The sequence below is a fragment of the Catellatospora sp. NPDC049133 genome, from assembly GCF_040648455.1.
Lineage (GTDB): Bacteria > Actinomycetota > Actinomycetes > Mycobacteriales > Micromonosporaceae > Catellatospora > Catellatospora aurea.
In genome coordinates this window covers 1-57227 of the sequence record NZ_JBEZDT010000049.1, presented here as the reverse complement: position 1 = coordinate 57227, position 57227 = coordinate 1, and the positions used below count along the sequence as shown (strand labels likewise).

The window sequence follows — 57227 nt, the reverse complement described above, 5'->3', positions numbered from 1 at the left end:
ACTCGACCAGTCCGCCAGCTGGCGGGTCCACAGCGGGTCGTCGGCCAGCGGGGGAGCGCCATGGCTGAGGTAGAGCGCGGGCATACGGGTGCTCATACCCGCGAGAATACTTGACCATTCAACTAACGTCGAGTGGCCGCCCTCACCCTGACAAGCGGAAAGCCCGGCGAGACGTCTCCCGCCGGGCTTCCTTCCGGGTAAAGCCTTCTCCGCCCCCTCCGCCGCGACTCTTGAAGAGTCGCGGCGTCGGGAGCCGTCGGAAGGCGCGACTCTTCAAGAGTTGCGCCAAGGGCCAAGGGTGGGGCCGGTCAGGCCGTGAGGGCGGTTTCGGCGTCGAGGGTGACGGCGGCGGCGTGGACGACCGCCGCGATGCGCAGGGCCTCGTGGACGGCCTCGCGGCCGACGCCGGTGCCGATCAGCGTCTTCTCGTGCGACTCCAGGCAGACGCCGCAGCCGGTGATGGCCGAGACGGCCAGGCTCCACAGCTCGAAGTCGGCCTTGTCGACGCCCGGGTTGGCGATGATCTGCATGCGCAGCCGGGCCGGCAGCGACTGGTACGCGTCGTCGCCGATCAGGTGCTTGGACCGGTAGTAGACGTTGTTCATCGCCATGATCGACGCCGCGCCCTTGGCCGCCTCGATCGCCTCGGGCTTGAGGTGATCGGCCGCCTCGGCCGCGATCTCCCGCAGCACGAAAGCGTTGCGGGCGGCGAACGCGCAGGCCAGCGCGGTGCCCCAGAGCTGCTGCGCGGTCAGCGGCGAGGTGCCCAGCACGGCGCCGATGTTTAGCTTGGTGTCCCGGGCGTACGCCGGCAGCGCCGCCTTGATCGCCTCGATGCCCATCAGGCGGCCAGCAGCTCGGCGGCGTTCAGGGTCTCGCCGCCCTTGTTCCAGTTGCACGGGCACAGCTCGTCGGTCTGCAGCGCGTCGAGCACGCGCAGCACCTCGGTGACGTTGCGGCCGACCGAGCCGGCGGTCACCATCACGAACTGGATCTCGTTGTTCGGGTCCACGATGAACGTCGCGCGCTGCGGCACGCCGTCCTCGCCCAGCACGCCCGCCGCCTCGGTCAGCTCGCGCTTGACGTCGGCCAGCATCGGGAAGGGCAGCTCGCGCAGGTCGGGGTGGTTCTTGCGCCACGCGTGGTGCACGAACTCGTTGTCGACCGACCAGCCCAGCACCTGCGCGTCCCGGTCGGCGAACTCGCCGTTCAGCCGGCCGAACTCGGCGATCTCGGTCGGACATACGAAGGTGAAGTCCTTGGGCCAGGAGAACAGCACCCGCCACTTGCCCTCGTAGGTCTTGTTGGTGATCGTCTCGAACGCCTTGTCGGCGTCGAGGGAGACGCACGCGGTGAGTTCGTAGGCGGGGAAGTGGTCGCCGACGGTGAGCAAAGCAGGTACCTCCTGAGCGGTCTTTCTTGAGCCGTTCAAGATTAGGCAGGGCATTGCGACGTGATCATTGCCGGATCGTGACATTGTGGCGACCGCCACGGGGTCTTTGTCCCGTCCCATTGCCCAGCTCATCGACGTGATCCGCTGGCGCGGCGGCGACACGCCTTCCCGATATACGGGAGCCTGCTGGTCTGGGAGTCGCAAAAGTGGGACGCTACCCAGCGTGATCCGCCTCGTACTGATTATTGGCACCTAGCGCGCCGGCCGCACCTGGGCAACCAGGCCCCTCGCCGACGCGCAGACCTCCCGCGACCGCGGGGGGTCTTTTGTTTTGCAGCTCCTTCCCGGTCATCACGTCGGCGCCTCGCGAAGCGGGCGCCCGCACAGGAGGTCACACGACATGCAGATCTTCGACACCACGCTGCGCGACGGCGCCCAGCGCGAGGGCATCACCTACTCGGTAGCCGACAAACTCGCGGTGGCGCGCCTGCTCGATCAGTTCGGGGTCGGGTTCATCGAGGGCGGGTGGCCAGGGGCGGTCCCCAAGGACACCGAGTTCTTCGAACGGGCCCGAACCGAGCTGGAGCTGAAGAACGCGCTGCTGGTGGCGTTCGGCTCGACCCGCAAGGCGGGCGTCTCGGCGGCCGACGACGCGCAGCTCGCGGGCCTGCTCGCGGCGCAGACGCCGGTGGTCTGCCTGGTCGCGAAGTCCGACGTGCGCCACGTCGAGCGGGCGCTGCGCACCACCCGCGAGGAGAACCTCGCCATGGTCGCCGACAGCGTGACCCACCTGCGCTCGCACGGCCGCCGCGTCTTCGTCGACTGCGAGCACTTCTTCGACGGCTTCCGCTTCGACCCCGACTACACCGCCTCGGTGGTGCGCACCGCGCTGGACGCGGGCGCGGAGCGCGTCGTGCTCTGCGACACCAACGGCGGCATGCTGCCCTCGCAGGTGGGCGCGGCCATCGCCGACCTCGTCGCGCGGCTGGGCGTCTCGCCCGAGCTGTTCGGCATGCACGCGCAGAACGACACCGCGTGCGCCGTCGCCAACACCATCGCCGCGGTGGAGGCGGGCGTACGCCACGTGCAGGGCACCGCCAACGGCTACGGGGAGCGCCCCGGCAACGCCGACATCTTCGCCGTGGTGGCGAACCTGCAGCTCAAGCTGGGCATGACCGTCCTACCGGACGGCTGCCTAGAACAGATGGCGCACGTCTCGCACGCCATCGCCGAGATCGCCAACATCGCACCCGACTCCCACCAGGCCTACGTCGGGTCCGCGGCCTTCGCCCACAAGGCGGGACTGCACGCGAGCGCGATCAAAGTCGACCCGGCCCTCTACAACCACGTGGACCCGGCCGTCGTCGGCAACGACATGACGATCCTCGTCACCGAGATGGCCGGCCGGGCCAGCATCGAGCTCAAGAGCCGCGAGCTCGGGCTGGACCTGGCCGGCCATCCCGACACGCTGTCCAAGGTGACGCACCGGGTGAAGGAGCTGGAGGCGGCCGGCTGGTCCTTCGAGGCCGCCGACGCGTCCTTCGAGCTGCTGGTGCGCCAGTCCCTGGGCGAGCAGACGACGCCGTTCACGCTGGAGTCGTACCGGGTGATCGTCGAGCACCGCGAGGACGGCGCGGTGGTCAGCGAGGCGACCGTGAAACTGCGCGTGCGCGGCGAGCGGGTGATCGCCACCGCGGAGGGCAACGGTCCGGTCAACGCACTCGACCAGGCGCTGCGCCAGGCGCTGGAGCGGCACTTCCCGCAGCTGTCCGGGCTGGAGCTGGCCGATTACAAGGTGCGCATCCTGGCCGGCTCGCACGGCACCGACGCGGTGACGCGGGTGCTGGTGGAGACGGTGGACACCGACGGGCGCGACTGGACCACGGTCGGCGTGCACGAGAACGTGGTGGAGGCGAGCTGGCGGGCCCTGGTCGACGCCTTGGCGTACGGCGTGGCCGCCGCCGGCGGGGACCGCAAGGTGCGCTCGCGCCGCTGATCCTGTGCGGACGGTCCGCGGCCGGTGACGGCCCGCTGCCCGATTTTTCGGAAGGATACTACGTAGTAACTGCAAGATATGTAAACTCTTGACATCGATGAGCGTGGTTGGCACAGTGCCTGGCATGTCTCGTCGTTTCCCCCGCAACGCCTTCCTCCGGGCGTTCACCGTGCTGGTGATGGCGGCCATCGGATCGGTGGCCGCCGTCACCGTCGGCGCGTCCCCCGCGTACGCCGACGGCTGCTACACCTGGGGCCGCTCGCTGTCCTCGGGCATGTCCGGAGAGGACGTCCGCCAGCTGCAGATCCGCGTCGCCGGCTGGCCGGGCTACAACAACACCATCGTCATCGACGGCATCTTCGGCGCGGAGACCCGCGACGCGGTGGTCCGCTTCCAGCAGGCGTACGGCCTGGGTGCGGACGGCATCGCCGGGCCGCAGACCTTCAACAAGATCTACTCCCTGCAGGACGACGACTGCACGCCGATCCACTTCAGCTACGCCGAGCTGAACAAGTGCAACACCACCTGGGCCGGTGGCGCGGTCTCGGCGGCCACCGCCAAGGCCAACGCGCTGCGTGCCATGTGGCGCCTGGAAGCGCTCCGCCACGCCCTCGGCGACCAGGCCCTGCGCGTCACGTCCGGCTTCCGCAGCACCGCCTGCAACAACGCCGCGGGCGGCGTCTCCGGCAGCCGCCACCTCTACGGTGACGGCGTCGACCTCGGCTCCGGCCCGCACTCCCTCTGCACCATCGGCAAGCAGGCCCGCTACCACGGCTTCACCGGCATCCTCGGCCCCGGCTACCCCGACCACTCCGACCACATCCACACCGACGCCCGCAGCGGCACCCTCTGGTCCGCCTCCCAGTGCTTCTAGCCGAAGGAAGGGCACCTTCACATCGCCATGCGTTGTAGAAGGTGCCCTTCCCATCGTCCTGGGGTTTCGCGGTGGCGGTTCGGGGGAGGGTCGGGGGTCGCGGGGTGGCGGTAGGCTGCGGCGGCACGCACTCTGGCGGCCCGGCCGCGTCCGACGTGGAGGCACCCCGTGAGCGACAACCCGTACCGGGCACCGAGCCCGCCCGCCCCGCCCGAGCAGCCCGCGACGGCAGCACCCGCCGTCGCCGCGTGGTCCCACCCCTCGCTGGACATCCCGCGCCCGGTCCGGCGGCCCGTGGAGGCCCGGCTGGTGTGGCGCGGCATCTTCACCATGCTGGGCGCGCACGCGCTGACCATGGTCGCCGGCGTCTTCGCCGCACTGCTCTTCGGGCAGCAGAACGACTACGGCCCGGGCGGCGAAGGCAGCACCGAGTCCGTCTTCATGCTGGTCGGCGTCTTCGGGCAGTTCATTCTCGGCATCGTCGCCCTGGTCATGGGCATCGGCGGCGTCGTCGGCAAGGACGGCGGCAAGGGCGCGGGCATCCTCATCGGCTGGGTCGCCGGCATTCCGGCCAGCCTGATCGCCGGCATAGCCATCACCATCACCTTCGCCAACTCCTGACCGGCCGCTCCGGGCCGTCAGCCCGCCAGGCCCGTGGCTGCCCGCCCACCTGTATCGATCATGAACTTGTGGCACCGACACGCCGTCGACCCGTGCCATAAGTTCATGATCAGCGCTTAGAGGGTGGCGGGGGCGACCGTGAGGGTGCCGGTGTCGGCGTCGAGGGTGGCGCGGGTGCCGAGGGGGACGGCGGTGTGCTGGGGGCCGTGGCCGATGGGGAGGCCGCCGAGGACCGGTAGGCCCAGGTCGAGCAGGCGGTCGGTGAGGACGTCGGCGATGGTGACGGGCCAGGCGTCGGCGCAGTCGGTGAACTGGCCGACGGCGATGCCCGCGACGCCGTCGAGCGCGCCGCTGCGGCGCAGGTGGGTGAGCATCCGGTCGACGCGGTACGGGTACTCGCCGACGTCCTCGATGAGCAGGATCGCGCCCGTCAGGTCGGGCAGGTGCGGGGTGCCGAGGGTGCTGACCAGCAGCGACAGGTTCCCGCCGAGCAGGGTGCCCTCCGCGTGGCCCGAGGTGCGCACCCGGTGGGTGTCCTCGGCCGGGTCGGCGGCCACCACGACCGGCTCCCCGCTCATCAGGGCGTGCCGCGCCCCGAGCGCGGTCGGCGAGTCCGCGCCCTTGTCGAACTGCGCCGCGACCGGCCCGTGCACGGTGGCCAGGCGCGCGCCGCGCCACAGTGCGAGGTGCAGCGCGGTGATGTCGGAGAAGCCCATGACCAGCTTCGGGTCACGGCGTACGGCGTCCAGGTCGACGCGGTCGGTGATGCGCTGCGCGCCGTAACCGCCGCGGGTGCACAGCACGGCGCGCACCTGCGGGTCGCCGAGCGCTTCGTTGAGGTCGCCGAGGCGCTGCTCGTCGGTGCCGCCGAAGTAGCCGTGCCGGGCCAGCACGTGCGGGTACACCCGGGGCGCCAGGCCCCAGCCGGTGAGCACGGACACCGCCGCCTCGACGCGCTCGGCGGGCACCGGCCCCGAGGGCGAGACCAGCGCGACCGTGTCGCCGGGCCGGAGGGTCGCGGGGTGCAGGGTGGCGGTCATGGCCGCAGAGCCTAACGCCGCGCACGGAACCTTCACAAAGCCCACACCTAGTTGACCATGGAAACGTATAGCATCCCGCGCATGAAACGGTTCCTTCTGCGCGCGCTGCCCTGGGTCCTGGCGCTGCCGGCGGCGGTGTGGGCCGTGTTCCGGGTCGCCGGCTGGGACGACCGGTATCCGATGGCGCAGCTGATGGCGTTCACGCCGTACGTCGCCGCCGGTTGCCTGGTGCCGCTGGCGGTGCTGCTGGTGTGGCGGCGCTGGGCGGCCGCCGGCCTGGCCGCGGTGACCGCGGTGGCGCTCGCCGTGGTGGTGCTGCCGCGCTGGTTCGCCGACGGCGACCCGATGGCCGGGGCGGCGGGCGCGCCGCTGCGGGTGATGAGCGCGAACGTGCTGGCGGGATCGGCGGGCCCGGCCGAGCTGGTGGAGCTGGTGCGGGCGCACCGGGTGGACGTGCTGGCGCTGCAGGAGGCGACGCCGGAATTCCTCGTCGCGGTGGACGCGGCGGGGATGCGCGGCGAGCTGCCGTACCGGGTGGACCACGCGGCGCCCGGGGTGGAGGGGTCCGCGCTGCTGTCTCGGCTGCCGTTGCGCGACGACGGGGTGCGGGTCAACCCCGGCGGCTTCCGGCAAGCGCGGGGTGAGGTGTCGGTGCCGGGCGGGGGCACCGTGCTGGTCGAGTCGGCGCACCCGCTGGCACCCTGGGCCGACTTCGTGACGCCGCTGTGGAAACGCGGCTTCGAAGGCCAGCCGCGGGCCACGCCGGAGGGGGCGGTGCGCGTGCTGCTCGGCGACTTCAACGCCACCCTGGACCACCACCTGCTGCGCGACCTGATCGACTCCGGTTACCGGGACGCGGCCGACGTGCTCGGCCGCGGCTTCACCGGCACCTGGGGGCCGTACGACGGGGACCCGCTCCCGCCGGTGACGCTGGACCGGGTGCTCGCCGACCGGCGGGTTGGCGTCAAGGACTTCCAAGTGCTGGAGCTGCCGGGCAGCGACCACCGGCCGGTGTACGCCGAGCTGGTCCTGCCGTAGGAAACGCCACTGTTTGAGCGGACGCTCAAGCCTGCTAGGCTGGCGTTTGATCGACCGCTCAAATATGTGGCACGGGCCGTGTTTCCTGGAGACACCGTCCTGACCCGACACTGCCGGCGCATCGGCACCTGTTTTGTCAGACCGGTGCGAGAAAGTCTGGCCGTCCCGCGAGTCGGGGACGCGACAGTACGGGCGGTGCCGGCCACATTGGCAACGGGGGGTGGCCGGCACCGCCCGCATTCGTGTGCGCAGCACGTCGCGGGCCCGGGTAGTGAGGGAGCGCATGTCCGACACGAAGCAGCGGTTGCTCGACGGAGCCATGGACACGCTGCGCAAACACGGGATAGCGGGCGTGTCCGCGCGCAACATCGCCGGTGCGGCCGGGGTCAACCAGGCGCTGATCTTCTACCACTACGGCAGCGTGGACGACCTGCTGGTGGCGGCGTGCACGGCCGCGACCGGCGAGCGCGTCGAGGCGTACCGGGCGCGCTTCGCGACCGTGGGCTCGCTGCGCGAGCTGCTCGACGTCGGCCGAGCGCTGCACGAGGAGGAGCGCGACCTGGGCAACGTCGCGGTGCTCGCGCAGATGCTGGCCGGTGCGCAGCACGACGAGAAGCTCGCCCGGGTGACCGCCGAGACGCTCGGCATGTGGACCGCCGAGATCGAGTCGGTGCTGCGGCGGGTGCTGGCGGGCTCCCCGTTCGCCGAGATGGCCGACGTGCCAGGGCTGGCCGCCGCGATCTCCGCCTCGTTCGTCGGGCTGGAGCTGTACGAAGGCGTGGACCGCCCCGGGGCGCAGCGCGCGATGGCGGCGCTGGAGCAGCTCGGCACGCTGATGGAGGTCGTCGAGGAGCTGGGGCCGGTGGCCCGGCGGGCGCTGCGAAGCAAGATCAATAAGGCGGCGGCCCGGCGGTCCTGAGTGAGTCGGCCGAGGCGGCAGACCGGTTTCACAGGACAGCGGCCCGTGGCACGGCTCGCCTAGCATCACGCCCGTGAGTGGACGGTTGGCGGGGGAGAGCGGGCGGCAGGCCTGGTGGCGCAGACACCGGCGCACCGTGGCGGGCATCGTGCTGCTCGGGATCGGCACCGGGGTGTTCACGGCATACCTGCGGGGCGGGTCGGCGCAGATCATGCCGCCCGCACCCGGCGCGGTCTGCCCGCTGCTGCGGCCCGAACTGCTCGACCTGCTCGTGCCCGGCCGCGACCCGAGCACACAGGAGACCGACCGGAACGACGAGACACTGTCGGCCTGGTGCGTCGTCCAACGCCCCAAGGCCGACGGCGAGGACGCCTCGCTGGTTGTGGGCGTGATCAACGTGGGCCGGGCCGACGGCGAGGACCCCGTGACCCGCGCCCGCCGGGACTTCTACGGCCAATTCGCTGCCAATCGCGAACGCATCATGCTCGACGGTCTCGGCGACCAGGCCGGGTACTGGTCCGAGCTGGGCCCCGCCGGGCGGATCTACCTGACCGTGCGGATGGGCGCGCGGCTGGTGCACGTGCAGTACCGCAACACCATGGTCGGTCCGGAGCGCAGCCGGGAGGCGGCCGTGCTGGCCGCGCGGGAGGTGCTGGCGAAGCTGTGAGAAACGACGATCTGGTGGACGACCTCGTCGCGGGGCGGGGCGGCGCGGTCACCCACCTCGTGCACGAGCTGCGTCCGGAGCCGAACTGGCTGATCCGGTGGACGGTGGCGGTCGCCGTGATGGTGGCCTGCGGGCTGGCCGGATACCACGGCAGCGGCCTGCTGCTGGAGCTGTCCACCCGGCTGGAGCTCGCCTGGACCGGCTCGTCCTGGCAGGCCCCGCCGCAGCCGGAGCTGCCTTCCACCCCGTTCGGTCACCCGGTGCCCTGACCCCTGGCAGGTTCCGCGTCGAGCGCGGGCTGCCCCGGGAAGCCTGGGCGGAGCTCGGGCGGGCGGCGCCGGGCCGCTGACCGGCGCCGCCGTGGCCGGGCTAACCTCGTGAGCGTGGCGACCGCACTGGTGATCGAGAACGACCCGACCGACGACCTGCGCCGGCTCGGAGACTGGCTGACCGAGGCCGGGCTGGAGCTGACCGTCCTGCGCCCGCACGCCGGCGACGCACTGCCCGAGGACCTGGACGGCTACGCCGCGTTCGTGGTGATGGGCGGGGAGCAGGACGCGTTCGGCAAGGACGGGGTGCCGGGCGCGCCGTGGTTCCCGAAGCTGGAGTCGCTGCTGCGCAAGGCGGTCAAGAACCGGGTGCCGACGTTGGGCGTCTGCCTGGGCGGGCAGCTGCTGGCGCAGGCGCACGGCGGCACCGTCGAGCGCTCCACCAGCGGACCGGAGATCGGCGCGCGCCTGGTCGCGCGGCGGGACGTGGCCGAGGCCGACCCGCTGTGGTGGGCGGTGCCGTTCGCGCCCGACGTGATCCAGTACCACTTCGACGAGATCACCGAGCTGCCGCTCGGGGCGACCCTGCTGGCCGCCTCGCCGCGCTACCCCCACCAGGCGTTCCGGATCGGCGACCGGGCCTGGGGCACCCAGTTCCACATCGAGTGCGACGTCGACATGTTCGCCGGCTGGGTGGAGAACAACCGCGAGTGGATGACCGAGCAGGGCTGGCAGCCCGACGGGCTGATCGCCGGCGTCGAGGCGACCCAGGAGGACGTGGCCGAGGTGTGGCAGCCGTTCGCCCGGCGCTTCGCCGAGCTGGCCCTGGGCACGCTGCCCGACGCGGGCCGCCGGGAACTGCCGCTGCTGAGCTGAGCCGCCGCGCCGTGACTTCTGCGCCCGCGTGCGCGCCGATAACCTGAGCGGATGGCGGGAATCGGGCGGTTGGCACGGTACGGCTTCACGCTGTCGGCGACCGGCCCCGACCCGGCCGTGCTGCTGGGCGGGACCGGCCTGAACCTGTGGGACGCGGCCGCGCAGCGGCCCGTCGACGAGGAGAGCGCGCTCATCCTGGAGCAGCTCGGCCGCGCGGCCGACCCCGACCTGGCGCTGCGCCAGCTGCACCGCATCGCCGAGCGCGACGCCGGGCCCGACAAGGGTGTGCTGGAGCGGCTCGGGGCCGACGAGGACCTGCGCATCCGGCTGATCACGGTGCTCGGGGCGTCGTCGGCGCTGGGCGACCAGATCGCGGCGCAGGCCGGGCAGTGGAAGGTGCTCACGCACACCGTGCCGCCGCGCTACGAGGTGCACAGCGGGCTGGCCGACGTGCCGTCGCTGCGGGCCGGCTACCAGCGCGGGCTGCTGCGCATAGCGGCGGGCGACCTGGCCGACGGGGTCGACGTCGAGACGACGATGGCCGAGGTGACCGCGCTGGCCGACGCGACGCTGCGGGCGGCGTACCGGATCGCGCTGGGCCGCGTCGGCGACCAGCGGCCCCGGCTGGCCGTGATCGCGATGGGCAAGTGCGGCGGCGACGAGCTGAACTACGTCTCGGACGTCGACGTCATCTTCGTCGCGGCCGAGGACGAGGACCTCGCCGCGGGCACCACCGTCGCCGCGGCGCTGATGGAGATCTGCGGCCACGTGGCCTGGCCGGTCGACGCCGCCCTGCGGCCGGAGGGCGGGCGCGGTCCACTGGTGCGCACGCTGGCCAGCCACCTCGTCTACTACCAGCGCTGGGCCCGCACCTGGGAGTTCCAGGCGCTGCTCAAGGCCCGCCCGGTCGCCGGTGACGCCGGTGTCGGCAAGGCCTGGCTGGCCTCGTTGCAGCCGCTGATCTGGCACGCCGCCGAGCGGCCGGAGGCGGTCGAGGACGTGCGCGCGATGCGGCGGCGCATCATCGACCAGGTGCCGCGGGCCGAGATCGAGCGGGAGATCAAACGCGGACCGGGCGGGCTGCGCGACATCGAGTTCGCGGTGCAGCTGCTGCAGCTCGTGCACGGTCGCGGCGACGAGACGCTGCGCTCGGGCAACACCCTCAACGCGCTGCGGGCGCTGGTCGCGGGCGGTTACGTGGGCCGGGGCGACGGGGAGGCGCTCAGCGCCGCGTACCGCTTCCTGCGAAACGTGGAGCACCGGCTCCAGTTGCAGCGGCTGCGGCGTACGCACACCGTGCCCGCCGACGACGGCCAGGCGGGCACCATGGCGCTGCGCTGGCTGGCGCGCGCGATGAACTACAAGCGCGAGGAGCCCTCGCTGGGCACCGGCCGGGGCCGGGAGGGCGGCGGGCTGGACCCGATCGCGGCGTTCCGCGCCGACTGGGTCACCCACGCCGCCGAGGTGCGCCGGCTGCACGCCAAGCTGCTCTACCGGCCGCTGCTGGCGGCCGTGGCCAAGGTGCCCGCCGACGGGCTGTCGCTGCGGGCCGACGCCGCCCGCAAGCGCCTGGAACTGCTCGGCTACGCCGACCCGGCGGGCGCGCTGCGGCACATCGAGGCACTGACCTCGGGCGTGTCGCGCACCGCCGCGATCCAGCGCACCCTGCTGCCGGTGCTGCTGGCCGAGTTCGCCGACGCGCCCGATCCCGACGCCGGGCTGCTGGCCTACCGGCAGGTGTCCGACACGCTGGGCACCACGCCCTGGTATCTGCGCCTGCTGCGCGACGAGGGCCCGGTGGCGCTGCGGCTGGCCCGGGTGCTGGACAGCTCGCGCTACCTGACCGACCTGCTCTCGCGTGACCCGGAGGCGCTGCGGCTGCTGGCCGACGACACCGAACTCGCGCTGCGCACCCGGCAGTCGCTGCTGGACGGCACGGCCGCGGCCGCCGGGCGGCACGCCGACCCGCGCGCGGCGGTGGCCGCGGTGCGCGCGATGCGCCGCCGCGAGCTGTTCCGCATCGGCAGCGCGGACGTGCTCTCCGGGGCGGGCGAGCTGGCCCCGGCCAAACCGGTCGGCATCATCGAGGTGGGGCAGGGGCTGGCCGACCTCACCGACGCCACCATCGCGGCCGCGCTGGCGGTGGCCCGGCAGGCCGCGGGAGCACCCGACGAGCTGCGTTTCTCCGTGATCGGTATGGGCCGGCTCGGTGGCGCGGAGACGAGCTACCCGAGCGACGCGGACGTGCTGTTCGTGTACCAGCCCGCGCCCGGGATGAAGGACGACGAGGCCAACGGCGTCGCGCTGGCCATCGCGGAACAACTGCGCACGCTGCTGTCCGCGCCCGCGCCCGATCCGCCGCTGGGCATCGACGCCGACCTGCGCCCCGAGGGTCGGCAGGGTCCGCTGGTCCGCAGCCTCGCCGCGTACCAGCGCTACTACGCGACCTGGTCGCAGGTGTGGGAGGCGCAGGCGCTGCTGCGGGCGCGGCCCGTCGCCGGGGACGCGGGGCTGGCCGCCGAGTTCATCGCGCTCATCGATCCGGTGCGCTACCCGGTCGACGGGCTGCGGCGGGAGCAGATCGTGGAGATCCGCCGGATCAAGGCGCGGGTGGAGAACGAGCGGCTGCCCCGGGGCGCGGATCCGCTCACGCACACCAAGCTGGGGCGCGGCGGCATCGCCGACGTCGAGTGGACGGTGCAGCTGTGGCAGCTGCGGCACGGGCACGAGGTGGCGGGACTGCGCTCCACGCGTACCCTCGACGCGCTCCACGCGGCGCACGCGGCCGGGATCGTATCCGTCGAGGACGCCGAGGTGCTGGCCACGGCGTGGACGCTGTGCTCGCGGGTGCGCAACGCGCTGACGCTGATCCGCGGCCGGGCCGTGGACCAGCTGCCCCGGCACGGTGTCGAGCTGGCCGGGGTGGCGCGCATGCTGGGCGGTGCCGACCCGGGCGAGTTCCTGGACGAGTACCTCAAGGTCACCCGCCGGTCCCGTGCCGCCGTCGAGCGGCTGTTCCTTGCCTGACGGCGGCCGCGGACACCCCGGAAGAGGGGGTCGGCGCGCACGCCGCGGGGAGTGCCCATGGCCATGTCGTAGGGTGATCGCGTGACGCTCTACGTGGTCGGTGACGTGCACGGGCATCTCACGCCGCTGACCCAGGCGCTGCGGGTGACGGGCCTGCTCGACGCGCGGGGCGCGTGGTCGGGCGGTGCCGCGCGGCTGTGGTTCCTCGGCGACCTGACCGACCGCGGCCCGGACGGCATCGGCGTGATCGATCTGATCCGGCGGCTGCAGGTCGAGGCCGCCGCGGCAGGCGGCGAGGTCGGCTGCGTCATAGGCAACCACGACATGCTGCTGTACGGCAGCCGCTTCGTCCCCGCGTCGCCGGTGACCGAGGTGCGCACCATCGTGCAGGTGTGGGCGCTCAACGGCGGCCAGGAGCACGACCTCGAAGGACTGGACGAGCAGCGGGCCGCCTGGCTGGCCGGCCTGCCCGCGGTGGCGCTGGTCGACGACCACCTGCTGCTGCACGCCGACACCCTGGCCTACCTGGAGTTCGGGCCGACCATCGACGAGATCAACGCCGCGGTGGGCACCATCATGCGCGAGCGCGACGAGCAGACCTTCGGGCGCAACACCCGGCTGCTGTTCCGCCGCTTCGAGTTCCTGGAGCACAACGACGGCGTCGCCAACGCCCGCCTGCTGCTGGACAAGCTGGGCGGCCGCCAGATCGTGCACGGCCACTCGACCATCCCGGAGACCTTCGGCGTCGCCCCGACCGCGGTGCGCGGGCCGGTCACCTACGCGGACGGGCTGGCCATGGCCGTGGACACCGGCATCTCGCTGGGCGCGCCCTGCATCGTCGTCTCACTGACGCCCGCCGCGGCCTGACAGCGGCGCCGCTGACCTGGCTGGTACTGCGGGTGGTGACCGTGCTCGCCCTGCCGTGCACCGTTGGGGGCCTGCTGCTGCCCTGATCGCTAGATCGCTAGATCGCTAGATCGCTAGATCGCTAGATCGCTCGACTTGCCTGGCACCTGTGCGAATGCGTCGTCAAGATACGCACAGGTGCCAGGCAACTCCGATGATCGAGGGCCCGCTCTACGGCTTGAGGATCTGTGTGTTCGCCGATTCCTTCTCGATGGTCGCCTTCGCGAAGCGGAACGGCAGGGTCTGGCCCGTACGCCACAGTTCGAACTGGTCGGCGTAGTTGTCGTGGAAGGCGTGACCCGAGTTGCCGGTCAGCTGGATCCAGCGGGAGTCGTCCAGGTCGGCCATGTTCACGATCATGCGCATGGACGGCACCGCGTCGACCTCGTAGCCCTGCCCGGCGCTCCAGCCCGTGGCGTTGACGATCGCGTCGCCGCCGGAGACGCCGACGGTGTCCCGGTTGAACAGCCACTCGATCGGCCCGATGCCGGACTCGCCGAACGTCGCGTGGGTCGGGGTGAGGGTGTGCATGTCGCCCCAGCGCCACTGCTTCGGGTCCTCGCCCTGCGCCTCGGACAGCTCCTTCACCGCCGCCGACATGGCCTGGGCCAGCATGTCGTCCCGCTTCTCGACCGCGGGCGTGCCCTTGCTGTCCCACCACTTGTCGTCGGGCTTGCTCAGCAGCCCGCGGACCACCTCGAACCAGCGGTCCCCGCCGTCGGCCGCGTAGTCCTCACCCAGCTCGTCGAAGGTCAGGCCGAGCAGGTTCTTCCAGACGGCGTTGTAGTACGCGGCCGCGGCCGAGTCCTCGCCCTGCTGGAAGTCCCAGTCGACGAGCAGCGCGTCGGCGTTCTTCTCCACCTGCGACGGGGCCTGCCGGGGCGCCTTCTGCAGCGCCGGGATCAGCGTCGGGGCGAAGCCGTTGCGGTTGTCGAACTGCTGCTTCCGCACGTCGTCCAGCGTGATCTTCCCGCCGGCCGCGCCGAGCATGTCGTAGATGCGCTGGCTGCGGTAGCCGTAGCTCCAGTCGTCGGTCAGGTGCTGCTGGTACTGGTCGCCGATGACGGCCTGGTTGGCGGTGACGACGTAGCCGCGCTCGGGGTTGAGCACGTTCGGCAGTTCGTTGAACGGGATGAAGCCGGTCCAGTCGTACGCCGGGTCCCAGCCGGGCGCGAACCACTTGCCGTCGCCCTTGCCGCGCACCGGGATACGGCCCGGCGACTGGTAGCCGATGTTGCCCTCGACGTCGGCGTAGACGATGTTCTGCGCGGGCACCTCGAACAGCGCGGCCGCGGCCCGGAACTCGTCCCAGTCGCCCGCCTTGTTGATGGCGAACACGGCGTCGCCGGTGCGTCCGGGATCGAGCGCGGTCCAGCGCATCGCGACCGCGTACTGCCCGCCGAGCTTCTTCAAGCTCTCGCTGGCGTCCGACAGCAGCGGGCCGTGCTTGCTGGTGCGCACCGTGATGGTGACGTCGGCACCGCCCGCGACCTTGAGCACCTCCTGGCGCGTGGTCAGCGGCTCCCACGCGTCGCCGACCTTCACCTTGTCGCCCTCGACCTGCTCCAGGTACATGTCGATGACGTCGGGGTCGAGGTTGGTGAAGCCCCAGGCGATCTTCGCGTTGTGGCCGATGACCACGCCGGGCACACCGGAGAAGGTGAAGCCCGCGACCTCGGTGCCGCACTCGCAGTGCAGGCCCATCTGGTACCAGATGCCGGGCTGGCTCGGGCTCAGGTGCGGGTCGTTGGCCAGGATCGGCTTGCCGGTGGCGGTCAGCTTGCCGCTGATCACCCACGAGTTGGAGCCGATGCCGTCGCCGTCGGCGTTGCCCATCAGGCCCGGCAGCGCGGCCAGCCCGTCGGCCATGTCGTTGAGCCCGTCGGCGGCCAGGGCCGCCAGCGGCGTGGCCGGCGGGGTGGTCGGCGCGGCCGGGGCGGTCGCCTTGGCGTCGAACGCTCCGTTCGAGATCGCGCCGCCGGTGACGATCGGCAGGTTGCGGTCGATCGGGTACGCCGGGTAGAGCTGGTCCACCTGCTCCTTGCTCAGGCCCTCGGCGGCCAGCGCGGCGCGGCGGATCTCGGCCTCCATGTTGCCGCGCAGGTCCCAGGCCATCGCCTTGAGCCAGGCCAGGCTGTCGACCGGCGACCAGCGTTCGATGACGTAGTCGGAGTTCTGCAGGCCGAGGATGCCGTACTCCAGGCTCAGCGCGCCCGAGGCGGCGAACCCGTCACCTTCGACGTCGGTGTTGGCGGCCAGCCACGCGTTGACGCCTTCGGCGTACGCCTCCAGGCCCTTGCGGGACTCCGGCGTCAGCAGCGCCACCTCCTGCTCGGCGACCCGGCGCCAGCCCATGGTGCGCAGGTACTTGTCCGTCTCCAGCTGGGACTCGCCGAACAGCTCGGAGACCCGCCCGGCCGTCACGTGGCGGCGGAAGTCCATCTCCCAGAACCGGTCCTGGGCGTGCACGAAGCCCTGGGCGCGATACAGGTCGTCGCTGGTCTTCGCGTAGATCTGGGGGATGCCGTGCGCGTCGCGGCGCACGGTCACCGGCGCGGACAGCCCGGTCAGGGTCAGCTCACCGTCGAGGGTGGGCATGGCGCGGCGCACCGACCAGACGGTCAGCCCGGCGACGACGACGGCCAGCACCGTCACGACGCCCAGCAGCCAGAACGCGGTCTTGCGCAGGCGGCGGAGCCAAAGGCGTGGGGGATTCACGTTGGCGGAGTCTACGCACATGTTGTGACCCGCGTTACCACCAGGTAACACAGACTTTGCTGGTCAGGTGCGCAGTCTTAGCTGAGCCGTTCCGGTCGCCCGCTCGTTCGGGTCCAGGATCAGCTGATATGTCCCGGTCGCCGGCAGCTCGGTGCCCTCCTCCCGCAGCCCGCCCCTGCCGTTGATCACGCAGCCGGACTCCACCACGTCGCCGTCGGGGCCGCGCAGCTCCAGCCCGCCGCACTGGCTCGGCAGATCCGTGCTCGGCACCTCGATGAACACCCGCTGCCCGATCCGGCCGGTGAAGGTCAGCACGCTGACCGCGCCCGGCTGCGCGATGCGCGCGGTGACCGCGTCGCCGTCCACGGGCAGTTCGAGCCGCTGGTCCACGGCCAGGTTCACCTTCACCCTGGCCTCGCCGACGCTCTTGTCCCGCGGGTCCACCACCACCGTGTAGGAGCCGGCGGCCGGCAGGGTGAAGCCGTCGATGTAGCCGCTGCCGTTGATGACGCAGCCGCTGGTCAGCTGCTTGCCGTCCGGGCCGAGCAGGTCCAGGCCACCGCACTGGCCCGGCAGGTTGGTGGCCGGCACGTCCACGAACACCTTCTGCCCGGCCGCCGCGCTGAAGGTGAACCGGGCCACCGTGCCGGGCTTGTCCAGGCGAGCGGTCAGCTCGGGGCCGTCCGGGGTGATCGCCTCCTGCTGGTCCTCGACAGTCAGCAGGCGCAGCCGCGCCTCGCCGGTGTCGTCGCCGCGAGGGTCGACCGCGATGCTGTACGTGCCCGTCTCCGGCAGCACCGTGCCGTCGATGTACCCCGCCCCGTTGATGACGCAGCCCGACGCCACCTGGCGGCCGTCCGGACCGAGCAGGTCCAGGCCGCCGCACTGGTTCGGCAGCGTCGTCGCGGGCACGTCGAGGAAGACCTTCTGCCCCTTCGTGCCCGGGAACTCGATCTTCGCGACCGCGCCCGGGGCGTCCACGCGCACCGTCCAGGTCTGCCCGCCCAGGTCCGCGCCCCCGGCGAAGACCTGGCCCGCCTTGGCGGCGACCGCGAAGTCGGGCTGCCCGGTCAGCGCCACGTCCAGCACGCAGCCGGCCAGCACGGCCGGGTCGGAGACGCCCAGCTCGCGGCAGATCGCCTCGGCCGAGGCCCGGTTCGGCAGCTCGGCCGTGGCCGCGTCCTGCTCCGGGAAGGCACGGTCGGTGTAGCTGTCGGTGGTCTTCCCCTCCGGGTAGGTGAACAGGGACGACGCGGCGTCGATGCGCCAGCTGTCGGCGTACGCGGGATAGAGCGCGGCGAAGCTCGGCCGCGTTCCCAGCGGTGTGCCGCCGCGCGGGCGTACGTCGTCGTCGGACTTGCCGTTGAAGTCGCCGAGCAGACCCTCCAGCCGACCTGCGTACGCCTGCGCGGGCTCGATCGAGAGCGCCAGGCCCCAGATGCCGATCGGCTCGATCACCAGGCGGGAGCCGTCCTTCCAGCGCAGCTCGACGTCGCCGCCCTCGTTCGTGCGCAGCTCGCCGCCGCCGGTGAGCTGCCGCGGGGCGGTCAGCTCCGCCGGAGCCGGGCCGGTCGGCACGCCCGCCACCAGCAACTCGACGCCGGCCGTGGTCATCCGGGCCTCGACCCGGTCGCCGTCGACCTTCGCGGCGACCGCCGAGTTCACCGCGACCATGCGCGAACCGGGCACCGGCTCCTGGCGGACCTGGATCTCGTACGCCCCGGCGGTGTCGCGCGCCGCGACGAATTCTCCCGCGGCCTGGAAGTCGTAGCGCAGCCCGTCGATCGTACGCAGGTGCGGGTCACCGGTGCTGTGCCCGCAGCCCGCGCCGGTGCAGGCCGGGGGCGGCGGGGGAGCGGTGCAGTCCCCGCTCGGCAGTGCGCGGTCGCCGTAGTGGCTGCGCGCCGGGCGGCCCAGCGCCTCCCGCAACCGGTTCTGCGCCCGGGTGGCCATCACCTCGGTGGCCGGGATGCCGCTGCCCGCGCAGTCCTCCCGGCTGTACGTGCCCTGATTGTGCTGCCAGCCGTGGTGGAACTCGTGGTAGATCGAGTCGCACGGGTCGGCGTTGCCGCCGCTGCCGAAGTAGGCGTGCCGGTCCTCGGGGTCCCAGAAGACCAGGATGTTGTTCCGGTCCAGCGCGCCCTCGTGGGTGTCGCCGGGCTGGGCCCGGATGATGCTGACGGTCACGCCGGGCGCCTCCAGCGCGGGCAGGATGCCCGCCGGGTCACCGCCGGGCGCGTGCAGGATCGCGCTGCAGGCGGCCCAGGCGTCGGCCAGCTCCGGGTCGGTCACAATGATCTCCGCGTACGCCGGGCGGCCCGGCGCCGCCACCGCGCCGAGCGCCACCACCAGCGCCAGCACGACCGCTCCGCCGATCCCGGCCACCCCGCCGGAGCCGGACCGGCCGGAGTCCCCGTTCCCGCCGGCGGCTTCTTCGCCGGAGTCCGCGTTCCCGTGTTCGGCGCCGGAGCCTGTCCCGCTGCCCGTCGGGCCGTCCGGCCCGCCGTCGGCAGCGAGGCCGTCACCCGTGGCGGCGGCCTGGTGGCCGCGCCCACGCCGTTTCACGATGACCGCGGCGACCAGCACCAGCACCAGCCCGACCGCTCCGGCCAGGACCGCCCAGTGCCACCACGGGCGTCCGGCGTCCACGGCTTCGGCCGTGACACCCGCCCCCGCCAGCGGGGCGCAGGCGGCCGGGCCGCTCTCCGGCACGATCGGCACCGCGTACGTGAACTCCAGGCGCAGTGGCACACCCGGCTTCACCGGGTACAGCGAGCCGAACGCGCCCGCGCCGGCCGACCAGGTGACGATCTCGATCGCGTGTCCCGTGGGCCCGATCGGGATGGCGCGCAGCGGCACCTCCGTGCTCGCCCCAGGCTCCAGTGTGTGCAGGCGCTTGGCCAGCACCGTCGCCAGCGACTCCTCGAACGAGGTCTCCATCGGCAGCGGCGTGACGGCGACGCCGTCCTGCTCCAGCCGGGTCACCGCGAGCGTGCCGTACGTCGAGGTGACCACCTGGCAGGGGGCGTCACCCCGGTTGGCCAGCACCAGCACCGTCGCGAGTGGATCGTCGCCGCGTACGGTCACCGCGAGGTCGCCTGCCGCGCGGGCGGGCGTGGCGGGCAGGAGTGCACAGAGGAACGCGGCGGCGGTGAGCAGCGCGCGGCGGAGGGGGTGCGCCATGCGGCACACCATATGGCCTGCGGCCCTCGTGGTCGGTCGGGAAGCGGATAGGTGACACGGGTGCATGCGATCTAAGCTCGTGAGCGCCTTTCGGGCATGCCCCCTCATCCCCAGGAGAACTCCGATGTACCTGCTGAACAAGCAGTTCTGGATCGCCAGCGCCGAGCGTGCCATCAAGACCTTCGTGCAGGCCCTGATCGCCGCGTTCGGCGTCGGCCAGGTCAGCGGCGTGGTGGGCGTGGACGTCGCCGCGATCGACTGGCGCGGCGCGCTGTCGCTGGCGTTCAGCGCCGCGCTGCTGTCGGTGCTGATGTCGGTCGGTTCCGGACCGATCGGCGCGGCCAACAGCCCGAGCCTGCTCACCGCCGCCCCGGCCGCTGCCGCCACCGCCATCGTCGCGGCGGCGGCCGCCAGCCCGGTGCTCGCCCCGGCCGTCGCCGCCGCCACCGCTGCCACCGAGCCCGCGCCGGCTGCCGCCCCCGCTGCTGCCCCCGCTTCCGTACCGGCAGAAGCCGCTCCCGCCGCTGCTCCGGCCGCCGCTGCTCCGGCACCGGCGACCGCTGCCTGACCGCCCGTCCACCGCGGTCCGACCGTCCGCGCGGACCGGGTGTCGGCGGCGAAGATCGCTGTTTCCGGTCAAGATCTGTGGTCTGACCACACGTTCTGACCCGAAACGGCGATCTTCCCCGGCATCGGAGCCGGGACGGCGATCCGGCCCCGCCATCGGGCCAGGACACGGAAAAGGCCCCGCCGAACGGCGGGGCCTTTTCCGTGCCACTGAGCAAATCAGCAGTCACTGAGCTTCTGCTTCGACTGCTATCCGCTTCGCTCCTAGCAGTCGAAGTACATCTGGAACTCGTGCGGGGTCGGACGCAGGCGGACCGGGTCGATCTCGTTGGACCGCTTGTAGTCGATCCAGGTGTCGATCAGGTCGCTGGTGAAGACGCCACCGGCCTGCAGGTAGTCGTTGTCCTTCTCCAGCGCCGAGAGCACGTCGGAGAGGGAGCCCGGCACCTGGGTGACGTTGGCGACCTCCTCCGGCGGCAGGTCGTAGAGGTCCTTGTCGATCGGAGCCGGGGGCTCGATCTTGTTGCGGATGCCGTCGAGACCGGCCATCAGCATCGCCGAGAACGCCAGGTACGGGTTCGACGACGGGTCCGGGCAGCGGAACTCGATGCGCTTGGCCTTCGCGTTCGTGCCGGTGACCGGGATGCGGGTGCAGGCGGAGCGGTTGCGCTGCGAGTACACCAGGTTGACCGGCGCCTCGAAGCCGGGCACCAGGCGCCGGTACGAGTTGACCGACGGGTTGGTGAAGGCCAGCAGCGACGGCGCGTGGCTCAGCAGACCGCCGATGTACCAGCGGGCCGTGTCCGACAGGCCGGCGTAGCCGGTCTCGTCGTAGAACAACGGCTCGCCGCCCAGCCAGAGGCTCTGGTGGGTGTGCATGCCCGAGCCGTTGTCACCGAACAGCGGCTTCGGCATGAAGGTCGCGGTCTTGCCGGCCTGCCAGGCGGTGTTCTTGATGACGTACTTGAACAGCTGCATCTGGTCGCCGGAGGCCAGCAGCGTCGAGAACTTGTAGTTGATCTCGGCCTGGCCGGCGGTGCCCACCTCGTGGTGGCCGCGCTCGACGGTGTAGCCGAGGTCCACCAGGTTCGTCACCATGGTGTCGCGCAGGTCGGCGTAGTGGTCGGTCGGCGCGACCGGGAAGTAGCCGCCCTTGTAGCCCGGCTTGTAACCACGGTTGGCGCTGCCGTCGGCGTTGGTCGCCGCGCCGGTGTTCCACGCGCCCTCGATCGAGTCGATGTGGTAGAACGCCTGGTTGGCCTGGGTCGAGTAGCGGATCGAGTCGAAGATGTAGAACTCCGCCTCGGCGCCGAAGTACGCCGTGTCCGCGATGCCGCTGGCCGCCAGGTAGGCCTCGGCCTTCTTGGCCACGTTCCGCGGGTCACGGGAGTAGGCCTCGCGCGTGAACGGGTCGTGGATGAAGAAGTTCAGCGCCAGGGTCTTCTGGATGCGGAACGGGTCGATGAACGCGGTGGTCACGTCCGGCAGCAGCAGCATGTCCGACTCGTGGATCTGCTGGAAGCCGCGGATGGACGAGCCGTCGAAGGCGAGACCGTCGGTGAAGACGCTCGCGTCGAACGACTGGACCGGCACGGTGAAGAACTGCATCACGCCGGGCAGGTCACAGAAGCGGACGTCGACGAACTTGACGTCTTCGTCCTTGAGGTACCGAAGCAGTTCCTCGGAATTGGCGAACAACACGTCCTCCTGGCACGGATGGTCTGCGGGAGCCTCCCGGCCCCCACTTCAGCACATCTCCTGGGCTGACCTCGGGAGACGCGGCCGACGGCGCGGCGTTGCGTCGGGTGGCCATTGGCTGGTGGCGACGCTAGAACCGCGGCGTTGCCCGGCCGTGTCAGCTTTGTTTCCGCCGTGTTACGTCACGGGTAAACCAGCCCTATGGGCTGCCCGGACAGCTCACTCGGCCGGTGCGGCGGCCCGGACGGTACGCTCGGCGGGTGACCGACGCATCCCTGCCTGCCGTACCCTCCCTGGCCCGACGGTTCGGGGCGCTGCTGCTCGACTGGATGCTGTGCGTCCTGGCCGCCGGCCTCTTCGCCGACCCGATGCGGGACGGCTGGGCGGCGCCGGTGGTGCTGATCGCCGTTTACGCGTTCTTCGTCGGGTTCTTCGGGCAGACGCCGGGCATGCGCGTGACGAAGATTACCTGCCTCGGCGTCGACTCGGGTCAGCCGGTCGGCCCCCTCAAGGGAGCCCTGCGGGGCACCCTGCTCGCGCTGGTCATCCCCGCCCTCATCATGGACGGCGAACGCCGCGGCCTGCACGACCGCGCCGCCGGCACCCTGATCCGCCCCGCCGCCTGACCCCCGACCCGCCCCGGCCCGCCCCGCGGCCCGAGGTTGATCGTCAGACTTGCCTGGCACCTGGGCGAACGCGGTCTCAAGATTCGCGCAACTGCCCGGCAAGTCGGACGATCATGAGGGTGGGCGGGGTTACCTCACCTCCGAGAGGTCAGGGATGAGGGCGTGGCGAGGCGTGCCTGGCGGAGGGCGGGAATCGCCACGCACATCGCGGCGGCGACGAGGATCAGCGCGGCGCTCGCGGCGAACGCGGCGACCGTGCCCAGCAGGGCGGCCGCCAAGCCCATGACGGCCATCGCCGGAGGCACGATGCCCAGGCTCGCCAGGTTGTTGATCGAGGCGACCCGGCCGCGGTGCGAGTCGGCGGTGTGCGTGTGCGTCAGGCCGTTCAGCAGCACCGCCTGCGGGCCGCCCGCCAGGCCGCCGACCGCGGTCGCGACGAACGCCCAGGCCGGCGTTGGGGCGACGGCGATCGCGAACAGCGCACCGCACTGCACCACCGCGCAGCACGCCACGATCACGCCGAGCGGTCCCGCGGGCCGCCACCGCATCATCAGCAGGTTGCCGCCGACAGAGCCGACGCCGAAGCCCGCCAGCATCACGCCGATCCCGCCCGCGCCCCAGCCGCGCTGGTCCGCCACGAGCGCCAGGCCCACGTTCAGCGGCCCGACCGCGCCCAGGTTGACCAGCAGGCCCACCAGCGTCACCGCGCGCAGCAGCCGGTGCCCGGCCAGGTAGCGCAGGCCCTCCCGCACCGCGGCACCGATGGGCGTACGGGCCGGTCCCGATCCACCGTTGGCGTCCGTACCGCCGGCGGCGACGGCTTTGCGGGCCGCGCTGTCCGGACCTAGCAGAGTGGTGGTCGCTCCAGCGACGACAACTCTGCTAGATCGGTGCGGGTCGGGGGTGCCGGGGCGGACGGACCAGAGGGCCAGGGCGGAGATGGCGAAGGTCGCGGCGTTCACGAGGCAGGCCAGGGGGAGGCCGCCGAGCGGCAGCAGCAGACCGCCCAGCGGTGCGCCGAGGGTGAGCGCGAGGCGTGCGGTCAGCCCGGACAGGGCGAGGCCGCCGGTGAGCTGGGTGGGGGACAGCAGCCGGGGCAGCATCGCCCCGGCCGCGGGTAGGAACAGCGCGTCGGCCAGCCCGAAGGCGAGGGCCACCACGACGAGCAGGGCGACGCTCGGCTGTGCCAGGGCCAGCGCCGCCGTGACGAGGGCGATCACGCCACGGGCGACGTCGCTGCCGATCATGAGTCGGCGGGGGCCGTACCGGTCCACGATCGCACCGCCGAACAACAGGAGCGCGAGCCGGGGCAGCGCGGAGACGGCCAAGACGGCCCCGGCCGCGCCGGGGGAGGCGAGCTGGACGGCGCTGAAGGACAGCGCGACGTACCAGACCTGGTCGCCGAGGATCGACACCGCCTGGCCGCCGAGGTAGCGCAGGTAGGCAGGTGACCGGTGAGCGGGCAGGTCCGTCGGGGGTGCGGTGTGCGCCGGGCTGCCGGCGATATCGCGCTGTCGAGGCGCGACGCCCGTGGCGGGCGGCGCGAGGTCGGCGTCGGGTGACCCGCTGTCGGTCGGAGTCGCGGGCAGACCGGAGGTCGGGGCGGGGGCGGTGGTGTTCATCAGGGGCGCTCCGGGAAGGCGTGGAAGAAGAGGAAGACGTGCTCGCGGGGCTCGGCGTCGGCGTCCGGCTGGGCGGCGCGCTCGGTGCTTCGCTGCTTCCAGCGCACGACCAGCTCGTGCAGCTCGCCGGTCAGCTCGGCGAGTTCGGCCGGGGTCAGCCGCAGGAAGGTGTCGCTGCTCATCGCGGCGGCCTGCCACTGCTCGGGCCAGGTGTCGCGGGACTGCTCGTAGCGGCGTACGCGCTCGAACTCGTCGATGACGGTCTGCGCCTTGACAGCCGAGGAGATGGCCTGGCCCTCGGGGGTGGGGAAGTCGAGGGAGGACCAGCCGTGCGGGCCGGGCACCGCGCGCCACCAGCGCTCGCGGCGGTCGCGGGCCAGCTCGGGGACGTCCTCGACGAAGCCGGCCTTGACCAGTTCGCGCAGGTGGTAGCTGGTCTGCCCGGGGTCGGTGCCCAGGCGCTTGGACAGGGTCGCGCCGGTGGCCGGCCCGGCCTGGACGAGCAGGCGGTAGAGCTTCTGCCGGATCGGCTGCGCCAGGCCCTTGAGGACCTGGGGATCGGTGATGCGCCTCATCTCCATACCCACCAACCTAGATCCAGTAAATCCCTACCGCAATATCCCTACTGGATCTTGCAAGCATCGATAGATGCGAGCGTTAAGAAGGGCACCTTCTGCAACGCATGGCGTTAAGAAGGTGCCCTTCCTTTGGGGTCAGCGCTGGCGGCCGCCGCCGCGGGGCATACGCGGCGGGCGGAACTCCTTGGGGAGCTGGCCGCGGGGCATCTGGGGGCGGGCGTTGAGGGCGGTCAGGGCCCGGTCGAGGGCATTGACCTCCTTGCCCGACAGGTTGCGGGGCAGGCGCATCAGGGTCATCCGCAGCTTGCGGATGGACAGCTGGCCCTCTTCGGTGCCGATGATGTAGTCGTACAGCGGGGCGTCGCCGATGACCTTGGTCAGGCGGCGCTTCTGCTCGCCCAGCAGCGGCTTGAGCCGCGCCGGGTTGCCCTCGGCGAGCAGGATGACGCCGGGCTTGCCGATCACCAGGTGCACCACGTCGAACTGGGTGGTCGCCGAGACGGCCTGCTTGACCCGCCAGTCACCGCGCATCTGCTCGACGAGCTGGCCGGCCGCGCCGGGCTGGCCCTCCATCATGTTCATCATCGCGGTGTTGGACCGCAGATTGAGCACGATGAGCACGGCCAGCAGCGTGGTCAGGATGCCCAGCGGGATCCAGATCCAGGCACCGGTGTACAGGAAGATCGCCACGGTGATCGCCAGCGGCAGCACGACGGCGGCCACCACCAGGGGCGTGAACCACTTGTCCTGCTTGGCGGTGAACTTGAACACCATGCCGATCTGCTTCAACCGCTGGAGGAAGCTGACCTTTTCTTCGGCCTTTGCCATAGACGGATCCTAGGTTTGGTGACGGCGGGAGGTTCAGGCGGCGGCGGTGCGCGCGTCGAGGGCTTGACGATACAAGCGACCGGCCCGGTACGACGAACGCACCAGCGGACCGCTCATCACGCCCGCGAAGCCGATCTCCTCGGCCTCCTCGCGCAGCTCGACGAACTCCTCGGGCTTCACCCAGCGCTCGACGGGGTGGTGGCGCGGGGTGGGACGCAGGTACTGCGTGATGGTGATCAGCTCGCAGCCGGCCTCGTGCAGGTCGCGCAGTGCCTGCGAGACCTCCGCGCGCTCCTCGCCCAGGCCCAGGATCAGGTTCGACTTGGTGACCAGGCCGGCCTTGCGGGCCTGGGTGATCACGTCGAGGGAGCGCTCGTAGCGGAACGCGGGCCGGATGCGCTTGAAGATGCGCGGCACCGTCTCGACGTTGTGGGCCAGCACCTCGGGCGCGGCCGAGAACACCTCGGCGAGCTGCTCCGGGACGGCGTTGAAGTCGGGGATGAGCAGCTCGACGCCGCAGCCCGGGACGAGGGCGTGGATCTGGCGGACGGTCTCGGCGTACAGCCAGGCGCCGCCGTCGGGCAGGTCGTCGCGGGCGACGCCGGTGACGGTGGCGTACTTCAGGCCCATGGTGGCGACGGACTCGCCGACCCGGCGGGGCTCGTCGGCGTCGAACTCGGCGGGCTTGCCGGTGTCGATCTGGCAGAAGTCGCAGCGGCGGGTGCACTGGTCGCCGCCGATGAGGAAGGTCGCCTCGCGGTCTTCCCAGCACTCGTAGATGTTCGGGCAGCCGGCCTCCTGGCACACCGTGTGCAGGCCTTCCCGCTTCACGAGTGAGCTGAGCTGGGTGAACTCCGGACCCATCTTCGCCTTGACCTTGATCCACTCAGGCTTACGCTCGATGGGGGTCTCGGCGTTGCGGGCCTCGACGCGCAGCAGGCGCCGGCCCTCGGGAGCGACGATGGTCATGCCCGCCAGCGTACGCGCCGAAACGGCCTTGATCTTCCGGTGGGTAACGGAGGTCTCAGCCCTGGCGCGACCGGAAAAACGGGCTGCGCGGTTCCCGATCATGGTCTACAGTCTCCGCTCAACAGCAAGTGGCGGGGCGAATCACCGGAGTGACGCCCGGGTCGGGTCGGCGTGCAGCCGCCCGTGTGGCTCCGCTCACCGGCTGGTAGAGGCCCGGATCATCCGGGTGAAGGTGTGGTGGCACCGCGGGTTCCCAAACCGCCCACACCCCTTTGGGGATGGCGTTGCGAAGAACCCGGAGGTAACCCACCATGCAACGCATCCTTTCCGTCGAGCTGCCCCGCCATGTGGGCGCACGGATCACCATCGCCGGCTGGATCCATCGCCGCCGGCTGCTCAAATCGGTCTCCTTCCTCATCGTGCGCGACGCGTCCGGGCTCAGCCAGGTCGTGGTCACCGCACCGGAGCTGCGCGAATTCCTGGAGACGCTGCCGGAGGAGACCGTGGTCGCCGTGGCGGGCCTGGTCACCGCGAACCCGGCCGCGCCCGGCGGGGTGGAGCTGACAGAACCGGCGGTACGCCTGCTCGGCGAGCCCGCCCAGCCCACGCCGTTCGACCTGTACCGGCCGGTGCTGACGCCGACCCTGCCCACCCAGCTGGACCACGCCCCGCTGTCGCTGCGCCACCCGTCCCGGGCCCGCGCGCTGCGGATCAGCGCCGCGGCGACGGCCGGGTTCCGGGCGGGCCTCGACACGCTCGGCTTCACCGAGATCCACACGCCCAAGATCGTGGCGACGGCGACCGAGTCCGGGGCGAACGTGTTCGCGCTGGACTACTTCGGCCGCCCCGCCTACCTGGCCCAGTCGCCGCAGTTCTACAAGCAGCAGCTGGTCGGGGTGTTCGAGCGGGTGTACGAGGTGGGCCCGGTGTTCCGGGCCGAGCCCAGTGACACCACCCGGCACCTGGCCCAGTACACCTCGCTCGACGCGGAGCTGGGCTTCATCGGCGACCACCGCGACGTGATGGCGGTGCTGCGCGAGACCGTGGCGGCCATGGTCGCCCGGGTCGGCGCGCTCGGCGCGGCCGTGGCGGGACTGGAGCTGCCCGAGGTGCCGACCGAGATCCCGGCCGTGCACTTCAGCGAGGCACTCAAGATCGCCGGTGCGCCGGCGGACGAGCCCGACCTCGCGCCCGCGCACGAGCGCGCGATCGGGGAGTGGGCCAAGCGCGAGCACGGCAGCGAGTTCGTCTTCGTCACCGGCTACCCGATGGCCAAGCGGCCCTTCTACACCCATCCGCAGCCCGGCGACGAGCGCTGGTCGAACAGCTTCGACCTGCTGTTCCGGGGCCTGGAGCTGGTCACCGGCGGGCAGCGGCTGCACCGGCACAGCGACTACCTCGCGGCGCTGGCCGCCCGCGAGGAGAGCGCCGAGCCGTACGAGCCCTACCTGCAGGCGTTCCGCCACGGCATGCCGCCGCACGGCGGGTTCGCGATCGGCCTGGAGCGTTTCGTCGCCCGCATCACCGGGGCGCAGAACATCCGCGAGGTCACCGCGTACCCCCGCGACCTGCACCGCGTCACCCCGTAACCCCCAGACCCGCCGCGCGGCCCACCACACCGGGTCGCGCGGCGCTCGATCCACCGTCTTGCCTGGCAATCGGGCGTACAGCGACCGCCCATAACCCCGATTGCCAGGCAAGACGGATGATCTGATGGCACGGTGAGGGCATGGATCTCCTGCTCGGAGCGCTCTGCCTGCTGCTGATCGTGGTCGCGATCGTGGTCTGGGTGGCGTCGCTCTACAACGGTCTGGTCCGTTCGCGCAACGGCTACCAGAACGCGTTCGCGCAGATCGACGTGCAGCTCACCCGCCGCCACGATCTGATCCCGAACCTGGTCGAGACGGCGAAGGGATACCTCAAGCACGAGCGCGAGACGCTGGAGGCGGTGACCGCCGCGCGGACCGCCGCGATGACCGCGCAGGCCAACGCGGCCCGCAACCCGGGCGATCCGACCGCGATGCAGGGGCTGGCCGGGGCCGAGAACGGCCTCACCCAGGCGCTGGGCCGGCTGTTCGCGGTGTCCGAGGCCTATCCGGACCTCAAGGCCAACCAGAACATGATGCAGCTGTCCGAGGAGCTGACCTCGACGGAGAACCGGGTCGCGTTCGCCCGGCAGGGCTACAACGACGCGGTGCTGTCGTACAACAACAAGCGTGAGACGTTCCCGGGCAGCCTGCTGGCCGGGCCGTTCGGCTTCCACCGGGCGGCGCTGCTGGAGATCGACGACCCGGGCAAGCGCGAGGCGCCGCGCGTGCAGTTCTGACCGCCGCGCCGATGGACTTCTTCGAGCGCCAGCGCCAGGTCAAGCGGATGTCGTTCCGCCTGGTCCTGCTCTACGTGCTGGCCGTGCTCGCCATCGTGGCGGTCGTCTGCCTCGCGGTCGCGTGGGCGCTGGGCGCGTTCGAGGCTCCGGCCGCCGAGCTGGCCTGGCTGATGTTCTGGACCGCGGTGCTGACCGGTGGGTCGATCCTGCTGGCGTCGCTGTTCCGCACCATCGGGCTGCGCGCCGGCGGCGGCAAGGTGGCCCGCGACCTCGGCGGGGTGCTGGTCCCCGAGGACACCACCGACCTGCGGCTGCGCCGGCTGCGCAACGTGGTCGAGGAGGTCGCGCTGGCCTCCGGCGTGCCGGTACCCGAGGTGTACGTGCTGGAGGACGAGCCCGGCATCAACGCGTTCGCGGCGGGCTGGTCTCCGGCGGACGCGGCGATCGCGGTGACCCGCGGCGCGCTGGACCGGCTCAACCGCGACGAGCTGCAGGGCGTCATCGCGCACGAGTTCAGCCACGTGCTCAACGGTGACATGCGGATCAACATCCGGCTGATCGGGCTGCTGTTCGGCATCCTGTTCCTGGCCATCGTGGGCCGCACCTTCCTGTACGCGGGCGCCTTCGGCGGCGGCCGCGACCGGCGCGACAACCAGGGCAGCAACCCGCTGCCGCTGATCGGCATCGCGCTGATCGTGGCCGGGTCGATCGGCGTGTTCGCGGGACGGCTGATCCAGGCCTCGGTGTCGCGGCAGCGGGAGTACCTGGCCGACGCGTCGGCGGTGCAGTTCACCCGGCAGACCTCCGGCATCGCCGGGGCACTGAAGAAGATCGGCGGCCTGGAGACCGGGTCCCGGCTGTCCACTCCGAAGATCGACGAGGTCGGCCACATGCTGTTCGGCGAGGCCCGGCTGCGTTCGCTGTTCGCCACCCACCCGCCGCTGGCCGACCGCATCCGGGCCCTGGAACCGGGCTTCGACCCGGCGCAGCTCGACGCGCTCGCGCAGAAGTGGCGTGCCGCGCCGCCCTCGGGGCTGGCCGAGGACGCCGCGATGGGCCTGTCCCTGTCCGAGCAGGGCGGTCCGCTGCCGGATCAGGACACCCGGATGGCGGTACGCCCCGACGCGGTAGCCGCCTCCGTGGGCGCGCCGCAGCAGCCCGCGTACCAGCGGGCGGAGTCCATCCTGGAGCGCTTCCCGCCCGAGATCCTGGCCCGCGCCCGGCGCGGCGACACCGCGCCGTCCCTGGTGTTCGGCCTGCTGCTGTCGGAGCAGCCGGAGGTCGCCGACAGCCAGCTCGCGGCGCTGCGTGAACGGCATGGCGAGGTCGCCGTCGCGGACACCGTCGCCGCCGCGGGCCGGCTGGCCGGGCTGCACCCGCTGCTGCGGCTGCCGCTGGCCCAGCTGTGCTTCCCGGCGCTGCGCGCCCACCCGGCCGCCACCCGGCAGGACCTGCTCGGCACCATCGACACCCTGGCCAGGGCCGACGGCCGGGTCAGCGTCTTCGAGTACGCCCTGTCCCGGCTGCTGCACCGCGACCTGTACGAGGCGACCTACGACACCCCGCCCTGGCCGGTCCGCGCGCACAGCCTCACGACCTGCCGCAACGCGATCGCCTCGCTGCTCGCGGTGCTGGCCCGCGCCGGCCACCCGGACGAGGCGTCCGCCGACCGCGCGTACCACGTCGGCCTGGCGATGATCCTGCCCGGCCAGCCGATGCCGATGACCGCCCCCCAGCACGGCGTCCTGGCCCTCGACGCCGCCTGGCCCCTGCTCGACGGCCTCGCCCCCCGGGACAAGTCCCTCCTGATCCAGGCCGTCGTGGCCGTCATCTCCGAAGACGGCACCATGACCGTCACCGAACAGGAACTCACCCGCACCATCTGCGGCATGCTCCACTGCCCCCTCCCGCCTTTGACGCAAGGAAGGGCACCTTCTTGACGCTCCGCGTTGTAGAAGGTGCCCTTCCCATCGCCCATGGTCAGGCGGCCAGGAGTTTCGGCAGGTGGCGCTCCACGATGGGGAGGACCTCGTCGATGGTGATCTCGCGGCCGAGTTCGGCGCTGAGGGAGGTGACCGAGGCGTCGGTGATGCCGCAGGGCACGATCCGGTCGAACCAGGTCATGTCGGGATTGCAGTTGAGCGCGAAGCCGTGCAGGGAGACGTCGCGGGCGACCCGGATGCCGATCGCGGCGACCTTGCGGTCCGGGCCGCGCTCGTCCTCGCGCACCCATACGCCGGAGCGGTTGTTGCCCTTGATGCGCGTGGTGGCGACACCCAGCTCGGCGCAGACGTCGATGAGCATCTGCTCGGTACGCCGCACGTGCGCGACCACGTCGGCCAGCCCGCCGCGCTGCTTGGGCAGCTTGATGATCGGGTAGCCGACGAGCTGCCCCGGGCCGTGCCAGGTGATCTTGCCGCCGCGGTCCACGTCGACCACCGGCGTGCCGTCGAACGGGCGCTCCCACGGCTCGGTGAGCTTGCCGGCGGTGTACACGCTGGGATGCTCCAGCAGCAGCACGGTGTCCGGCTCGGTGCCCTCGACGACACCGGCGTGCAGGCGGCGCTGCTCGTCCCAGGCGGTCAGATACTCGACGGTGCCGGCGCGGCGTACCGCGAGTGCCGGCGAGACGATGCTGGTCACGTTGCTCAGGCTACTCGCGCCCGCGTGGCTGGCCAGGGAAGGTGCTCGGCGTCACCCGTACCCGTGAATGCGGGCCCGGCTCGCGATCGGTAGGGTGTGCGCAGCCACGCTTGTGAAAACTTTCACGAATAGTGTCACGCTGTGCCAACCATGCTCCGCACGTAGGGAAAGGACGCCTCGCGATGACGGCGACGCGGGAGAAGAAGGAGCTCCGGGCCGCACCGGAGCAGGAGGCGGCCGCGCCGCCGCGGCCACGGCGCCGACGCTGGCTGCTGCCGGCGCTCGGGCTCGTGGTCTGGCTGGTGCTGGGCGGGGCCATGGGCGGCTTCGCGAGCAAGACGGCCGACGTGCAGAAGAACGACAACGCCTCCTTCCTGCCGGAGAGCGCCGAGGCGACCGTCGTGCTCGACCTGAGCAAGAAGTTCGCCGGGCTCGACGTCGTGCCCGCGCAGCTCGTCTACGGCCGCGACAGCGGGCTGACCGAGGCCGACAAGGCGGTCATCGCCGAGCAGCTCGCCACCGTCAAGCGGGAGCTGGGCAGCCGCCTCGCCGACGTCCCGATGCTGCCGAACTACTCCGACGACGGCAAGGCGGCCCAGGTCACCGTCCTGTTCACGGAGACCGACGCGCAGAAGAACATGGCCGACGTGACCTGGATCCGCGACCACACCGGCCTGCCCGACGGGCTGAACGCCCACGTCGGCGGCCTGGGCGGCATCCTCACCGACATGATGGAGGTCTTCGGCTCCATCGACGGCCTGCTGCTCGGCGTCACCGTCGGCATCATCGGCGTCATCCTGCTGATCGTGTACCGCAGCCCGATCCTGCCCGTGGTCGTGCTCTTCGGCGCGGGCCTGGCGTTCGCGCTCGCCAACGGCGTGGTCTACCTGCTCGCCAAGGAGGAGATCATCACGGTCTCCGGGCAGAGCCAGGCCATCCTCGACGTGCTGGTGCTCGGCGCGGCCACCGACTACGCGATGCTGCTGGTCTCCCGCTTCCGCGAGGAGCTGCGGCACACCGAGAGCCGGTACGACGCGATGCGGGTCGCGCTGCGCGCCTCGTTCGAGCCGATCCTGGCCAGCGGCGCGACCGTCATCCTGGGCCTGCTCTGCCTGCTCGTGTCCGACCTCGCCTCCAACAAGGGCCTCGGCCCGGTCGGCGCGATCGGCATCGCCAGCAGCCTCGCCGTCTCGCTGACCCTGCTGCCGGCCATCCTGGCCCTGCTCGGCCGGGTGGCGTTCTGGCCGGTGCGGCCGAAGTTCGGCTCCGCGCCGGTCGAGGAGAAGGGCCTCTGGGCGAAGGTGTCCGCGCTGGTCGGCCGCCGGGCCCGGCTGGTCTGGATCGGCACCGCGGTGCTGCTGCTGGCCGGCGTCGCGGGCCTGACCCGGCTGGACGCCGACGGCATCCCGCAGTCGGAGGGCTTCACCGGCCACCCCGACTCGGTCTCCGCGCAGGAGCTGACCACCGCCCACTTCCCGGGCGGCACCGGCAACCCCGCCGAGATCGTGACCCGCGCCGAGAAGCTCGACCAGGTGCTGCTCGCGGTACGCCAGACCGAGGGCGTGGCCGAGGCGGCCCCGTTCCTCGGGATGCCGGTCATGCCGGTTGGCGGCGTTGGCCAGACGCCGGGCCAGACCCCGGCACCCGGCCAGACCCCGGCACCCGGCCAGACCCCGGCGACGGGGGAGACGCCCGCCACCGGGCAGACCGGAACCACCGGCCAGGGCACGCAGGCACCGGCCGTGGTGCCGCCGCTGCCCGAGCCGAAGATCGTCGACGGTATGGCGCGCATCGACGCGACGCTCACCGACGCCGCCGACTCCCCGGCCGCGCTGGAGACGGTCGAGCGGCTGCGCGCCGCGGTGCACGCGATCGACGGCGCGGACGCCAAGGTCGGCGGGTTCAGCGCGATCAACTACGACGTGCAGCACACCTCGCAGCGCGACCGCAACGTGATCATTCCGCTGGTGCTGGGCGTCATCTTCCTGATCCTGATGGTGCTGCTGCGCTCGCTGATCGCGCCGCTGCTGCTCATCGCCACGGTGGTGCTGTCCTACCTGGCCACGCTGGGCATCTCCGGTGTCGTGTTCACCGACGTGCTGGGCTTCCCCGGAGCCGACTCGTCGTACCCGCTGTTCGCGTTCGTGTTCCTGGTGGCGCTGGGTGTCGACTACAACATCTTCCTGATGACCCGGGTCCGCGAGGAGGCCGCCAAGCTCGGCCACACGCCCGGCACCCTCAAGGGCCTGGCGGTGACCGGTGGTGTCATCACCTCCGCGGGTGTGGTGCTCGCGGCGACGTTCGCGGCGCTGGCGGTGCTGCCGCTGGTCTTCGTGGTCGAGATCGCGTTCGCGGTGGCCTTCGGTGTCCTGCTGGACACGCTGCTGGTGCGCTCGCTGCTGGTGCCGGCGCTGACGGTCGACATCGGCCGGTTCGTCTGGTGGCCGGGCAAGCTCTGGCGGTCGAGTGGCCCCGAGAAGGTCACCGACCTGCCGTAACGGCCCCGGGGTGGGGGCGGAGCGCACCTTCGGCCGAGAACCGGCCGGAGGTGCGCTTCTGTGTTCCGGCAGCGGCGGCGGGCCGACCGGTACGGCGGTGCGTAAGGTGACGCCGTGTCGCTGACCACCATGGCACCCGCCGCCGAGAACCTGTCCGAGCCGCCCGCGCGGCGGCGTCCACCCTGGACGTCGGTCGTGGAGACGCTGCTCATCGTGGCCGGGCTGGCCCGCCTGGTCTGGGGCCAGCAGGTCGCGGCCGTGGCCGACGGCCAGGACCGGCTGCACAGTTTGAGCCTGCTGCTCGGCGAAGGACGCCTGAACAACAGCGAGTACTCCATCGTCGGCCCGCTGTTCTCCGCGCCGCTGTGGCTGCTGGGTCGGGCCGTGGCCACGCCCGAGGCCGGGATCAGGTACTTCAACCTCGTCGTCTTCACCGGCGGGCTGGTCGCGCTGGGGCTGCTGCTGCGCGGGCTGGTCCCCGGCGCGCTGATCCGCCGGTTCATGCTGATCACGGTCGCGGCGAGCATGCTCGCGCCGGACGTCGGCCACTACGGCAGCGAGCCCTTCACCATGACGGGCGTCATGGTCGGCATCGTCGTCGTGGTGCGCGGTCGGCGGCGCGGGTGGGGCTGGGCGGCGGCGGTGCTCGGCGCGGTCAACACCCCCGCGACGGTGGTCGGGCTCGGCCTGGTGAGCATTGCCGAGACGTGGCGGCACCGCCGGCTGCGGCTGCTGGTCCCGGTGGCGGCCGCCGCGGCGCTGGTGCTGCTGGAGATCCTGGCCCGCAAGGGCGGGTACGCCGGGGACCGCGGGGCGAAGGACGTCATGCCGTTCTCGGGGCGGCCCGGGTTCTCGTACCCCGTCTTCTTCGGGGTGCTGGCGATCCTGTTCGCCTTCGGCCGCGGCCTCGTCTGGTACCTGCCCGGCATGTTCCTGCCGACCCGCCGGGCCCTGGCCGACCTGGGCCCGACCGGTATCGACCTGGCCCGGATCCAGCGGCTCTGGCTGCTCTTCGTCGGCGGCCTGGTGCTGGTGTACGCCCCCTGGTGGGCCTGGTACGCCGGGATGTCCTGGGGGCCGCGCTTCTTCCTGGCCGGCATCCTGCCCGCCGCGCTGGCGCTCGCCCTGCGCCTGGGCCACCGCCAGGCCGGGCTGGGCGCGAACCTGATCACGCTGGCCGTGCTGGTGCTCTCGGTCTGGATCGGCCTGAACAGCCTCTTCTGGCACGAGCTGTGGCCCGCCGCCTGCTTCGGCACCCCGCAGTCGGTCGAGGCCCTGTGCTGGCACTCGCCCGAGTACAGCTCACTGTGGTATCCGCTGGTCTCCTGGCAGTTCACCCACCTCACCGGCGGGCAGTGGATCAGCGTCGCGTACAGCGCGATCGTGCTCGGCTGGCTCGGCACACCCCTGATCCGCCGCATCGCCGCCCAGCTCACCACCACCTGGCGCGACCGTGTCACCCCGCACCTGACCCGCGCCGCCTGGCGCTGGTAGGGCTTCGGGCCCGACGCGTCTCCCGTCGACGCGTCACGCGGCCCCAGGCGCGGTGTCGGCGGCTCAGTGCGGTGCGGTGTCGCACCATGATCGTTCGACTTGCCCGGCACCTGGGCGAATGGCGCTTCAAGATACGCACAGGTGCCAGGCAAGTCCGGCGATCATGGCGGCGGGCCCGGCGCTGCGGGCGGCGGCCGGGCGGGCCGGCGTCAGGTGGTGGGGACTTTCCAGAGCCAGACGTCGGCGACGCGCTGGGGCGGGCCGAGCAGGTCGGTCATCACGGACTTGAGGGCGGGCTGGTATGTGGGCCAATGCGCGCCGTGCACGTCGTCGCCGAGCACCACGATGCTCGCGTTCCAGTAGCGCAGGTCCTCGCGCAGCGCGGCCCGGTCGGCTTCGGTGACCGCGGGGGCCGCACCGGTCTTGGCGACCGCCTCCAGCAGCGTCTGCGTCGGGCGGGGGATCGGGCCGATGCGGCCGGTGCCGTTCGGGCCGCCGGGGCCGAGGAAGAAGCCCGCGGGCAGGCGGAACACGCCCTCGCCCGCCCCGGCCGCGTCCGCCAGCGCGGCGGCCTGCCAGCGCTGGCCGTCGGGCAGCAGGTCGTTGGTGATCGGCACGGGGACCACGGTGCCGCCGTCGGCGACGTACTCGCGCCACTGGCCGGAGGCGAAGAACTCCGGCACGGCGACTCGCTCGCGGGCCAGCAGCGGGGTCGGGACCAGGGGCAGCAGCGCGACGGTGAGCCCGGCGACCCAGGCCCAGCGCGGGCCGGGCAGGGACACCTTCATGCTGCCGCCGTCGGTGCGGCTCAGCGCGGTGGCCAGCCAGGCCAGGACCAGCCCGAACACGGGCGCGACGATCAGCGCGAGCCGCGACGGCAGCGCCGCGTTGAAGACCGGCAGCCCGCCGATCAGCGCCTCGGGCATCGGGATGCCGGTGAGGCTGCCCAGCCAGCGCAGCTCGGGGCCGAGCGAGAGCACGAGGAACACGCCCGCGGTGACGCCCAGGCCGAGCAGGTTGGCCCGGTGCGCCCGGTCGGTGCGTCGCCACAGCACCACCAGCCCGATGATCACCAGCAGCAGTAGCGGCAGGCCGAAGAACGAGTTCTCCTCGGTCGGGTTCGCGGCCAGGTCGCCGTTGAGGCCGACCGCTCCGGCCAGCGAGCGCTCCGGCCAGGCGGCGAACGCGGCCAGGTCCTCGTTGTGGATGCGCGGGTCGAAGCCGGTGCCGTGGTATCGCTGCGGCCCGGCGAAGTGCAGCCACAGTGGGTACGCCAGCAGCGCGCCCGCGACGATCGCCCCGCTGCCCAGCCCGGTCAGCACCGGGCGCAGCAGCGCCTTCACCTCGTTCCGCCGGGACAGCACCCAGACCAGCGTGAACACGCCCAGCGCCAGCGCGGTGAAGAACAGCGCCTCGGCGGCGATGGAGAAGCAGACCGCGATGAGCAGGCCCAGCAGCGCCCCGTCGCGCACCGGCTTGTCCCGGCGCACCAGCAGCAGGCAGCGCGCGATGATCAGCGGGATCACCCACTGCGCGGTCCAGTTCAGGTGGGCGTTCGCGTGGGAGATCATCGCCGGGGCGAAGCCGCAGAACAGGCCGCCGACGGCCGCGCCGATCCGGTTCGCCCCCAGGTGCCGGGAGAACAGCCAGTACCAGGCGTAGGCGGTGCCGGCCAGGTTCAGGGTGAGGATGACCAGGAAGGTCAGCGCCGGGCCGGCCAGGATGGTCAGCGGGGCGAAGACGAAGGCGTACACCGAGATCGAGGTGTTGACCGCCAGGTTCACCCCGTCGGGCACGTTGAGCAGGTGGGTGAAGAGCGGGTCGGCGCCGTGGGTGAGCGCGTACGCGCCGTACGACAGCAGCCACTCGAAGAACGCCTGGTCACCTGAGTTGACGCCGCTGGCGCGGTGGGCCGGGTCGGACCAGAGCGCGCCGGTGACCCACACCGCCAGAACCAGTGCGGTGGCCGCGACCAGCAGGTCGGCGCGGCGGCGGCGGGTCCGCACGGCGGCCGTCGCCTGCTCCGGGGTGTCCACGACCTGGTCGTCGGCAGGGCTCAGCGGGGCGGCAGGCGAGGCGATCGACACTCGGCGCAGTTTATCAGCGAGTCGTGCCCGCTCCACCGGCCGCCGGACGGCGTCACACCGCCCCGCGCCCGCCCACGGCCCAAGATCGCTCGATTTGCCAGGCACCTGGGCGAAAGGCGCTTCAAGATACGCGCACATGCCCGGCAAGTCGGATGATCAAGGGCGAATCCGTGGTCACGGGGCGACACGCGCGGGATACGCGGGGTGATTGACCCGCCTATTGAAAATGACTATCAATAGCAGTATGAAGATGGCATTCGTCGGCAAGGGCGGTAGCGGTAAGACCACCCTTGCGGCGCTGGTGGCCAGGCATCTCGCGGCGGCTACGACGCCCGCCGCCCTGCTGGCCATCGACGCCGACATCAATCAGCACCTGGCGACGGCGCTCGGGATCAGCGAGGACGAGGCCGTCCTCCTCCCGTCGCTCGGTGATCACCTGGACAAGATCAAGGACTACCTGCGCGGCGACAACCCGCGGATCTCCTCGGCGGCCGCCATGGTCAAGACCACCCCGCCGGGGGAGGGCTCCCGACTGCTGCGGGTGGGCGGCAGCAACCCGATCTACGACGCGCTGGTGCGCCCGGTCGGCGGGGTGCGGCTGGCCGTGACCGGGCCGTTCGCCACCGAGGACCTGGGCGTGGCCTGCTACCACTCCAAGGTCGGCGCGGTCGAGCTGCTGCTCAACCACCTGGTCGACGGGCCGGGGGAGTACGTGGTGGTGGACATGACGGCCGGTGCGGACAGTTTCGCCTCCGGCCTGTTCACCCGGTTCGACGCCACGTTCCTGGTGTGCGAGCCGACCCTGCGCAGCGTGGGGGTGTACCGGCAGTACATCGGCTACGCCCGCGACTTCGGGGTGCGGGTGCACGTGATCGGCAACAAGATCGACGACGACTCGGACGTCGCGTTCCTGCGTGAGCACGTCGGTGACGACCTGCTCACCTGGATCAGCCGATCTCGATTCGTACGCGCCGCCGAGCGCGGCGCCCCGCAGCCGATCAACGAGCTGGAGCAGGCCAATCGCGCCGCCCTGGACAGAATCAGGTCCACTGTGGATGGTGTGAGGAAGGACTGGCCGCGCTACACGGCCCAGGCCGTCGAGTTCCACCTGCGCAACGCGCAGGCCTGGGGCAACGCCCGCAGCGGCGAGGACCTCGCCGCCCAGGTCGACCCCGCGTTCGTGCTCGGGCCGCAGCGGCTCGAGCTGGCACGACACCACTGACGGCCCCGCCGTCCCCACAGAGAAGGAGAACACCATGTCCCTGGACGTCCCCGTGGCGCTGCTGGAGCGGGCCGAGGCCGGGCAGGTCGACGACGCCGAGTTCGTCGACTGCGTGCGCCAGTCGCTGCCGTACGCCTGGACCGTGGTCAGCGCCGCCGCCCAGCGCCTGGCCGACGAGCCCGGCGCGGAGTTCGGCGAGCACGGCACGCCGCCGCCGAGCGAGGCCGAGCGCGGCGAGCTGCTGCGCGCCCTGGCCAGCGACGCGATCCGGGGTGGCCTGGAGCGCCACTTCGGCATCAAGCTCGCCTTCCAGAACTGCCACCGCGTCGCCGCGTTCTCCCTCGCCGCCGTCGGCGGCGAGACCTACCAGGACTTCATCTCTCCGGTAGCCCAGCTCCGCAACCAGTCCCCCGAACTCCGCGACTGCTGAGTCTGAGGGAAAGGAAGGGCACCTTCTTAACGCTCCGCGTTGAAGAAGGTGCCCTTCTTAACGACTAAGCGCCCGTGGGCTGGGCGGATTCGATCGGCAAACGGAGCGAACGTGGACATCTTCCTGACCAGCGCCTTCGGCCCGGCCGTGGCGGTGGCCCACGCGCGTGCGGCCGAGCAGGCCGGTATACGCGGAGTCTGGCTGGCCGAGCACCACTTCGTCGACTACGGCCAGTGCCCGTCGGCGACCGTGCTGGCCGGGCACATCCTGGCCGGCACCCGGCGCGTCACCGTCGGCACCGCCGCCTGCGTGCTCGGCTCGCGGCACCCCGTCGCGCTCGGCGAGGAGGCGGCCCTGCTGCACTCGCTGGCCGGGGACCGGTTCCAGCTCGGCGTGGCCCGCGGCGGCCCCTGGCAGGAGATCGAGATCCTCGGGCGCGGCCTCGACCACTACCGCCGCGGTTTCGCCGAGTCCCTCGACGTGCTGCTGCGCTGGCTGTCCGGCGCGCCGGAGGTGCGGGCCCGCGGCGAGTTCCACCGTTTCGGGCCGCTGGCCGTGGTGCCGCGCCCCGCGACACCCGTGCCGGTGCGGGTCGCGGTGACCTCGGGCGAGACCGCGGACCTGGCCGGGCGGCACGGGCTGCCGCTGCTGCTCGGCGTGCACGCCGACGACGCCGAGGTCACGGGGCTGGTCGACCGGTGGGCGCAGGCCGCGTCCGCGCACGGGCACGACCCGGCCGCCGCGGAGCACGCGCGGGTGCGGCTGGCGTACCCCTGCCCGACCCGCGCCGACGGCGAGCGCGAGCTGCGCGCGAACCTGCCCCGCTGGCTCGCCGGAATCCGCGCCGCGGTCCCGGTCGGCGGCGCGCCACCGGCCCGCGACCTGGACGCCCATGTCGCCCACCTGCTGCGCATCCAGCCCGTCGGCCCGCCCGGCGAGGTCGCCGCCGCGCTGGCGCACAGCGCCGGGACCACGGGGGTACGCCGCCAGCTGTGCATGGTCGAGGCGGCCGGCTCACCCGAGGCCACCTCGGACCTCATCGCGACGTTGGCGGCGCTGCCGACGGCCTGGCGGGTCGGGCAGGCGTCGGCGAGGGGAGCGGCCCTCGCGAGTTCCTGAGCCCGTCCGGCCGGTCGATCGCCGTGCCGCAGGGCACGCGTGCCGGCCGCCGCCTCTGCGCGGGCGTGGCCGCCGAGCGGCCCGGCTGGCGGGCCGGTCCGCCGCGACGCCATAGCGGGGCGGGGCAATGTGTGTTTCGGGGACATGTCGGGAGTGTTGCCGCGGACCGTAGCGTGCGGCTCCACAGGGGAGTGACACGGATCACTATCGAGGAGCCCGCCATGCCCAGACCCTCCGCCCCGCGGTTGCTCCGCGCGGCGCTCGCCGTCCTGACCGGACTCGCCGGGGTGGCCGTCGCGGCCGCCCCCGCCCAGGCCGCGACGCTGACCCAGGTCAGCTCGTTCGGCAGCAACCCCGGCAACCTGACCATGTACAGCTACCGCCCCGACAACCTGCCCGCGGGCCGCCCCGTGGTGGTGCTGCTGCACGGCTGCACCCAGAACGCCTCCGGCTACTTCACCAACTCGGGCTGGCGCAAGTACGCCGACCTGTGGGGCTTTGGCCTCATCGTGGCGGAGCAGAAGTCGGCCAACAACTCGCTGAGCTGCTTCAACTGGTTCCAGGCCGGTGACATCGCGCGCGGGCAGGGCGAGGCGCTGTCGGTCAAGCAGATGGTCGACCATGCGGTCGCCAACCTCGGCGCGGACGCGAGCCGCGTCTACGTGTCCGGCCTGTCCGCGGGTGGCGCGATGAGCGCGGTGATGCTCGCGACCTACCCGGACGTGTTCAAGGCCGGCTCGGTGATCGCGGGTATCCCGTACAACTGCGGCACCGCCTGCCAGTCCGCGGCCCAGAGCAAGACCCCGCAGCAGTGGGGCAACCTGGTACGCAGCGCCTACAGCGGCTACGCCGGGCCGTGGCCGAGGGTCGCGATCTGGCAGGGGCAGTCGGACTCGACCGTGGTGCCCGCCAACGGCACCGAGCTGATGACCCAGTGGACCAACGTGCACGGCGTCTCGCAGACCCCCACCGGCACGACCGGCCTGCCCGCGAGCACGACGCTGGAGACGTACGGCAGTGACGTGGTGCGGCTCTACAAGATCGCGGGCATGGGCCACGGCACCCCGGTCGACCCGGGCAGCGGCGCCGACCAGTGCGGCACCGCGACGTCGTACTTCCTCGACACCATCTGCTCGGCGTACCGCGACGCGGTGTACTTCGGCCTCGACAGCACCGTGAGCACGCCGCCGGGCGCGCCCACCGGCCTGGCCGTCACCGGCACCACGAACGTCAGCGTCTCGCTGTCCTGGACGGCGGTCTCCGGCGCGACCGGCTACCACGTGTACCGGGGCGGCACGAAGGTCACGGCGTCGCCGGTCACGGGTACGTCCTACACCGACGGCGGCCTGACCGCGTCCACCACCTACAGCTACACCGTGCGCGCCGTGAACGCGGCGGGCGAGGGAAGCGCGTCCGGCGCGGTCTCGGCGACGACCGCGGCCACCCCGCCGCCCGGCCCCGCCGCCCCTACCGGTCTCACCGTCACCGCGGTCACCGACACCAGCGTCTCGCTGTCCTGGACGGCGGTCTCCGGCGCGACCGGCTATCACGTGTACCGCGGCGGCGTGAAGGTCACGTCGTCCCCGGTCGGCGCGACGTCGTACACGAACACGGGCCTGGCCGCGTCCACCGCGTACAGCTTCACGGTCAGCGCGGTGAACTCGTCCGGGGTCGAGGGGGCGCAGTCGGCGGCCGTGCCCGCGACCACGGCGGCGACGGCGGCCTGCTTCACCGCCAGCAACTACGCCCAGGTCGCCGCGGGACGGGCGTACCACTCGCTCGGCTACACCTACGCCAACGGCTCGAACCAGAACATGGGCCTCTACAACACCTTCTACACCCACACCCTCAAGCAGACCGGCCCCAACTACTACGTCATCGCCGACGGCCAGTGCTGACCCCTGAACCGACTCGTCGGACCGGGGTGCCCGCCCCGGTCCGACAGGACTAGGCGGGGATGGGGTCGGTGAGGGCGGCGTGCAGGGCCTGGGTGACGGTGCGGTGGCGGAACGGGAAGCCCGCCGCCGTCAGCGCCCCGGGCATGGCGCGCAGGCTGCGGTACGCCTCGTTGCCGAACTCGCCGTAGAGGATCTTCAGGGCGGCCTTGGGGATCGGCATCACCGTGGGCCGGTGCAGCTCCGCGCCGAACGCCTTGGTGAACTGGGCGTTGGTGACCGGGGCCGGGCCGACCATGTTCACCGGGCCCTCGACCTGGTCGTTGTCCAGGATGAACTGCGTCGCGGCCAGCCAGTCGAACAGCGAGATCCACGGCACCCACTGCCGCCCGTTGCCCAACCGCCCGCCGATGCCCATCTTGAACGGCACCAGCTGCGCCTTGAGGAAGCCGCCGTCGCGGTGCAGCGGGTAGCCGGTGCGCAGCAGCGACACCCGGGCCCCGGCGGCCGCGGCGGCCGCGGTCGCCTGCTCCCAGTGCTTGGAGACCCCGGCCAGGAAGTCGTCGCCGGCCGGCGACAGCTCGGTCACCTCGCGGTCGCCGGTGTCGCCGTAGTAACCCACCCCGGAGGCGTTGACCAGGATCGGGACGCGCTGCGCGGCGACCGCGCGGGCCAGCGTCGCGGTCGGCACGACCCGGCTGGACAGGATCAGCGCCTGGTACTCCTCGGTCCAGCGGCGGTCGCTCACGCCGACCCCGCACAGGTTCACCACCGCGTTGGTGCCCTCGGGCAGCCGGATCGGCTCGGCCGGGTCCCACTGCCGCTCCGAGGCGTCCGCCGCGGGACGTCGTACGAGCTGGACGACTTCGTGACCCGACGAGCGCAGGGTCGACACCAGGGGCTGGCCCAGGAAGCCCGAGGCTCCCGCCACCACGATCCGCATACGACAATCATGCCCGATCGCGGCACGACCACAGCGTGCCGCGCGCACCGCCCGCCCACCTGCTGGTTGATCATGAACTTATGGCACGGCTCGGCGGCGTGTCACCGGCCTAACTTCATGATCGATGAGGCAGGCGGGCCGCTCGGCGGCGGCGCCACAGGTGTCCGGACAGGACCAGCGCGGACAGCGCCGCCTGCGCCGCCACCGCCGGGCCGGGGGCGGCGGCCGGGTCGGACAGGGCCAGCAGCAGCGGGAGCAGGCCCGGCACGGCCACGTCCAGCCCGGACAGGCTCCAGGTGAGCCAGCCGACCGGAATCCGGGAACCGGTCATCGGCATCACCACGGGCGCGGACGCGTGGTCGATGTGGCCGCGGCGGGCCATCCGCAGCGCGGCGACCGCCGGCACCCCGGCCGCGGCCGGGCCGAGCCACACCCAGCCTTCGCCCGGCAGCACCCCGGCCAGCTCCAGCAGGCCCAGCGCGCCGGTGAGCCAGGCCCCGGCGAGCAGCGTCGGCAGTGCCAGCCGGGCCGAGTCGGTGGGCAGTTCGGCGACACCGAACAGGCGGCGCAGGGCGGGACTGCCGGTCTCACGGCGTACGCCGCCCGCCCCGGCGCTCGCCGCGGCCAGGCCGAGGACCAGCACGGCGACGGCGAACAGCAGCGGGCGGTCCGGCCACGCGGTGGCCAACAGGACGGGCACCAGCGTGCTCAGCGCGAGCGCGGCGAGCCGGGCGGGGCGGCGGTGCAGTCCGCGCCAGTCCAGCCAGGCCAGCACCAGCGGGCCCGGCCAGGCGGGCCACGGCACCGACGGCGGCCGGCGCTCGCGCCAGTACGCGTTCTCCGCCACGCGGGACAGGAACGACGGCTCCAGCGCGACCACCGCGTCACCCGCGGCGCTCAGCCGGGCCGCCGCGTCCAGCACCGGCCGGGCCGGGAACGTCGCGAGCCCGCGCCAGACCGCGACCGCCGTCACCAGCGCGCAGAGCGCACCGGCCCCGGCCGCGGCGAGCGCCGCCGACAGCGGGACGGCGGGCAGCGGGCGCACCGCGCCACCGGCCGCGGCCACCGTCACACCGGTGAGCAGGGCGAGCACCGCCGCACCGCCCGCGATCCGGCGCAACCACGGCGCGGCCCGTTCGGACCGCTGCGCCAACGCGGCCAGGCCGACACCGGTCAGCGCGTACGAGCCGCCGGACACGACGGCCGCGGCCAGCCGCAGCGCCCCGTGATCGGGAATGCCGAGCATTGTCAGCGTCCCGCCGCCGAGCACCACGCCGACGACCACCGCGGTCGCGGCGGCTCGCAGCACGGCGGGGGTGAGCACCGCGCGCCGGTCCAGCGGCGACAGCAGCAGCCAGCGCGCGTCCGCGGGGGTGAGCAGCACCGGGCCCGCGACAGCGGCGATCTGGACCAGCCCGGCCAGGACCGCCGCCACGAGGGCGAGCCCGACCGCCGAGGTCACCGGCGGGGCGGGCGGGAGCGGCGTCGACAGGTCGCTCAGCAGGCGCTGGAACGGGCCGAACAGCAGCGCACCGCCGACGCCGAAGCCGGCGAAGGGCAGGTAGCGGTCGGACCAGTGCCGGTTGGCGGGCCGCTGGCCGGGGGAGCGGAGCATCGCCCGCGCGGCGCGGGCCGTGGCAGGGCCGCTCGCCGCTGAGCCGGTGGTGCCGTCGGTCCTGGGCGGGGTTGTGCCGGTGGTGGTCATGTGGCCGAGGAGCCGGGCCGGGCGGCGGTCACGCGGCAACCGAGCCGGGACGGACGGGTGGGCCACGCCGCGCGGGCGGTCACGCGGCCACCGGGCCCGCCTGGGCGAGCCGCCCGTCGCGCATGCGCAGGCTGGTCGCGTCCGTGGCGGTGACCAGGGCCGCGTCGTGGGTCGCGAGCACGACCGTGCCACCGGCGGCGGCGTACGCCCGGATCATCGCGGCGAGGCGGTCGCGGAACCCGGCGTCGAGTTTCTGCTCGGGCTCGTCGAGCAGCAGCAGGCGGCTGGGGCGGGCCATCGTCGCGGCGAGCGCCAGCCGCTGGCGCTGCCCGGACGACAGCGTCAGCGGGCTCGCCCCGGCGCGGGCGGTGAGCTCGAACTCGTCGAGCGTGCGGTCGACCGGCGCGGCCCCGCCGTGGGTCAGCGCGACCAGTTCGAGGTGCTCGCGCACGGTCAGCCCGGGATACCAGGAGGGCTCCTCGGCCAGCAGGCCGACCTCCCGCCAGAACGCGGGATCGGCGGAAGGGGCCGCGCCCAGCACCTCCACCTTGCCGCCACCGGGGCGCAGCAGCCCGCTCAGGCAGCGCAGCAGGGTGGACTTGCCGCAGCCGTTCACCCCCTGCACGGCCACGATCTGGCCGGGGTCGGCGGTGAGGTTCACGCGGTCCAGCACGGTGCCGCCACCGAGCTCCACCGAGAGGTCACGGGTGACGACGACGGGCATTCCGCCACAGTAGCGACCCCGTCCAGCAGGGACGGTCGCAAGCGAAAGGGCGGCCGGCTCGCGCCGACCGCCCTTCACGCATTCGTCAAACCAGGCTCACAAACCCAGTTCGCCCTCGCAGAGTTGGCTGCTTCGAGGGCTCACAAACCCAGTTCGCCCTCGAAGTTGCCCGTCTCCAGGCGCTCCTTGACCGTGCCGAGGAAACGCGCGGCGTCGGAGCCGTCGACCAGGCGGTGGTCGTAGGACAGGGCCAGGTAGACCATGTACCGCGGCACGATCAGCTCGCCCAGTGCCGGGTCGTCGACGACCACGGCCCGCTTGACGACCGCGCCGGTGCCGAGGATGGCGACCTGCGGCTGGTTGATGATCGGCGTGTCGAACAGGGCGCCCCGGCTGCCGGTGTTGGTCAGCGTGAAGGTGCCGCCCGACAGCTCGTCCGGCAGGATCTTGTTCGAGCGGGTGCGCTCGGCCACGTCGGCGATCCGACGGGCCAGGCCCGCCAGGTTCAGGTCGCCCGCGTTGCGGATCACCGGGACGATGAGGCCCTTGTCGGTGTCCACGGCCATGCCCAGGTGCTCGGCGTCGTGGTAGGTGACCGTGCCGGCCTCCAGGTCCATCGACGCGTTCACGTTCGGGTGCACCCGCAGCGCCTCGACCGCCGCCAGCGCGAAGAACGGCAGGAAGGACAGCTTCACGCCGTTCTTGGCGAGGAAGTCGCCCTTGGCCTGCTGGCGCAGCTTCGCGATCTTGGTGACGTCGACCTCGACCACGGTGGTGAGCTGCGCCGAGACCTGCAGCGACTCCACCATGCGCTTGGCGATGGTGGTACGCAGCCGCGACAGCTTCTCGGTGCGGCCCCGCAGCGGGCTCGGCGCGGCCTTGGCGGCCGGAGCCGGAGCGGCGGCAGCGGCGGGGGCGGCAGCGGCGGGCGTGGCGGCCGGAGCCTTGGCCTTCTCCGCCGCGTCCAGCACATCCTGCTTGCGGATGCGGCCGCCGACACCGGTGCCGGCGACCTTGCCCAGGTCCACGCCGTGCTCGGCGGCGAGCTTGCGGACCAGCGGCGTGACGTAGCCGTCCGCGCCGTTGACCGCCTCGGCGGCCGGAGCCGCCTGCGCCGGAGCGACCGGGGTCGCAGCGGCCGGAGCCGGAGCAGCGGGAGCCGCGGGGGCGGGCGCGGCGGCCACGGGGGCCGACGCGGCCGGAGCCGGGGCGGGCGTCGCGGCGGCCGCAGGTGCAGCCGGAGCCGGGGCCGGAGCAGCCGGAGCGGCGGCCGCCGGCGCGGCACCGGTGGCACCGATCAGGGCGAGCTGCGCGCCGACGGCGGCGGTCTCGTCCTCGGGCACCGTGATCTCCAGCAGGGTGCCCGCGACCGGGGACGGGATCTCCGTGTCGACCTTGTCGGTGGAGACCTCGAGCAGCGGCTCGTCGACCTCGATCGTGTCGCCGACCTGCTTGAGCCAGCGGGTGACCGTGCCCTCGGTGACGCTCTCGCCGAGCGCGGGCATCTTCACCGGGGTGGCGTCCCCGGCGGGAGCAGCCGCGGCCGGGGCAGCGGCGGCGGGAGCCGGCGCCGGTGCCGCCTCCTGGACCGGGGCGGCCGGGGCGGGGGCCTCGGCGGCGGGCGCGGCGGCCGGAGCCGGTGCCGCCGGGCTCTCGCCCTCGCCGCCGATGATGGCGAGCTCGGCGCCTACCTCAGCGGTCTCGTCCTCACCGACGATGATCTTGCTGAGAATGCCGGCCGCCGGCGACGGGATCTCCGTGTCGACCTTGTCGGTGGAGACCTCGAGCAGCGGCTCGTCGACCTCGACCCGGTCACCCTCCTGCTTGAGCCACCGGGTGACGGTGCCCTCGGTGACACTCTCGCCGAGCCGCGGCATGGTTACCGATACCGGCATTGCTTCAGACTCCTCAGTTAAGTGCAGATCCGCAGTGATAAAAGGACGAGGTGAGCTTATTCGCTCAGTTGTGCGCGTGCAGCGGCTTGCCCGCCAGCGCCAGGTGCGCCTCGCCGAGCGCCTCGTTCTGCGTCGGGTGGGCGTGGATGAGCGCCGCGACCTCGGCCGGGAACGCCTCCCAGTTGACGATCAGCGAGGCCTCGCCGACCTGCTCGCCGATCCGGGCACCGATCATGTGGATGCCCACGACGGGGCCGTCCTTCTGGCGGACCAGCTTCACGAAGCCCTGGGTGCCCAGGATCTTGCTCTTGCCGTTGCCGCCCAGGTTGTAGTTGTACGTCTCGATGGCGTCCGCGCCGAACTTCTCCTTGGCCTGGGCCTCGGTGATGCCGACCGACGCGATCTCGGGGTCGGTGTAGGTGACGCGCGGGATGCCCGACTCGACGATCGGGGCCGGGTTCTGCCCGGCGATCGTCTCCGCGACGAAGATGCCCTGGGCGAAGCCGCGGTGCGCCAGCTGCAGGCCGGGCACGATGTCGCCGACGGCGTACACGTTGGGCAGGTTGGTGCGCAGGCGCTCGTCGGTGATCACGAAGCCGCGCTCCATGGTGATGCCCTGGGCCTCGTAGCCGCAGTTGGCGGTGGCCGGGCCGCGGCCCACGGCGACCAGCAGCAGCTCGGCCTCCAGGGTCTCGCCGCCGGCGATGGTGACCTTCACACCGGAGTCGGTCTTCTCGACCTTCTCGAACGGCTTGCCGACCTTGAAGCCGATGCCGCGCTTGCGGAAGGTGCGCTCCAGCTGCTTCGAGATGTCCGGGTCCTCAGCCGCGACCAGGCGGGGCAGCGCCTCGACGATGGTCACGTCGGCGCCCAGCGACTTCCACGCGCTGGCGAACTCGACGCCGATCACGCCGCCGCCCAGCACGATCGCGGAGGTGGGCACCCGGTCCAGGGTCAGCGCGTGCTCGCTGGCGATGACCTTCTCGCCGTCCAGCTCCAGGCCGGGCAGGCTCTTCGAGTACGACCCGGTGGCCAGCACGATGTTGCGGCCGGTGACCCGCTGCCCGTTCACCTCGACGGCGTTCGGGGCGACCAGGGTGCCCTTGCCCTCGATGTAGGTGACCTTCGCGGACTTGATCAGACCCTGCAGGCCCTTGTACAGGCCGGCGACCACGCCGTCCTTGTACGAGTTCACGCCCGCCATGTCGATCTGGATCAGCTCGGCCTTGATGCCGATGTGCGCCGCCTCGCGGGTCTGGTCGGCGACCTCGCCGGCGTGCAGCAGCGCCTTCGTCGGGATGCAGCCCCGGTGCAGGCAGGTGCCGCCCAGCTTGTCCTTCTCGATCAGCGCGACGGACAGACCCAGCTGCGCCGCACGCAGCGCGGTGGCATAGCCACCGCTGCCGCCGCCGAGGATGACTACGTCAAAGGTCTCGCTCACGATCGCTCCAAGGTCGCGTCATTGCCACTTCGCGTCACTGTGAGCCGGCGTGTGCTCAGCCCACACTCGGTCATCTTGTCACTGCCGACGGTCGAGCGCGCAGTCGAGGTGCTCAAGGACACGTCTGGCTACTCTTGCCCGGTACCATGCGCACCGCAGAGGCACCTTCGGAGAGGAGCAGGTGTGGGTTGGTTCCGCCGCCGGGGCGGGTCCCCGGCAGATCGCCCGGCCAACCCGGCCGACGTCACCCATCTGGAGCAGTTCGCGCAGTCCCGCCGCGGCGTCGAGGCGTTCATCGAGCCCCGCACGACGGTGACCGGCACCACGGTCATCCTCATCGCCCACGACGGCGAGTGGACCCGCCGCCGCATGCCCAGCCCGACGGCGGTGCGCCAGTTCGCCCAGCGCCTGTCCATGCCCGTCTACGACGTCCAGCTCGTCGGCTACCCCCAGCGCATGCGCGACTTCAACGCCCGCCAGAAGCTCCGCCCGGCCGAATAAAGAAAGATCGCTGTCTCCGGTCGAAACCTGCGGTCCCACCGCAGATCATGACCGGAAACAGCGACCTTCACCCGTCAGCGGACCGCTCAGCCGTTGGCCGCTGTGCCTGATCGGCGGCTCGGCGGCCGCTCCGCTCCGCTTCTCAGCCGTTCGCCGCGATGTCGTCGACCAGGGCGAGGAGGGTGCGGACGGGGACGCCCGTGCCGCCCTTGCTCCAGTGGCCGGTGGCCTCGCCGGAGTGGAACGACGGGCCCGCGATGTCGATGTGCGCCCACTCGACGCCCTCGGTGACGAACTCGCGCAGGAACACGCCACCCTGCAGCATGTGGCCGGCGCGCTCCATGCCCGCGCTGACCTGCAGGATGTCGGCGACGTCCGACTCCATCGACTTGCGGATCTCGTCGGGCAGCGGCATCGGCCAGGTCGGCTCGCCGACCAGGTCACCGGCGACCTTGGTGCGCTGGGCGAGCTTCTCCGAGCCCATCACGCCGGCGATCTTCTTGCCGAGCGCGATGACCTGGCCGCCGGTCAGCGTCGAGGTCTCGATCAGGTAGTCGGGCTGGGCCTCGCAGGCCAGCGCGATGGCGTCGGCCAGGATCATGCGGCCCTCGGCGTCGGTGTTGAGCACCTCGACCTTCTTGCCGCTGCGCATGGTGATCACGTCACCGGGCCGGTACGCCTCGCCCGACAGCATGTTCTCCGCGATCGGGATGTACGCGGTCACCGCCACGGCGGGCTTGAGCTCGGCGATCGCGGCCATGGTGCTGGCCACGGCGGCCGCGCCGGCCATGTCGGACTTCATCTCCCACATGCCCTGGGCGGGCTTGATGGACACGCCGCCGGTGTCGAAGGTGATGCCCTTGCCGATCAGCGCCACCTTGGTGGTCGACTCGGCCGGCGTGTACGTGATCTTCACCAGGCGCGGCTTGGCGGCCGAGCCCATGCCGACGGCGAGGATGCCGCCGAAGCCGCCCTCGATCAGCGCCTTCTCGTCGAGCACCTCGACGTCGAGCCCGGCCTTGCCGGCCAGCGCGGCGATCTCGTCGGCGAAGTTCGGCGGGCGCAGCAGATTGGCGGGGGCGTTCACCCAGTCGCGGGTGCGGGCGACCGCCGCGGTGACCACGCCGGCGCGCTTGAGCTCGGCGTTGGCGCCGGCCTCCTTGGCATCGGGCACCAGCACCGACACCGCGGTGACCGGGTCCTTGCGGCCGGCGGCCGGCTTGCCCTTGTAACCGGTGAACCGGTACGCACCCAGCGCCGCGCCCTCCGCGACCGCGCGCAGGGTCAGCGCGCCGCTGTCGTCGGCGTCGTCGGACAGGGGCAGGGCCAGCACGACCTTCTTCGCGCCGGCGAGGGCGCGGACGGCGGCGGCGGTGGCGCGCCGCAGGGTGTCGGGGGCGGGTGCCGGGCCGGTGGGCTCGCCGCCCAGGCCGACGGCGACCAGGACGGGAGCGGTGATGGTGCCGAGCGTGGCGAGCTTGGTGACCTCGCCCGCGCCGCCGGTGGCCCCCAGCAGCGCCAGGGTGGCGGTCAGCTTGCCGTCGAACGCGGCGGCGATGCTCTCGGCCCCGGACGCCAGCAGCAGCTCGCCGACCGCGCCCTCGGTGCCTTCCTGACTGTGTACGCCGATGACGACGGCGTCCACGGTGAGGTCGGCGGGGTCGGTGTCGGCGAGGCTCAGCGTGGGCAGAGCCGTGGTGGGCGTGGTCACAAAGTACTCCTGGTGGACGTGGGTTGCTGCGCCGATGCTAACGAACCCCAAACGCCAGGGTAAGTTGCGCTCATGACCGACATGGGTTCAAAAGACTCAGCCGACCTGCTCACATCGCCTTTGCACGATCGTCACACGGCGCTGGGGGCGAAGTTCGCCGCTTTCGGTGGCTGGGACATGCCGCTGGAGTATGCCGGGGGCGGGGTGCTCAAGGAGCACGCCGCGGTCCGCGAGGGCGTGGGCGTGTTCGACGTCAGCCACCTGGGCAAGGCGCGGATCACGGGGCCGGGCGCGGCGGACTTCGTCAACGCCTGCCTGTCCAACGACCTGGGCCGCATCAAGCCCGGCAAGGCGCAGTACACGCTGTGCTGCGACGACGCGACCGGCGGCGTGGTCGACGACATCATCGCCTACCTCTACGGCGACGACCACGTCTTCCTGATCCCGAACGCGGCCAACACCACCGAGGTCGTGCGCCGGCTGACCGCCGCCGCGCCCGCCGAGCTGACCGTCACCAACGAGCACGCGGACTTCGCGGTGCTGGCGGTGCAGGGTCCGCGCTCGGCGGAGCTGCTGGCCGAGCTGGGCCTGCCCACCGACCACGAGTACATGAGCTTCGCCACAGCGGACCTCGACGGGGTCACCCTGACCGTGTGCCGCACCGGTTACACCGGCGAGCACGGCTACGAGCTGGTCGTCCCGTCGGCCGACGCGACCCGGGTGTGGGACGCGCTGTTCGGCGCGAGCGTGCCCGCCCGCGCCTGCGGCCTGGCCTCGCGCGACACCCTGCGCACCGAGATGGGCTACCCCCTGCACGGCCAGGACCTGTCCCTGGACATCACCCCGGTGCAGGCCCGCGCCGGCTGGGCCGTCGGCTGGAACAAGCCCGCCTTCTGGGGCCGCGACGTGCTCACCGCCGAGAAGGCCGCCGGCCCGCGCCGCACCCTGTGGGGCCTGGTCGCCAACGACCGGGGCATCCCCCGCGCCCACATGACCGTGCTCTCCGGCGACCAGCCCGTCGGTGAGATCACCAGCGGCACCTTCTCGCCCACTCGCAAGATCGGCATCGCCCTGGCCCTCCTCGACACCGCCGCCGGCCTCACCGAGGGCGACACCGTCGAGGTCGACGTCCGCGGCCGCCGCAGCTCCATGACGGTCACCAAGCCGCCGTTCGTGCAGCCGTCCGTCAAGTGACCCGCGACCCGGCCGCGTGACCCGCGACCCGGCCGCGTGACCTGCGACCTGGCCGCGTGACCTGCGACCTGGGCGCGTGACCCGCGACCCGGTGAAGGGCACCGGGCCGCTGCCCGTGGGGGCGCCCGTCGCGGTGACGCCGCCGCGGCCGTCGGCTGTCGGTTTCGGCTTGGCATCCGCATGGGCCGGACACGGACTGTGACGCCGACGACGGGACCATGAGCGTGAGCGGCTACATCTTTTTTGATGTGGCCACATCAAAAAAGATGTAGCCGCTCGGCGATTGCTGTCCTGTCAGGGCCTCCCGGATCGGTAGCCGTGGCGGGAGACGGATTCCCGGCACGGCGGACGAGCCGCCGGAGAGTGTTCTGGCGATGCCGGACAGCTGCCGCTGGCGGAGGCCGATCGCCGGTCCGTGCGCGGGTTCGCCGATGGCCTAGGGTGGTCGCCATGGCGGTCGCGTATGAGCAGGTGAGGGACTGGGTGCTCGCGCTGCCCGGGGGTGCCGAGGTGATGGTCGAGGAGTGGGGGCACCCGACGCTGCGGGTCGGCGACAAGATGTTCGCGTCCGGTATGCCGGGCAGCGACACGATGTCGGTGAAGGCCTCGAAGGAGGAGCAGGCGGCACTGCTCGCCGCAGCGCCCGAGGTGTACTCGGCGGCGGCTTACGTCGGGCGGTTCGGGTGGGTGCGGGTCGAGCTGTCCCGGGTGGACCCGGCCGAGCTGCGCGAGCTGGTCGTCGAGGCGTGGCGGCGGACCGCGCCGAAGAAGCTGGTCAAGCAGTACGACGCGCAGGCCTGATCCGCCGGCGGAGCCGCGCGGGGCGGATCAAGCCTGACCGTCGAAGCCCTTGGCCTCGCCCACGCGACCCAGCCACGAGGCCGCCTCGTCGGCGGACAACACCTCGTCGAGCGTGATCGAGGCTGCCATCATCGGGTAGCGGCGGACGTTGTCCCAGCTCCGGACGTAGGGCGGCGGGTCCAGGACGACCACGCGCACCCCGTCCAGCGCCGGGATGTCGGCGGGCACACCCTCGTTCCAGATCCACGCGCCGTACGCGTCGACCAGGTTGAACGAACCGGTCACCTGGCCGCCGAACGAGGTGGCCGGCGCGTCCAGCGCCACCGCGGTCCAGGCCGGATCGACGGTCAGGCCCTCCAGCAGGCCGTCGGCGTCGCTGCCGGACAGGGTCGCGGCCAGCAGGGTGTGCAGCTGGAAGTTGTCGGCGATCCCGCCGATCGTCACCCGCCAGCCGCGCCCGGTGGCGCGGTGCAGCACCAGCAGCCGCTCCCCGTCGAGCACCGACAGCAGCATGGCCAGCCAGGTCATGTCCTCGCGCTCGGGCTCCAGCGCGGACACCGCCGCCCGCAGCGCCGGCTCGGCCTGGCAGGCCCGCCGGGCCGCGGCCGAGTTCTGCAGCAGGGTGGTCGCGCAGCGCATCCACGACTGCAGCCCGAACCAGCTCTCGACGAGCCGTACGGCGTGGTCCGGCGGGATCGCCGCGTCGAGGCGCTCCAGGGCGGTCTCGAACTCGGCGGGGTCGGGCTCGGGGGCGCCCTCGCCGGGGAACTCGCGTGCCCACACCGCGGCGAACTCCGCCGACAGGCCCGCCACCTCGGTGAGCCGCTCACGCAGCACCGGGGCCAGCGGTTCCGGCGACGCGCCGAGCTCGATCAGCGCGCCGCAGAGCACCGCGAACTCGCCGCCGAAGCCGGGCCCGAGCTCGCCGAGCAGGTCGGCGCAGGCGGTCAGGGCGGTGGTGAGCTCGTCCGCCGAGGCCGTCTGGGCGGCCTCCCACAGCTGCGCCGTGGCCGACTCGAAGGCCTCGATGTCGCGCTCGCGGCGGGCGCGCACGAGCGCGTCGCAGGCGCGGGCGAGCGGGGTGGCGGATTCGAAGATCATTCGCGAATGCTAGCGGGCCGCGGGTCAGAAGAGAATCAGTCCGATGGCGATCACCGTGGTCGCCGTTTCGGACAGGAAACCGAGCACGTCCCCGGTGACCCCGCCGAACCGGCGTACCAGATGGACCCGCAGGGCGGCCACGACGAGCAGTGAGGCGAGCACGGCGGCCGGGCCCTGCCACGGCCGGCCCGGCACGGCCGGCACCGCGAGCGCGGCGACGAGCAGCGTGGCCAGGACGAGCGCGACCGGGTGCACCGTGCCCGCGACCAGGGCGCCCATGCCACCCGGCCGCGCCGCGGGCACGCCTCGGCGGCAGGCCTCGGCGATCGCCAGCCGTCCACCCGCGACGGCCGCGGCCACCCCCACCGCCACCGCGGGCAGCGGCCGCGCCGTCAGCTGCGCCAGCGCCCCGACCTGCAGCAGCAGCACCAGGATCAGGGCGACCACACCGAACGGGCCGACCTCCGGCGATTTCATGATCTCCAGGGCACGCTCGCGCGAACGGTACGACCCCAGCGCGTCCACCGTGTCCGCGAGCCCGTCCAGGTGCAGCCCACGGCTCAGCAGCGCGGCCAGGCCCACCGTCAACGTCGCGGCGACCAGTGCGGGCAGTCCCGCCGCGAACGCCGCCAACAGGCCGCCGAGCAGGGCGCCCAGCAGCGCGCCGACCATCGGGCCGAGTGCCATGGCCCGGCCGGCGACGACGCGGTCCAGACGTCGCGGCCCGGCGACCGGCGCGACCGTGAACGTGGTCAGCGCCAGCCGCAGGCCGTCGAGCCAGGACCCGCCGGTTGCCGGACCGTCAGTCCACGATGGAGGCGTCATCGGCGCGGGACACGGCCGGGTCGGTGGCGTCGTCCGGCTCGTCCTCGGGCTCCTGCAGGTGCGCGGGCGGCTCGTCGAGCAGTGGCGGAAGCGCGGGCAGCGACGCGGCCAGGGTCAGCGCCGAACGCAGCAGCGGCAGCGCCAGCAGCGCGCCCGCGCCCTCGCCGAGGCCGGTGTTCAGGTCGGTCAGCGGGGTCAGGCCGAGCACGTCGGCGGCGAGCACGGTGGTCGGGTGCCGGCCGGTGTCGGCCAGCGCGCACCACAGCCGCGACTGGCTGCCCAGGTCCCGGGCGACCAGCCCGGCGGCGACGCCGACCGGGCCGTCCAGCAGCACCGGCGTACGCCGGGCCGTCGCACCCAGGATCACGCCTGCCGCGACCGCCAGATCCGGCCCGCCCAGCTCGGTGAGCAGCTCCTTGGCCGGCAGCACCCGCCCGCGGACCCGGTGCAGCGCGTCGCGCACCGCGGCGCAGCGCCGCATCCAGGCCGCGTCGTCGACCGTGCCGTCAGCGCTGACCACCCTGGCCAGCAGGCCGGGCACCTCCGCGCCGGTCACCGCGGACACCACCGCGGCGGCCGCGGCCTCGGCGCCCGCCCCGCACGAGCCCAGCACCAGCAGGTCCACCCCGCTGTCGACGGCCTCGTCGGCGAGCTGCCAGCCGTAGCGCAGCAGCCCCTCGACGGTGTCCTGCTCGGCCGCCGGGCTGTGCTCGATGGCCTCGGCCGTCGCCGTGTCGACGATCTGCAGACTGACCCCGTGCTCGGCGGCCAGCAGCCCGATCGGGCCCTCGCCGCGGCGGGCCTGTGCCGCGAGCAGAGCCGCGCCGTGCGGGGTCTGCCCGGCGGCCGCGTCGCCCTCGTGGTTGCCGTGCAGCAGCAGCATCCGGGGCTGCTGCCAGGGCAGCGGCACCGCCCGTCCCTGGGCTCCCGCGGCGAACAGCACGGTCTCGACAAGCTGACCCAGGCCCGCGCCGGGGATGTCGAGCAGGTGCAGGTGGTCGCGGGCGGCCTCGCGGGCGTCGCCGTCGGGGATGGGCAGGTCCATGTTCGGCCCGATGACCACGCCCGTGGCCACGAGCGGCAGGGCCTGGGTGCTCTCGGTGAGCGCGGCCGACGGCTTCGGCGCGACGGCGGCCGGGGTGAGCACCTCGGGGCTGGGGATGAAAGGAACGGACGGGATCGTCACGGTCGTCGGCGTACCGGCCGTGGTCTTGCCGGCGGAACCGCTGCCCGGGGCAGCGACCACGGCCGCAGCGGCGCCTGCGCCGGTGGCAGCCGCGCCCGTCGCCGCACCGGCCGGTTGCGCGGTGGCGACGGGCGCGCCCGCGGCCTGGCTGGTGCCCGCGGCGTCCCCGCCGCGCAGCCAGACGGGCTGCCCCGCGACGACGAGGGCCACCGCGTCGCAGGCCGCGGCGACGGCCTGGTTGACCAGTCCCATCAGGTCGGCGAAGCGCACACCCGCCTCGGACGGCGGCACGACGGACAATCCGACCTCGGGGCTGACCAGCACCACCCGCGCGGCACAGCCGGCGACGGCGGCGGCCAGCCGGCTGACGTGCACGCTCGCGTCCTCGCGGTCCAGCAGGTTCACCACCCAGCCGCCGAGGTCGTCTACGATCAGCGTGTCCTCGGCGGCGGCCTGCCCGAGTGCGTCGACCAGGGCAGCCGGGTCGCCGTAGGTCTCGACGGTGATCCAGGAGTGCGGCCGGCGCTCGCGGTGCGCGGCCACCCGGTCGGCGAACGCCGGGTCACCGCCGTCCGCCAGGGCGGTGGCCAGGTAGCGCACCGAGCGCGCGCCCGACAGCAGCGATTCGGCGTACTCGCTCTTGCCTGAGCGAATACCGCCGAGCACCAGCACCCGTGCCCCGAAGTGTGGGGGCCAACCGTCATGCGACATGCCCGTACCTTATGACCTTCGGCGGGGGAGCGGGTCAGCGGATGCGCCGCCTGCGCGGCCGGACCACCGGCGGCGGATAAGCTGATCGTCATGACGTGGAGCTGGCGGTACGAGGACGCGGCGGGCAAGCCGGTCGAAGGCCCGAACGAGACGTTCAGCAACCAGGCCGATGCCGAGTCGTGGCTCGGCCAGACCTGGCGTGACCTGGTCGCCGCCGGTGCGGTGGAGGTGATCCTCGTCGAGGGCGACCGCGACGAGTACCGGATGAGCCTGCAGGGGGCCTGACCCCCGGAACCGGGGGGGGGGGGGGCCCCGGGGGGGGCCCCCGCCCCGCCCCCCCCCCCGCCCGGCGGGCCGGCC

At 72.6% G+C, this 57227-nt stretch carries 47 protein-coding genes (1 of these 47 running past the window's edge); 25 read left to right on the top strand and 22 right to left on the bottom strand.

Annotated elements, in window-relative coordinates:
* From AB0B35_RS37740 to AB0B35_RS37730, 3 genes are all read right to left on the bottom strand, one after another.
* On the bottom strand, positions 1-96 hold the 5' end (the start) of the coding sequence (locus AB0B35_RS37740) for a class III extradiol ring-cleavage dioxygenase (protein WP_361055388.1). 693 nt of this gene lie to the left of the window's left edge; the window shows 96 of its 789 coding nt (coding positions 1-96); it begins with the start codon at positions 94-96; the stop codon falls past the left edge of the window.
* A gap of 212 nt (positions 97-308) precedes the next feature.
* The gene (locus tag AB0B35_RS37735; protein WP_360537961.1) at positions 309-842 is read right to left on the bottom strand and encodes a carboxymuconolactone decarboxylase family protein; all 534 of its coding nucleotides are present in this window, start codon (positions 840-842) and stop codon (positions 309-311) included.
* Complete coding sequence (locus AB0B35_RS37730) at positions 842-1393, bottom strand: peroxiredoxin (protein WP_360537963.1); 552 nt, start codon at positions 1391-1393, stop codon at positions 842-844. The genes AB0B35_RS37735 and AB0B35_RS37730 overlap by 1 nt, the downstream gene beginning before the upstream one ends.
* Positions 1394-1793: 400 nt before the next feature.
* On the opposite strand from AB0B35_RS37730, the gene cimA reads away from it, so the two are divergent.
* The 3 genes from cimA to AB0B35_RS37715 all read left to right on the top strand — a co-directional run bounded on the left by cimA (position 1794) and on the right by AB0B35_RS37715 (position 4884).
* Positions 1794-3389, top strand: a complete 1596-nt coding sequence (gene cimA / locus AB0B35_RS37725; RefSeq protein WP_360537965.1) for a citramalate synthase — start codon at positions 1794-1796, stop codon at positions 3387-3389.
* 124 nt (positions 3390-3513) lie between these two features.
* Complete coding sequence (locus AB0B35_RS37720) at positions 3514-4263, top strand: D-Ala-D-Ala carboxypeptidase family metallohydrolase (RefSeq protein WP_361055385.1); 750 nt, start codon at positions 3514-3516, stop codon at positions 4261-4263.
* A gap of 168 nt (positions 4264-4431) precedes the next feature.
* Positions 4432-4884 (top strand): hypothetical protein, encoded by a 453-nt coding sequence (locus AB0B35_RS37715; RefSeq protein WP_361055382.1) that lies wholly within the window; start codon positions 4432-4434, stop codon positions 4882-4884.
* Between the two features lie 116 nt (positions 4885-5000).
* On the opposite strand, the gene AB0B35_RS37710 is transcribed toward AB0B35_RS37715, so the two are convergent.
* Positions 5001-5924, bottom strand: coding sequence for an LD-carboxypeptidase (locus AB0B35_RS37710; RefSeq protein WP_361055379.1), 924 nt, complete (start codon positions 5922-5924; stop codon positions 5001-5003).
* Between the two features lie 81 nt (positions 5925-6005).
* Between AB0B35_RS37710 and AB0B35_RS37705 the strand changes: the two genes are divergently transcribed.
* From AB0B35_RS37705 to AB0B35_RS37675, 7 genes are all read left to right on the top strand, one after another.
* Entirely contained in the window at positions 6006-6962 is a 957-nt protein-coding gene (locus AB0B35_RS37705; protein ID WP_360537973.1) for an endonuclease/exonuclease/phosphatase family protein, read from the top strand.
* Positions 6963-7245: 283 nt separating this feature from the next.
* Positions 7246-7881, top strand: a complete 636-nt coding sequence (locus AB0B35_RS37700) for a TetR/AcrR family transcriptional regulator (protein WP_361055376.1) — start codon at positions 7246-7248, stop codon at positions 7879-7881.
* 73 nt (positions 7882-7954) lie between these two features.
* The gene (locus tag AB0B35_RS37695; RefSeq protein ID WP_360537977.1) at positions 7955-8548 is read left to right on the top strand and encodes a hypothetical protein; all 594 of its coding nucleotides are present in this window, start codon (positions 7955-7957) and stop codon (positions 8546-8548) included.
* Complete coding sequence (locus AB0B35_RS37690; RefSeq protein WP_361055373.1) at positions 8545-8817, top strand: hypothetical protein; 273 nt, start codon at positions 8545-8547, stop codon at positions 8815-8817. The genes AB0B35_RS37695 and AB0B35_RS37690 overlap by 4 nt, the downstream gene beginning before the upstream one ends.
* Before the next feature lie 114 nt (positions 8818-8931).
* A complete protein-coding gene (locus AB0B35_RS37685) occupies positions 8932-9693 on the top strand; it encodes a type 1 glutamine amidotransferase (RefSeq protein ID WP_361055370.1) in 762 nt (253 codons plus the stop codon).
* A gap of 51 nt (positions 9694-9744) precedes the next feature.
* Positions 9745-12720: a bifunctional [glutamine synthetase] adenylyltransferase/[glutamine synthetase]-adenylyl-L-tyrosine phosphorylase gene (locus AB0B35_RS37680; RefSeq protein WP_361055367.1), complete on the top strand. Its 2976-nt coding sequence runs from the start codon at positions 9745-9747 to the stop codon at positions 12718-12720.
* An 81-nt stretch (positions 12721-12801) separates the two neighbouring features.
* Positions 12802-13587: a metallophosphoesterase gene (locus AB0B35_RS37675; RefSeq protein ID WP_361055364.1), complete on the top strand. Its 786-nt coding sequence runs from the start codon at positions 12802-12804 to the stop codon at positions 13585-13587.
* A gap of 210 nt (positions 13588-13797) precedes the next feature.
* On the opposite strand, the gene AB0B35_RS37670 is transcribed toward AB0B35_RS37675, so the two are convergent.
* Together AB0B35_RS37670 and AB0B35_RS37665 are read right to left on the bottom strand one after the other, a co-directional pair.
* Positions 13798-16344: a penicillin acylase family protein gene (locus AB0B35_RS37670; protein WP_361055361.1), complete on the bottom strand. Its 2547-nt coding sequence runs from the start codon at positions 16342-16344 to the stop codon at positions 13798-13800.
* A gap of 63 nt (positions 16345-16407) precedes the next feature.
* Complete coding sequence (locus tag AB0B35_RS37665; protein WP_361055358.1) at positions 16408-19527, bottom strand: VWD domain-containing protein; 3120 nt, start codon at positions 19525-19527, stop codon at positions 16408-16410.
* A 124-nt stretch (positions 19528-19651) separates the two neighbouring features.
* Here AB0B35_RS37665 and AB0B35_RS37660 point away from each other — a divergent pair, with 124 nt between their 5' ends.
* Complete coding sequence (locus tag AB0B35_RS37660) at positions 19652-20095, top strand: holin (protein WP_361055355.1); 444 nt, start codon at positions 19652-19654, stop codon at positions 20093-20095.
* Positions 20096-20358: 263 nt separating this feature from the next.
* Here the strand turns inward: AB0B35_RS37660 and glnA are convergent, their stop codons facing one another.
* Positions 20359-21792, bottom strand: coding sequence for a type I glutamate--ammonia ligase (gene glnA / locus AB0B35_RS37655; RefSeq protein WP_360540691.1), 1434 nt, complete (start codon positions 21790-21792; stop codon positions 20359-20361).
* A 260-nt stretch (positions 21793-22052) separates the two neighbouring features.
* Here glnA and AB0B35_RS37650 point away from each other — a divergent pair, with 260 nt between their 5' ends.
* Positions 22053-22418, top strand: coding sequence for an RDD family protein (locus AB0B35_RS37650; protein WP_361055352.1), 366 nt, complete (start codon positions 22053-22055; stop codon positions 22416-22418).
* Positions 22419-22552: 134 nt separating this feature from the next.
* Here AB0B35_RS37650 and AB0B35_RS37645 read toward each other — a convergent pair whose 3' ends face one another.
* The 4 genes from AB0B35_RS37645 to lipA all read right to left on the bottom strand — a co-directional run bounded on the left by AB0B35_RS37645 (position 22553) and on the right by lipA (position 26415).
* The gene (locus tag AB0B35_RS37645) at positions 22553-24040 is read right to left on the bottom strand and encodes an MFS transporter (protein WP_361055348.1); all 1488 of its coding nucleotides are present in this window, start codon (positions 24038-24040) and stop codon (positions 22553-22555) included.
* On the bottom strand, positions 24040-24621 hold the full coding sequence (locus tag AB0B35_RS37640) for a helix-turn-helix domain-containing protein (RefSeq protein ID WP_361055345.1): 582 nt from the start codon (positions 24619-24621) through the stop codon (positions 24040-24042). Before AB0B35_RS37640 ends, AB0B35_RS37645 begins: the two co-directional genes overlap by 1 nt.
* A 132-nt stretch (positions 24622-24753) precedes the next feature.
* The gene (locus AB0B35_RS37635; RefSeq protein ID WP_361055342.1) at positions 24754-25446 is read right to left on the bottom strand and encodes a DUF4191 domain-containing protein; all 693 of its coding nucleotides are present in this window, start codon (positions 25444-25446) and stop codon (positions 24754-24756) included.
* Positions 25447-25479: 33 nt separating this feature from the next.
* Positions 25480-26415 carry a lipoyl synthase gene (gene lipA / locus AB0B35_RS37630; protein ID WP_361055339.1) on the bottom strand — a complete coding sequence of 312 codons (936 nt, stop codon included), beginning with the start codon at positions 26413-26415 and terminating at the stop codon, positions 25480-25482.
* Positions 26416-26726: 311 nt separating this feature from the next.
* On the opposite strand from lipA, the gene aspS reads away from it, so the two are divergent.
* The 3 genes from aspS to AB0B35_RS37615 all read left to right on the top strand — a co-directional run bounded on the left by aspS (position 26727) and on the right by AB0B35_RS37615 (position 30681).
* A complete protein-coding gene (gene aspS, locus AB0B35_RS37625) occupies positions 26727-28004 on the top strand; it encodes an aspartate--tRNA(Asn) ligase (RefSeq protein ID WP_360540679.1) in 1278 nt (425 codons plus the stop codon).
* Positions 28005-28144: 140 nt separating this feature from the next.
* Complete coding sequence (locus tag AB0B35_RS37620; protein WP_361055336.1) at positions 28145-28741, top strand: LemA family protein; 597 nt, start codon at positions 28145-28147, stop codon at positions 28739-28741.
* Positions 28742-28752: 11 nt separating this feature from the next.
* Entirely contained in the window at positions 28753-30681 is a 1929-nt protein-coding gene (locus tag AB0B35_RS37615; protein ID WP_361055334.1) for a M48 family metallopeptidase, read from the top strand.
* A gap of 40 nt (positions 30682-30721) precedes the next feature.
* On the opposite strand, the gene lipB is transcribed toward AB0B35_RS37615, so the two are convergent.
* The gene (gene lipB, locus AB0B35_RS37610) at positions 30722-31384 is read right to left on the bottom strand and encodes a lipoyl(octanoyl) transferase LipB (protein WP_360540673.1); all 663 of its coding nucleotides are present in this window, start codon (positions 31382-31384) and stop codon (positions 30722-30724) included.
* Between the two features lie 317 nt (positions 31385-31701).
* Between lipB and AB0B35_RS37605 the strand changes: the two genes are divergently transcribed.
* Positions 31702-33882 (top strand): MMPL family transporter, encoded by a 2181-nt coding sequence (locus tag AB0B35_RS37605; protein WP_361055415.1) that lies wholly within the window; start codon positions 31702-31704, stop codon positions 33880-33882.
* Between the two features lie 114 nt (positions 33883-33996).
* Positions 33997-35376, top strand: a complete 1380-nt coding sequence (locus AB0B35_RS37600; protein ID WP_361055331.1) for a hypothetical protein — start codon at positions 33997-33999, stop codon at positions 35374-35376.
* Positions 35377-35585: 209 nt separating this feature from the next.
* Here the strand turns inward: AB0B35_RS37600 and AB0B35_RS37595 are convergent, their stop codons facing one another.
* Positions 35586-37412, bottom strand: a complete 1827-nt coding sequence (locus AB0B35_RS37595; protein ID WP_361055412.1) for a DUF6541 family protein — start codon at positions 37410-37412, stop codon at positions 35586-35588.
* A gap of 295 nt (positions 37413-37707) precedes the next feature.
* Between AB0B35_RS37595 and AB0B35_RS37590 the strand changes: the two genes are divergently transcribed.
* The 4 genes from AB0B35_RS37590 to AB0B35_RS37575 all read left to right on the top strand — a co-directional run bounded on the left by AB0B35_RS37590 (position 37708) and on the right by AB0B35_RS37575 (position 42132).
* Positions 37708-38685, top strand: a complete 978-nt coding sequence (locus tag AB0B35_RS37590) for an ATP-binding protein (RefSeq protein WP_360540669.1) — start codon at positions 37708-37710, stop codon at positions 38683-38685.
* A 34-nt stretch (positions 38686-38719) separates the two neighbouring features.
* Entirely contained in the window at positions 38720-39115 is a 396-nt protein-coding gene (locus AB0B35_RS37585; RefSeq protein ID WP_203687868.1) for an SCO5389 family protein, read from the top strand.
* Positions 39116-39226: 111 nt separating this feature from the next.
* A complete protein-coding gene (locus AB0B35_RS37580) occupies positions 39227-40234 on the top strand; it encodes an LLM class flavin-dependent oxidoreductase (protein WP_361055326.1) in 1008 nt (335 codons plus the stop codon).
* 221 nt (positions 40235-40455) lie between these two features.
* On the top strand, positions 40456-42132 hold the full coding sequence (locus tag AB0B35_RS37575; RefSeq protein WP_361055324.1) for a PHB depolymerase family esterase: 1677 nt from the start codon (positions 40456-40458) through the stop codon (positions 42130-42132).
* 49 nt (positions 42133-42181) lie between these two features.
* Here the strand turns inward: AB0B35_RS37575 and AB0B35_RS37570 are convergent, their stop codons facing one another.
* The 5 genes from AB0B35_RS37570 to lpdA all read right to left on the bottom strand — a co-directional run bounded on the left by AB0B35_RS37570 (position 42182) and on the right by lpdA (position 48840).
* Positions 42182-43072: a TIGR01777 family oxidoreductase gene (locus tag AB0B35_RS37570; RefSeq protein ID WP_361055321.1), complete on the bottom strand. Its 891-nt coding sequence runs from the start codon at positions 43070-43072 to the stop codon at positions 42182-42184.
* 115 nt (positions 43073-43187) lie between these two features.
* Positions 43188-44777, bottom strand: a complete 1590-nt coding sequence (locus tag AB0B35_RS37565) for a DUF6297 family protein (protein WP_361055318.1) — start codon at positions 44775-44777, stop codon at positions 43188-43190.
* Positions 44778-44856: 79 nt separating this feature from the next.
* Entirely contained in the window at positions 44857-45501 is a 645-nt protein-coding gene (locus AB0B35_RS37560) for an ABC transporter ATP-binding protein (RefSeq protein WP_361055315.1), read from the bottom strand.
* Positions 45502-45641: 140 nt separating this feature from the next.
* Complete coding sequence (gene sucB, locus AB0B35_RS37555) at positions 45642-47396, bottom strand: 2-oxoglutarate dehydrogenase, E2 component, dihydrolipoamide succinyltransferase (RefSeq protein ID WP_361055312.1); 1755 nt, start codon at positions 47394-47396, stop codon at positions 45642-45644.
* A 64-nt stretch (positions 47397-47460) separates the two neighbouring features.
* Positions 47461-48840, bottom strand: coding sequence for a dihydrolipoyl dehydrogenase (gene lpdA / locus AB0B35_RS37550; RefSeq protein WP_361055409.1), 1380 nt, complete (start codon positions 48838-48840; stop codon positions 47461-47463).
* A 180-nt stretch (positions 48841-49020) separates the two neighbouring features.
* On the opposite strand from lpdA, the gene AB0B35_RS37545 reads away from it, so the two are divergent.
* A complete protein-coding gene (locus tag AB0B35_RS37545) occupies positions 49021-49338 on the top strand; it encodes a hypothetical protein (protein ID WP_203687876.1) in 318 nt (105 codons plus the stop codon).
* 142 nt (positions 49339-49480) lie between these two features.
* Here the strand turns inward: AB0B35_RS37545 and AB0B35_RS37540 are convergent, their stop codons facing one another.
* Positions 49481-51049, bottom strand: a complete 1569-nt coding sequence (locus tag AB0B35_RS37540) for a leucyl aminopeptidase (RefSeq protein WP_361055309.1) — start codon at positions 51047-51049, stop codon at positions 49481-49483.
* Positions 51050-51121: 72 nt separating this feature from the next.
* On the opposite strand from AB0B35_RS37540, the gene gcvT reads away from it, so the two are divergent.
* Positions 51122-52243, top strand: coding sequence for a glycine cleavage system aminomethyltransferase GcvT (gene gcvT, locus AB0B35_RS37535; protein ID WP_361055307.1), 1122 nt, complete (start codon positions 51122-51124; stop codon positions 52241-52243).
* Positions 52244-52693: 450 nt separating this feature from the next.
* On the top strand, positions 52694-53044 hold the full coding sequence (locus AB0B35_RS37530; RefSeq protein WP_361055304.1) for an MmcQ/YjbR family DNA-binding protein: 351 nt from the start codon (positions 52694-52696) through the stop codon (positions 53042-53044).
* Between the two features lie 27 nt (positions 53045-53071).
* On the opposite strand, the gene AB0B35_RS37525 is transcribed toward AB0B35_RS37530, so the two are convergent.
* Genes AB0B35_RS37525 through AB0B35_RS37515 form a run of 3 tightly spaced genes read right to left on the bottom strand, consistent with a single transcriptional unit; the run spans position 53072 to position 56867 of the window.
* Positions 53072-54145: a hypothetical protein gene (locus AB0B35_RS37525; RefSeq protein ID WP_361055302.1), complete on the bottom strand. Its 1074-nt coding sequence runs from the start codon at positions 54143-54145 to the stop codon at positions 53072-53074.
* Positions 54146-54169: 24 nt separating this feature from the next.
* Positions 54170-54970 carry an adenosylcobinamide-GDP ribazoletransferase gene (locus AB0B35_RS37520; RefSeq protein WP_361055299.1) on the bottom strand — a complete coding sequence of 267 codons (801 nt, stop codon included), beginning with the start codon at positions 54968-54970 and terminating at the stop codon, positions 54170-54172.
* On the bottom strand, positions 54948-56867 hold the full coding sequence (locus AB0B35_RS37515; RefSeq protein ID WP_361055296.1) for a bifunctional adenosylcobinamide kinase/adenosylcobinamide-phosphate guanylyltransferase: 1920 nt from the start codon (positions 56865-56867) through the stop codon (positions 54948-54950). The genes AB0B35_RS37520 and AB0B35_RS37515 overlap by 23 nt, the downstream gene beginning before the upstream one ends.
* 90 nt (positions 56868-56957) lie before the next feature.
* Here AB0B35_RS37515 and AB0B35_RS37510 point away from each other — a divergent pair, with 90 nt between their 5' ends.
* The gene (locus AB0B35_RS37510; protein ID WP_120316212.1) at positions 56958-57152 is read left to right on the top strand and encodes a hypothetical protein; all 195 of its coding nucleotides are present in this window, start codon (positions 56958-56960) and stop codon (positions 57150-57152) included.
* Positions 57153-57227 lie beyond the last annotated feature (75 nt).

Excerpts from the sequence above, each read along its gene's own strand:
- AB0B35_RS37620 (WP_361055336.1), top strand. The coding sequence starts at position 28,145 with ATGGATCTCCTGCTCGGAGCGCTCTGCCTGCTGCTGATCGTGGTCGCG.
- cimA (WP_360537965.1), top strand. The coding sequence starts at position 1,794 with ATGCAGATCTTCGACACCACGCTGCGCGACGGCGCCCAGCGCGAGGGC.
- AB0B35_RS37510 (WP_120316212.1), top strand. The coding sequence starts at position 56,958 with ATGACGTGGAGCTGGCGGTACGAGGACGCGGCGGGCAAGCCGGTCGAA.
- AB0B35_RS37605 (WP_361055415.1), top strand. The coding sequence starts at position 31,702 with ATGGGCGGCTTCGCGAGCAAGACGGCCGACGTGCAGAAGAACGACAAC.
- AB0B35_RS37585 (WP_203687868.1), top strand. The coding sequence starts at position 38,720 with ATGTCCCTGGACGTCCCCGTGGCGCTGCTGGAGCGGGCCGAGGCCGGG.
- AB0B35_RS37635 (WP_361055342.1), bottom strand. The coding sequence starts at position 25,446 with ATGGCAAAGGCCGAAGAAAAGGTCAGCTTCCTCCAGCGGTTGAAGCAG.
- AB0B35_RS37700 (WP_361055376.1), top strand. The coding sequence starts at position 7,246 with ATGTCCGACACGAAGCAGCGGTTGCTCGACGGAGCCATGGACACGCTG.
- AB0B35_RS37520 (WP_361055299.1), bottom strand. The coding sequence starts at position 54,970 with ATGACGCCTCCATCGTGGACTGACGGTCCGGCAACCGGCGGGTCCTGG.
- AB0B35_RS37720 (WP_361055385.1), top strand. The coding sequence starts at position 3,514 with ATGTCTCGTCGTTTCCCCCGCAACGCCTTCCTCCGGGCGTTCACCGTG.
- AB0B35_RS37680 (WP_361055367.1), top strand. The coding sequence starts at position 9,745 with ATGGCGGGAATCGGGCGGTTGGCACGGTACGGCTTCACGCTGTCGGCG.
- AB0B35_RS37525 (WP_361055302.1), bottom strand. The coding sequence starts at position 54,145 with ATGATCTTCGAATCCGCCACCCCGCTCGCCCGCGCCTGCGACGCGCTC.
- AB0B35_RS37570 (WP_361055321.1), bottom strand. The coding sequence starts at position 43,072 with ATGCGGATCGTGGTGGCGGGAGCCTCGGGCTTCCTGGGCCAGCCCCTG.
- gcvT (WP_361055307.1), top strand. The coding sequence starts at position 51,122 with ATGACCGACATGGGTTCAAAAGACTCAGCCGACCTGCTCACATCGCCT.
- AB0B35_RS37590 (WP_360540669.1), top strand. The coding sequence starts at position 37,708 with ATGAAGATGGCATTCGTCGGCAAGGGCGGTAGCGGTAAGACCACCCTT.
- AB0B35_RS37615 (WP_361055334.1), top strand. The coding sequence starts at position 28,753 with ATGGACTTCTTCGAGCGCCAGCGCCAGGTCAAGCGGATGTCGTTCCGC.
- AB0B35_RS37565 (WP_361055318.1), bottom strand. The coding sequence starts at position 44,777 with ATGACCACCACCGGCACAACCCCGCCCAGGACCGACGGCACCACCGGC.
- AB0B35_RS37735 (WP_360537961.1), bottom strand. The coding sequence starts at position 842 with ATGGGCATCGAGGCGATCAAGGCGGCGCTGCCGGCGTACGCCCGGGAC.
- AB0B35_RS37640 (WP_361055345.1), bottom strand. The coding sequence starts at position 24,621 with ATGGAGATGAGGCGCATCACCGATCCCCAGGTCCTCAAGGGCCTGGCG.
- AB0B35_RS37645 (WP_361055348.1), bottom strand. The coding sequence starts at position 24,040 with ATGAACACCACCGCCCCCGCCCCGACCTCCGGTCTGCCCGCGACTCCG.
- lipA (WP_361055339.1), bottom strand. The coding sequence starts at position 26,415 with ATGACCATCGTCGCTCCCGAGGGCCGGCGCCTGCTGCGCGTCGAGGCC.
- AB0B35_RS37710 (WP_361055379.1), bottom strand. The coding sequence starts at position 5,924 with ATGACCGCCACCCTGCACCCCGCGACCCTCCGGCCCGGCGACACGGTC.
- AB0B35_RS37665 (WP_361055358.1), bottom strand. The coding sequence starts at position 19,527 with ATGGCGCACCCCCTCCGCCGCGCGCTGCTCACCGCCGCCGCGTTCCTC.
- sucB (WP_361055312.1), bottom strand. The coding sequence starts at position 47,396 with ATGCCGGTATCGGTAACCATGCCGCGGCTCGGCGAGAGTGTCACCGAG.
- AB0B35_RS37705 (WP_360537973.1), top strand. The coding sequence starts at position 6,006 with ATGAAACGGTTCCTTCTGCGCGCGCTGCCCTGGGTCCTGGCGCTGCCG.
- AB0B35_RS37575 (WP_361055324.1), top strand. The coding sequence starts at position 40,456 with ATGCCCAGACCCTCCGCCCCGCGGTTGCTCCGCGCGGCGCTCGCCGTC.
- aspS (WP_360540679.1), top strand. The coding sequence starts at position 26,727 with ATGCAACGCATCCTTTCCGTCGAGCTGCCCCGCCATGTGGGCGCACGG.
- AB0B35_RS37515 (WP_361055296.1), bottom strand. The coding sequence starts at position 56,867 with ATGTCGCATGACGGTTGGCCCCCACACTTCGGGGCACGGGTGCTGGTG.
- AB0B35_RS37660 (WP_361055355.1), top strand. The coding sequence starts at position 19,652 with ATGTACCTGCTGAACAAGCAGTTCTGGATCGCCAGCGCCGAGCGTGCC.
- AB0B35_RS37530 (WP_361055304.1), top strand. The coding sequence starts at position 52,694 with ATGGCGGTCGCGTATGAGCAGGTGAGGGACTGGGTGCTCGCGCTGCCC.
- AB0B35_RS37560 (WP_361055315.1), bottom strand. The coding sequence starts at position 45,501 with ATGCCCGTCGTCGTCACCCGTGACCTCTCGGTGGAGCTCGGTGGCGGC.